This is a genomic window from Roseivivax halotolerans (assembly GCF_900115815.1).
Lineage (GTDB): Bacteria > Pseudomonadota > Alphaproteobacteria > Rhodobacterales > Rhodobacteraceae > Roseivivax > Roseivivax halotolerans.
In genome coordinates this window covers 1-55,761 of record NZ_FOXV01000004.1, presented here as the reverse complement: position 1 = coordinate 55,761, position 55,761 = coordinate 1, and the positions used below count along the sequence as shown (strand labels likewise).

At 65.4% G+C, this 55,761-nt stretch carries 57 protein-coding genes (1 of these 57 only partly in view); 35 read left to right on the top strand and 22 right to left on the bottom strand.

Translation table 11 applies throughout. From position 1 onward, the window contains the following. The 6 genes from BM171_RS07230 to BM171_RS07200 all read right to left on the bottom strand — a co-directional run. Window positions 1-224: the 5' portion of an OsmC family protein gene (locus BM171_RS07230; RefSeq protein WP_093010180.1), read on the bottom strand. It extends 214 nt beyond the left edge of the window; 224 of the gene's 438 nt are visible here — the first part of the coding sequence; it begins with the start codon at window positions 222-224; the stop codon falls past the left edge of the window. Between the two features lie 85 nt (window positions 225-309). After that, on the bottom strand, window positions 310-1,494 hold the full coding sequence (locus BM171_RS07225; RefSeq protein ID WP_093010179.1) for a vWA domain-containing protein: 1,185 nt from the start codon (window positions 1,492-1,494) through the stop codon (window positions 310-312). 10 nt (window positions 1,495-1,504) lie between these two features. After that, window positions 1,505-1,672 (bottom strand): apolipoprotein acyltransferase, encoded by a 168-nt coding sequence (locus tag BM171_RS07220; protein ID WP_093010178.1) that lies wholly within the window; start codon window positions 1,670-1,672, stop codon window positions 1,505-1,507. Next, entirely contained in the window at window positions 1,669-3,036 is a 1,368-nt protein-coding gene (locus BM171_RS07215; protein ID WP_093010177.1) for a DUF2927 domain-containing protein, read from the bottom strand. Before BM171_RS07215 ends, BM171_RS07220 begins: the two co-directional genes overlap by 4 nt. Next, window positions 3,036-3,491 carry a GNAT family N-acetyltransferase gene (locus tag BM171_RS07210; RefSeq protein ID WP_093010176.1) on the bottom strand — a complete coding sequence of 152 codons (456 nt, stop codon included), beginning with the start codon at window positions 3,489-3,491 and terminating at the stop codon, window positions 3,036-3,038. Before BM171_RS07210 ends, BM171_RS07215 begins: the two co-directional genes overlap by 1 nt. Before the next feature lie 341 nt (window positions 3,492-3,832). Then, window positions 3,833-4,675: an AAA family ATPase gene (locus BM171_RS07200; protein WP_093010174.1), complete on the bottom strand. Its 843-nt coding sequence runs from the start codon at window positions 4,673-4,675 to the stop codon at window positions 3,833-3,835. 175 nt (window positions 4,676-4,850) lie between these two features. Here BM171_RS07200 and dksA point away from each other — a divergent pair, with 175 nt between their 5' ends. The 4 genes from dksA to BM171_RS07180 all read left to right on the top strand — a co-directional run bounded on the left by dksA (window position 4,851) and on the right by BM171_RS07180 (window position 8,528). Next, on the top strand, window positions 4,851-5,273 hold the full coding sequence (gene dksA / locus BM171_RS07195; RefSeq protein ID WP_093010173.1) for an RNA polymerase-binding protein DksA: 423 nt from the start codon (window positions 4,851-4,853) through the stop codon (window positions 5,271-5,273). Window positions 5,274-5,346: 73 nt separating this feature from the next. Continuing rightward, a complete protein-coding gene (locus tag BM171_RS07190) occupies window positions 5,347-6,525 on the top strand; it encodes an FAD-dependent monooxygenase (protein ID WP_093010172.1) in 1,179 nt (392 codons plus the stop codon). Between the two features lie 48 nt (window positions 6,526-6,573). Continuing rightward, window positions 6,574-7,542, top strand: a complete 969-nt coding sequence (locus tag BM171_RS07185) for an XdhC family protein (protein ID WP_093010171.1) — start codon at window positions 6,574-6,576, stop codon at window positions 7,540-7,542. Then, window positions 7,539-8,528 (top strand): molybdopterin-binding protein, encoded by a 990-nt coding sequence (locus BM171_RS07180; protein WP_093010170.1) that lies wholly within the window; start codon window positions 7,539-7,541, stop codon window positions 8,526-8,528. The genes BM171_RS07185 and BM171_RS07180 overlap by 4 nt, the downstream gene beginning before the upstream one ends. Before the next feature lie 217 nt (window positions 8,529-8,745). Here the strand turns inward: BM171_RS07180 and infC are convergent, their stop codons facing one another. From infC to cysG, 7 genes are all read right to left on the bottom strand, one after another. Continuing rightward, the gene (gene infC / locus BM171_RS07175) at window positions 8,746-9,288 is read right to left on the bottom strand and encodes a translation initiation factor IF-3 (RefSeq protein WP_093010169.1); all 543 of its coding nucleotides are present in this window, start codon (window positions 9,286-9,288) and stop codon (window positions 8,746-8,748) included. A gap of 129 nt (window positions 9,289-9,417) precedes the next feature. After that, window positions 9,418-10,272 carry a ferredoxin--NADP reductase gene (locus tag BM171_RS07170; protein WP_093010168.1) on the bottom strand — a complete coding sequence of 285 codons (855 nt, stop codon included), beginning with the start codon at window positions 10,270-10,272 and terminating at the stop codon, window positions 9,418-9,420. Window positions 10,273-10,364: 92 nt separating this feature from the next. Further along, window positions 10,365-10,736 (bottom strand): DUF934 domain-containing protein, encoded by a 372-nt coding sequence (locus BM171_RS07165; protein WP_093010167.1) that lies wholly within the window; start codon window positions 10,734-10,736, stop codon window positions 10,365-10,367. Further along, entirely contained in the window at window positions 10,733-11,524 is a 792-nt protein-coding gene (locus BM171_RS07160) for a phosphoadenylyl-sulfate reductase (RefSeq protein ID WP_093010166.1), read from the bottom strand. Before BM171_RS07160 ends, BM171_RS07165 begins: the two co-directional genes overlap by 4 nt. Further along, entirely contained in the window at window positions 11,514-13,187 is a 1,674-nt protein-coding gene (locus tag BM171_RS07155; RefSeq protein ID WP_093010165.1) for a nitrite/sulfite reductase, read from the bottom strand. Before BM171_RS07155 ends, BM171_RS07160 begins: the two co-directional genes overlap by 11 nt. Window positions 13,188-13,221: 34 nt before the next feature. Further along, a complete protein-coding gene (locus BM171_RS07150; RefSeq protein ID WP_093010164.1) occupies window positions 13,222-13,536 on the bottom strand; it encodes a DUF2849 domain-containing protein in 315 nt (104 codons plus the stop codon). Beyond that, entirely contained in the window at window positions 13,536-14,930 is a 1,395-nt protein-coding gene (gene cysG, locus BM171_RS07145) for a siroheme synthase CysG (RefSeq protein ID WP_093010163.1), read from the bottom strand. Before cysG ends, BM171_RS07150 begins: the two co-directional genes overlap by 1 nt. A 128-nt stretch (window positions 14,931-15,058) precedes the next feature. On the opposite strand from cysG, the gene BM171_RS07140 reads away from it, so the two are divergent. Beyond that, window positions 15,059-15,538 carry an Lrp/AsnC family transcriptional regulator gene (locus BM171_RS07140; RefSeq protein ID WP_093010162.1) on the top strand — a complete coding sequence of 160 codons (480 nt, stop codon included), beginning with the start codon at window positions 15,059-15,061 and terminating at the stop codon, window positions 15,536-15,538. Window positions 15,539-15,573: 35 nt separating this feature from the next. Here the strand turns inward: BM171_RS07140 and thrS are convergent, their stop codons facing one another. Continuing rightward, on the bottom strand, window positions 15,574-17,526 hold the full coding sequence (thrS, locus tag BM171_RS07135) for a threonine--tRNA ligase (RefSeq protein ID WP_093010161.1): 1,953 nt from the start codon (window positions 17,524-17,526) through the stop codon (window positions 15,574-15,576). 137 nt (window positions 17,527-17,663) lie between these two features. Here thrS and BM171_RS07130 point away from each other — a divergent pair, with 137 nt between their 5' ends. From BM171_RS07130 to BM171_RS07040, 19 genes are all read left to right on the top strand, one after another. Continuing rightward, window positions 17,664-18,923 (top strand): MFS transporter, encoded by a 1,260-nt coding sequence (locus BM171_RS07130; RefSeq protein WP_093010160.1) that lies wholly within the window; start codon window positions 17,664-17,666, stop codon window positions 18,921-18,923. Between the two features lie 66 nt (window positions 18,924-18,989). Then, window positions 18,990-19,742, top strand: a complete 753-nt coding sequence (locus BM171_RS07125) for an alpha/beta fold hydrolase (protein ID WP_093010159.1) — start codon at window positions 18,990-18,992, stop codon at window positions 19,740-19,742. Further along, window positions 19,739-20,722 (top strand): alpha/beta hydrolase, encoded by a 984-nt coding sequence (locus BM171_RS07120; protein WP_093010158.1) that lies wholly within the window; start codon window positions 19,739-19,741, stop codon window positions 20,720-20,722. The genes BM171_RS07125 and BM171_RS07120 overlap by 4 nt, the downstream gene beginning before the upstream one ends. Before the next feature lie 45 nt (window positions 20,723-20,767). Continuing rightward, window positions 20,768-21,730: a nuclear transport factor 2 family protein gene (locus BM171_RS07115; protein WP_093010157.1), complete on the top strand. Its 963-nt coding sequence runs from the start codon at window positions 20,768-20,770 to the stop codon at window positions 21,728-21,730. Between the two features lie 86 nt (window positions 21,731-21,816). Continuing rightward, the gene (locus BM171_RS07110) at window positions 21,817-22,344 is read left to right on the top strand and encodes a redoxin domain-containing protein (RefSeq protein WP_093010156.1); all 528 of its coding nucleotides are present in this window, start codon (window positions 21,817-21,819) and stop codon (window positions 22,342-22,344) included. Window positions 22,345-22,476: 132 nt separating this feature from the next. Then, window positions 22,477-23,643: a putative lipid II flippase FtsW gene (gene ftsW / locus BM171_RS07105; protein ID WP_093010155.1), complete on the top strand. Its 1,167-nt coding sequence runs from the start codon at window positions 22,477-22,479 to the stop codon at window positions 23,641-23,643. A gap of 33 nt (window positions 23,644-23,676) precedes the next feature. Continuing rightward, a complete protein-coding gene (locus tag BM171_RS07100; protein WP_093010154.1) occupies window positions 23,677-24,780 on the top strand; it encodes a UDP-N-acetylglucosamine--N-acetylmuramyl-(pentapeptide) pyrophosphoryl-undecaprenol N-acetylglucosamine transferase in 1,104 nt (367 codons plus the stop codon). A gap of 4 nt (window positions 24,781-24,784) precedes the next feature. After that, entirely contained in the window at window positions 24,785-26,188 is a 1,404-nt protein-coding gene (gene murC, locus BM171_RS07095) for a UDP-N-acetylmuramate--L-alanine ligase (RefSeq protein WP_093010153.1), read from the top strand. Window positions 26,189-26,191: 3 nt separating this feature from the next. Next, window positions 26,192-26,446, top strand: a complete 255-nt coding sequence (locus BM171_RS07090; protein ID WP_093010152.1) for a DUF2484 family protein — start codon at window positions 26,192-26,194, stop codon at window positions 26,444-26,446. Then, a complete protein-coding gene (locus tag BM171_RS07085) occupies window positions 26,443-26,697 on the top strand; it encodes a DUF2484 family protein (RefSeq protein ID WP_093010151.1) in 255 nt (84 codons plus the stop codon). Before BM171_RS07090 ends, BM171_RS07085 begins: the two co-directional genes overlap by 4 nt. A gap of 53 nt (window positions 26,698-26,750) precedes the next feature. After that, window positions 26,751-27,671 (top strand): UDP-N-acetylmuramate dehydrogenase, encoded by a 921-nt coding sequence (gene murB, locus BM171_RS07080; RefSeq protein WP_093010150.1) that lies wholly within the window; start codon window positions 26,751-26,753, stop codon window positions 27,669-27,671. Between the two features lie 95 nt (window positions 27,672-27,766). Beyond that, window positions 27,767-28,678, top strand: coding sequence for a D-alanine--D-alanine ligase (locus BM171_RS07075; RefSeq protein ID WP_175497510.1), 912 nt, complete (start codon window positions 27,767-27,769; stop codon window positions 28,676-28,678). After that, window positions 28,666-29,532, top strand: coding sequence for a cell division protein FtsQ/DivIB (locus BM171_RS07070; RefSeq protein WP_093010148.1), 867 nt, complete (start codon window positions 28,666-28,668; stop codon window positions 29,530-29,532). The genes BM171_RS07075 and BM171_RS07070 overlap by 13 nt, the downstream gene beginning before the upstream one ends. 4 nt (window positions 29,533-29,536) lie before the next feature. Continuing rightward, window positions 29,537-30,871: a cell division protein FtsA gene (gene ftsA / locus BM171_RS07065; protein WP_093010147.1), complete on the top strand. Its 1,335-nt coding sequence runs from the start codon at window positions 29,537-29,539 to the stop codon at window positions 30,869-30,871. A gap of 173 nt (window positions 30,872-31,044) precedes the next feature. After that, window positions 31,045-32,694, top strand: a complete 1,650-nt coding sequence (ftsZ, locus tag BM171_RS07060) for a cell division protein FtsZ (RefSeq protein ID WP_093010146.1) — start codon at window positions 31,045-31,047, stop codon at window positions 32,692-32,694. A 231-nt stretch (window positions 32,695-32,925) separates the two neighbouring features. After that, window positions 32,926-33,846: a UDP-3-O-acyl-N-acetylglucosamine deacetylase gene (lpxC, locus tag BM171_RS07055; RefSeq protein ID WP_093010145.1), complete on the top strand. Its 921-nt coding sequence runs from the start codon at window positions 32,926-32,928 to the stop codon at window positions 33,844-33,846. Between the two features lie 120 nt (window positions 33,847-33,966). Further along, on the top strand, window positions 33,967-34,848 hold the full coding sequence (locus BM171_RS07050) for an outer membrane protein assembly factor BamD (RefSeq protein ID WP_245760202.1): 882 nt from the start codon (window positions 33,967-33,969) through the stop codon (window positions 34,846-34,848). 30 nt (window positions 34,849-34,878) lie between these two features. Beyond that, entirely contained in the window at window positions 34,879-36,525 is a 1,647-nt protein-coding gene (gene recN / locus BM171_RS07045; protein ID WP_093010144.1) for a DNA repair protein RecN, read from the top strand. Between the two features lie 141 nt (window positions 36,526-36,666). After that, a complete protein-coding gene (locus BM171_RS07040) occupies window positions 36,667-38,280 on the top strand; it encodes a chloride channel protein (protein ID WP_175497509.1) in 1,614 nt (537 codons plus the stop codon). Between the two features lie 13 nt (window positions 38,281-38,293). On the opposite strand, the gene BM171_RS07035 is transcribed toward BM171_RS07040, so the two are convergent. The 3 genes from BM171_RS07035 to cobT all read right to left on the bottom strand — a co-directional run bounded on the left by BM171_RS07035 (window position 38,294) and on the right by cobT (window position 42,412). Beyond that, entirely contained in the window at window positions 38,294-38,638 is a 345-nt protein-coding gene (locus tag BM171_RS07035; protein ID WP_093010142.1) for a DUF427 domain-containing protein, read from the bottom strand. Window positions 38,639-38,724: 86 nt separating this feature from the next. Beyond that, window positions 38,725-40,518, bottom strand: a complete 1,794-nt coding sequence (locus tag BM171_RS07030; RefSeq protein WP_093010141.1) for an aminopeptidase P family protein — start codon at window positions 40,516-40,518, stop codon at window positions 38,725-38,727. Window positions 40,519-40,534: 16 nt separating this feature from the next. After that, a complete protein-coding gene (gene cobT / locus BM171_RS07025; protein ID WP_093010140.1) occupies window positions 40,535-42,412 on the bottom strand; it encodes a cobaltochelatase subunit CobT in 1,878 nt (625 codons plus the stop codon). Window positions 42,413-42,547: 135 nt separating this feature from the next. On the opposite strand from cobT, the gene BM171_RS07020 reads away from it, so the two are divergent. Further along, window positions 42,548-43,360, top strand: coding sequence for a TIGR00282 family metallophosphoesterase (locus tag BM171_RS07020; RefSeq protein ID WP_093010139.1), 813 nt, complete (start codon window positions 42,548-42,550; stop codon window positions 43,358-43,360). A gap of 167 nt (window positions 43,361-43,527) precedes the next feature. Here the strand turns inward: BM171_RS07020 and BM171_RS07015 are convergent, their stop codons facing one another. Then, window positions 43,528-43,725 (bottom strand): hypothetical protein, encoded by a 198-nt coding sequence (locus BM171_RS07015; RefSeq protein ID WP_139218678.1) that lies wholly within the window; start codon window positions 43,723-43,725, stop codon window positions 43,528-43,530. An 88-nt stretch (window positions 43,726-43,813) separates the two neighbouring features. Here BM171_RS07015 and BM171_RS07010 point away from each other — a divergent pair, with 88 nt between their 5' ends. The 5 genes from BM171_RS07010 to BM171_RS06990 all read left to right on the top strand — a co-directional run bounded on the left by BM171_RS07010 (window position 43,814) and on the right by BM171_RS06990 (window position 46,547). Then, window positions 43,814-44,002, top strand: coding sequence for a DUF6494 family protein (locus tag BM171_RS07010; protein WP_093010137.1), 189 nt, complete (start codon window positions 43,814-43,816; stop codon window positions 44,000-44,002). Window positions 44,003-44,010: 8 nt separating this feature from the next. Then, window positions 44,011-45,075, top strand: a complete 1,065-nt coding sequence (locus BM171_RS07005; protein ID WP_093010136.1) for an Mrp/NBP35 family ATP-binding protein — start codon at window positions 44,011-44,013, stop codon at window positions 45,073-45,075. After that, on the top strand, window positions 45,072-45,779 hold the full coding sequence (locus tag BM171_RS07000; RefSeq protein ID WP_093010135.1) for a biotin/lipoate--protein ligase family protein: 708 nt from the start codon (window positions 45,072-45,074) through the stop codon (window positions 45,777-45,779). Before BM171_RS07005 ends, BM171_RS07000 begins: the two co-directional genes overlap by 4 nt. Next, window positions 45,776-46,255, top strand: a complete 480-nt coding sequence (locus tag BM171_RS06995) for a DUF6505 family protein (protein ID WP_093010134.1) — start codon at window positions 45,776-45,778, stop codon at window positions 46,253-46,255. The genes BM171_RS07000 and BM171_RS06995 overlap by 4 nt, the downstream gene beginning before the upstream one ends. Window positions 46,256-46,349: 94 nt before the next feature. Further along, on the top strand, window positions 46,350-46,547 hold the full coding sequence (locus BM171_RS06990; RefSeq protein WP_093010133.1) for a CsbD family protein: 198 nt from the start codon (window positions 46,350-46,352) through the stop codon (window positions 46,545-46,547). 7 nt (window positions 46,548-46,554) lie between these two features. On the opposite strand, the gene BM171_RS06985 is transcribed toward BM171_RS06990, so the two are convergent. The 3 genes from BM171_RS06985 to parE form a co-directional block, all read right to left on the bottom strand. Continuing rightward, the gene (locus BM171_RS06985) at window positions 46,555-47,235 is read right to left on the bottom strand and encodes a hypothetical protein (RefSeq protein ID WP_093010132.1); all 681 of its coding nucleotides are present in this window, start codon (window positions 47,233-47,235) and stop codon (window positions 46,555-46,557) included. Between the two features lie 40 nt (window positions 47,236-47,275). Then, entirely contained in the window at window positions 47,276-47,974 is a 699-nt protein-coding gene (locus tag BM171_RS06980) for a DUF1194 domain-containing protein (protein ID WP_093010131.1), read from the bottom strand. 307 nt (window positions 47,975-48,281) lie between these two features. Then, window positions 48,282-50,240 (bottom strand): DNA topoisomerase IV subunit B, encoded by a 1,959-nt coding sequence (gene parE, locus BM171_RS06975; RefSeq protein WP_093010130.1) that lies wholly within the window; start codon window positions 50,238-50,240, stop codon window positions 48,282-48,284. 118 nt (window positions 50,241-50,358) lie between these two features. On the opposite strand from parE, the gene BM171_RS06970 reads away from it, so the two are divergent. Beyond that, the gene (locus tag BM171_RS06970) at window positions 50,359-51,255 is read left to right on the top strand and encodes a DMT family transporter (protein WP_093010129.1); all 897 of its coding nucleotides are present in this window, start codon (window positions 50,359-50,361) and stop codon (window positions 51,253-51,255) included. Here BM171_RS06970 and BM171_RS06965 read toward each other — a convergent pair. Beyond that, window positions 51,252-52,058: a glycosyltransferase gene (locus BM171_RS06965; protein WP_093010128.1), complete on the bottom strand. Its 807-nt coding sequence runs from the start codon at window positions 52,056-52,058 to the stop codon at window positions 51,252-51,254. The genes BM171_RS06970 and BM171_RS06965 overlap by 4 nt on opposite strands. Window positions 52,059-52,520: 462 nt before the next feature. Between BM171_RS06965 and rpsL the strand changes: the two genes are divergently transcribed. The 4 genes from rpsL to BM171_RS06945 form a co-directional block, all read left to right on the top strand. After that, window positions 52,521-52,892, top strand: coding sequence for a 30S ribosomal protein S12 (rpsL, locus tag BM171_RS06960; RefSeq protein WP_074257494.1), 372 nt, complete (start codon window positions 52,521-52,523; stop codon window positions 52,890-52,892). Window positions 52,893-52,907: 15 nt separating this feature from the next. Beyond that, window positions 52,908-53,378: a 30S ribosomal protein S7 gene (gene rpsG, locus BM171_RS06955; protein ID WP_093010127.1), complete on the top strand. Its 471-nt coding sequence runs from the start codon at window positions 52,908-52,910 to the stop codon at window positions 53,376-53,378. Between the two features lie 25 nt (window positions 53,379-53,403). Then, window positions 53,404-55,545, top strand: coding sequence for an elongation factor G (gene fusA / locus BM171_RS06950; protein ID WP_093010126.1), 2,142 nt, complete (start codon window positions 53,404-53,406; stop codon window positions 55,543-55,545). An 82-nt stretch (window positions 55,546-55,627) separates the two neighbouring features. Continuing rightward, window positions 55,628-55,761: GTP-binding protein (locus BM171_RS06945; protein WP_245760162.1), on the top strand; the 134-nt coding region annotated here is incomplete at its 3' end.

Below are 55,761 nucleotides of genomic sequence, written 5' to 3'. Positions count from 1 at the left end.
GCGACAACGTCATGGTTGCCGAGGATCATCGACAGCGCCATCGAGTAGCAGGACGCATGCGCCGCACCCACGAGCTCTTCGGGGTTCGAGCCCGGCTCGCCTTCGAAGCGCTTGTTGAAGCCGTATTGCACCTTGTCGAGCGCGCCCGACTCGGTCGAGACCTCGCCCGTGCCCGATTGCAGGTCGCCCGACCAATGTGCGGTTCCGAATTTCTCGATTGCCATGAGATCCTCCTTTGATTGGTTCAAAGGAAAAACGGTCGCGCGCGATATAAGTTCCAGAGCGTGACGGTGTTATTGTGCGGGCAGCCTATCGGCTGAGCTCGCGCATCCCTGCCTCGATCCCCTCGAGCGTCATCGGCACCATCCGGTCCTCGAAGATCTCCCGGATCATCCCGATCGATTGGGTATATTGCCAGTATTTCTCGGGGACAGGATTGATCCACATGTGATCAGGCCACTGCGCCCGCGCCCGCATGAGCCAGGTCTGCCCGGCTTCCTGGTTCCAGTGCTCGTTCGCGCCGCCCGGCATTGCGATCTCGTAGGGGCTCATCGAGGCATCGCCGACGAAGATGCACTTGTAGTCGGACCCGTAGGTCCGCAGCACCTCGGCGGTTGGAGTCTGCTGATCCCAGCGGCGGCGATTGTCGCGCCAGACGCCTTCGTAGAGGCAGTTGTGGAAGTAGAAATGCTCAAGGTGCTTGAACTCGGAGCGGGCGGCGGAGAACAGCTCTTCGACGACGCGGATATGATCGTCCATCGAGCCGCCGACATCGAGAAAAAGAAGCACCTTCACTGCGTTCCGGCGCTCGGGCCGGGTCTTAACGTCGAGCCAGCCTTGCTCGGCGGTGGACCGGATCGTGCCGGGCAGGTCGAGCTCTTCGGCCGCGCCGTCGCGGGCCCATTTTCGCAGGCGCTTCAATGCGACCTTGATGTTGCGCGTGCCGATCTCGATGGAATCGTCGTATTCTCGAAACTCGCGCTTGTCCCAGACCTTGACGGCGCGGCGGTGACGGCTCTCGTTCTGCCCGATGCGGACGCCCTCGGGGTTGTAGCCGTAGGCGCCGAAAGGCGAGGTGCCGCCGGTGCCGACCCATTTGGAGCCGCCCTGGTGCCGGCCTTTCTGTTCCTCCAGGCGTTTCTTGAGCGTTTCCATGAGCTTGTCGAATCCGCCCATGGCCTCGATCTCCGCCTTCTCTTCTTCGGAGAGATGCTTTTCGGACATTTTCCGCAGCCAGTCCTCGGGCAGATCCATCGCCTCGATGAGCGCTTCGGTATCGATCGCCTCGAGCCCCGAGAACGCCGCCGAGAAGGCCCGGTCGAAGCGGTCGATATGCCGCTCGTCCTTCACCATCGCCGCACGGGCGAGGTAGTAGAACCCTTCGATATCGTAGGTCGCCAGGCCCGCGCGCATCGCCTCGAGGAACGTCAGGTATTCGCGCAGTGACACTGGCACGCCGGCGTCGCGCAGCTTTTCGAAGAACGGGACGAACATGGCTTCTGCCTTACAGCAGAATCTTCTCGAGCGCGATGGTGACGATGAGTCCCGCGAGTGCAAAAGCGATGGCGTAGATCGTGGCGTATTGCAGGATATCGAGCCGGTCACCCTTGCGGCGCTTGGCGGTCACACCCCCGAAAGTGGCACCAAGCAGCGCCGCGACGATCACGATCATAGAGAGCCGATCCTCCGTTTGAGCGGGTTCAGCGCACCGATCTCGTCGATCTTGCCGCGCACCGCCACGTCCGAGCCGAACCCGTATCGCGCCCATCCGAGACTGTCCAGACGCACTTCCCGCGCTTCGGTGACGCGGCCCGAGAGGTCCAGCGCCTCGGCGCGCAGCATCAGAAGCGTGGCGAGAAGGGCCGCATTCTCGTGCCGGGCCGCGACCTCGATTTGCGGCGCCAGAAGGGTCAGCGCGGCGTCGGGTTCGTTCCGGGCGATCGCATGGGCGGCGAGTTGGGAGGCGACATAGGCGCGGTGCAGGCGCGTGCGCGGCGAAGCAGCGAAGAAGCGGTCGGCTTCGCGGAACTGCGCGAGTGCGGCGTCGAGATCGCGGGCCTGGAGGATGCGGCCCATCGCGTAGTGGGCGAAGCCGCGGCGATGATCCGTCCAGCCCATAGCCATCGCGATCGAGAGCGCCTGGCGCGCCGCGTCTTCGCGATTGGGCGTGCCTGGCCCGAGGGCGGCCTGGATGGCATCGACCCAGCCGCGCGGCGTCGCATCGAGATTCGAGGCGCGCTGACCCTGTCCGGCCGGGTTGATCCGGGCGAGGATCGCCGGAAGCCGCGCGGCGACCTCTTCGCGAGTCATGCCCGATTGCAGCGCCGGATCGTAGAAGGCGCGCAGGATCGTCATGTCGAAACCGGTCAGCACCGTGTGGACATTGTCGTCGTTGAAAACCGAATCCGGCAGGCGGTAGAGATCGTTGAGCGGCCCTATGGCCTGCGCCAACTCCTCGTGGAGGCAGTCGCGCACCTCCTGCGGGCTGGCATCGGCGGGCACGAAGACCGCCACACGGTTGCGCTCGGTCATGTTGGACCAATTGACCTGGCCTGTGCGGCGCACGCGCAGGTATTCCTGCAAGGACGACACGTTCGGCACCACGAAACAGGCCGCTTGCGGCAGGATGCGGCGGATCTCGGCGCGCGGCACGGCCTCGACGGTGATCTGCGCGGCATCGCCGGTAGCGCGGGCAACGTCGATCTGCGCCTCGGTCCGCAATCGATGCAGCACCTGGTCGAGATCGGAGAAGAGGGAGGCGCGCGGCTGTCCGGTCACGCGCACCCGGATCGGATCCTCGAAGCGGGTGAAACGCTCCAGCGCGCGGCCCGATTCGAGAGCGAAGGACAATTCGATGAAATCGCGCGCGATATCCGCGTTCGAGGCCGTCGTAGGGAAGGGACGTGGCACCGAGAAGCTGCGCATCGGGGGCAGCGTGCTGTCCGCGATCACCGCGGCGCGGGTCGCGGTTTCGGTCGGCGCGACGGGCATACAGGCACCGAGAAGCAGATAAAGCGGAAGGATCAAACGACGCATCAGGGCCTCTGGTACTTGATGAACGGGGTCTCTACACCGATGCGGTCGTAGAGTTTCCGCGCGGTCTCGTTGAAGCTCTGGGTGAGCCAGTAGACCTGTTCGGCCCCATGCGCGTCTGCGGCGGCATAGACCGCCTCGATCAGCGCGCGGCCCACGCCCTGTCCGCGCATTTCCGGCACGGCGTAAAGGTCTTGCAGGTAGCAGACCTCCTCGATGCGCCAGGCATGGCGGTGAAACAGGTAATGCGTGAGGCCGACCAAAGACCCCGACGATTCCGCCACGAAGCAACTGTGGCTGCGCGGATCACCGTCCAGAAGCCGCGCGAAGGTCGTCTCGTAAACCTCGGCCGATACGCTGCTCTCGTAGAAGTCGAGATACGCAGACCAGAGCGCCTGCCATTCGGCACGGTCCCCGGCCACCAGCGCGCGCACCGTGAGGTCTGAAGATGCGGTCATGGATGTGGTCTGCCTGCTCATTCCAGATGCCACAGTGATCGGGGAGATTTTTGTCGCTTGTTGGGACACTATAGGGCGAAAGAAGGATTTATGGACACGAGATGTCGACGATGGCCAAAAAGCCGCCCGCGCGAGGCAGGTGATTGGAAAGATCTATATAAAACAGAGGCCTGCCCTGTGCAGTTAAGCCACAGCGCGAATGTACGATTGTAGATTTCGCCGACGAATAGGAAATCCGCCGGCCGGAATTCGGGAGGATTGCGGCAAGAGCCCCGCATCAGGTCTGAGCGCCCGCGCAGGCCGCCCTGGTCTACTCGAAGGCGGGACGTCGCTGCTGACGCTCAGCGCCCCTGCCGCCGGGCCATGAAGGCGAGCCGTTCGAAGAGATGCACGTCCTGCTCGTTCTTCAGAAGCGCGCCGTGCAGTTTCGGCAGCGCGTCCGCGCCGTCGCGTTTGAGATCTTCGGGCTGCAAATCCTCGGCCAGGAGCAGTTTCAGCCAGTCCAGGACCTCGGAGGTCGACGGCTTCTTTTTCAGCCCGGGCTGCTCGCGGATCTCGTAGAACTGCGTCAACGCCTCGGTCAGAAGCGCGGGCTTGATGCCGGGGTGATGGACCTCGACGATCTTGCGCAGAACGTCCGGCTCCGGGAAGCGGATGTAGTGAAAAAAGCAGCGGCGCAGGAACGCGTCGGGCAGCTCTTTCTCATTGTTCGAGGTGATTATGACGATGGGGCGATGCCGCGCGCGGATCGTCTCGCCGGTCTCGTAGACGTAGAAATCCATCCGGTCGAGTTCCTGCAGAAGGTCATTCGGAAACTCGATATCGGCCTTGTCGACCTCGTCGATCAGGAGGACCACGCGCTCGTCCGCCTCGAAAGCTTCCCAGAGCTTGCCCTTGCGGATGTAGTTCTTCACATCGTTCACCCGCTCGTCGCCGAGCTGGCTGTCCCGGAGGCGGCTGACCGCGTCGTATTCGTACAGACCCTGCTGCGCCTTCGTCGTCGACTTGATCGACCATTCGATCATCCGGGTGCCGAGCGCGGCGGCAACCTGGCGCGCAAGCTCGGTCTTGCCGGTGCCGGGCTCGCCCTTCACCAGAAGCGGCCGCTCCAGCGTGACGGCGGCATTCACGGCCATGGTCAGATCGTCGGTGGCGACGTAGGCGTCGGTTCCCTCGAATTTCATGCGCGGTGCTCCGTTCTTGCGTTCATGCTGTGTCCTAAAGCCGTATTTAGTCTGCGCAATGCAAGTTCTGTAGTGACACTGCGTCGGGCTTGAGCTATGCGCAGCCGCGGAACAGGGGTGCCAGATATCCCGGTAGATCACCATGCCGGGAACCTGGGTTTTTTACGGAGCAGCAATGAAGCCGGAGACCTTCCTTCCCGACGAGTACCGTCCCTCAGAGGACGAAGATTTCATGAACCCGCGGCAGCTCGAATATTTCCGCCGCAAGCTGATCACCTGGAAGCAGGATCTTCTCGCCGATAGCCGCGACACGATCGAAGGCTTGCAGGATTCGACCCGCAACATCCCCGATGTCACCGACCGCGCCAGTGAAGAGACGGACCGCGCTCTCGAATTGCGGACCCGCGATCGCCAGCGCAAGCTCGTCTCCAAGATCGAGGCCGCGCTGCGCCGGATCGAAGAAGGAGAGTTCGGCTTCTGTGAAGTCACCGGCGAGCCGATCTCGCTCAAGCGTCTCGACGCGCGCCCGATCGCCACGATGACGCTCGAGGCCCAGGAAAAGCACGAACGCCGCGAGAAGGTGCATCGCGACGATTAAGGTCCGGGCATAGCCATTCGGGAAGGGCGCCGGGCCGGTCAGGCCGGGCGCCCTTTCGTTTCGAGGAGGAGCCATGAAGATCGACGGCCTCAATATTGCGGTCATCGGCGGCGGGATCGGCGGGCTTGCCGCCGCCTTGGCTTTCCGGCGCGCAGGCGCATCCGTCACCGTCTACGAACAGGCCGAGGCGATCCGCGAGGTCGGTGCCGGGCTGCAGCTCTCGCCCAACGGGCTCAAGGTCATCGAGGCGCTCGGCCTTCCGCTGGCTCCGGGCGGCGCGCCTCGGGCAGCGGCTGTCTCTCTGCGCGACTACCGAGCGGGCCGGGAGGTTCTGCGGCTCGATCTCGGCAGGCTCGGACCCGGCATGGAATACCGGCTAGTCCACAGGGCCGATCTCATCGACATGCTCGCCTCGGCCGTGCGCGAGGAGGGCGGCAAGATCCGCCTTTTGCAGAAACTCGGATCGGTGAGCCCGGGCGCACGGCCCGAAGCGCACATGGCGAACGGAGACCGGATCAGTGCCGACCTCATCCTCGGGGCGGACGGTTTGCATTCCGTGGTCCGCGCGGCCCTCAACGGCGCCGCGCCGCCGCACTTCACCGGGCAGGTGGCCTGGCGCGCCGTGGTGCCCAACGTGGTGAACCACCCGCCCGAGGCGCGTGTGCATATGGGCCCGCATCGCCATGTCGTCAGCTATCCTTTGCGCGATGGTGCGGAGGTGAACCTCGTCGCGGTGCAGGAGCGCGCCGATTGGACGGAGGAAAGCTGGTCGCTCACCGGCGATCCCTCGGATCTGCGCGCGGCATTCTCCGATTTCGGCGGCGACACGGCGCGTCTTCTCGCAGAAGCCGATGTGCCGGGGCTCTGGGGGCTTTTTCGTCATCCGGTCGCGGAGACATGGCACGGCGAGGGGGTCGCGCTTCTGGGCGATGCCGCGCATCCGACGCTGCCGTTCCTGGCGCAGGGCGCGAATCTCGCGCTTGAAGACGCCTGGGAGCTGTTCGATGCCTGCCGCGCGGCCCCGTCGCTGGAGGCGGCTCTCACAGCCTACCAGAAACGGCGGCAGGAGAGGGCGCGGCGCGTCATCGCGGCGGCCAACGGCAATGCCTGGAAGTATCACCTCGCGATGCCGGGCCTGCGCGATGCGGCGCATCTCGTGCTCCGCGCGGGCGGGACGTTCGCGCCGGACCTGATGCTGCGGCAATTCGATTGGCTCTACCGTTACGATCCGACCGCGCCGACCTTTGGATGACGCGACAAGCGCGGCCCGCCGCGTTAGGAAGACCCCGGAGGATTGCCCATGGACCGTTTCGACCCGATTCCCGAAACCGCGCTCAAGTGGCACAACGCCGGCCGCGGCGCGTGTCTTGCCACAGTGATCGAGACCTGGGGCTCCGCGCCGCGCCGCGTCGGCTCGCAACTGGCGATTTCAGGCGATGGCGCGATCGCTGGCTCTGTCTCGGGCGGCTGCGTCGAAGGCGCGGTGATCGTCGAGGCGCTGGAAGCGCTCGAGGACGGCACGATGCGCGAGCTCGAATTCGGTGTCTCTGACGCGGATGCCTTCGCGGTCGGGCTCGCCTGCGGCGGAACCATCCGGGTGCTGGTGGAGCCGCTGGGCGCGGTCCTGCCGGTCGATCTGATGGAAGAACTCGTCGCCGCGCGCGCCGCTCGCGACCCCGTCGCCGTCGTCGCGGATCTCGATGCGGGCAGCCGCCGCCTTGCGCGATCGGGTTTCGAGACCCGGTTCCGCATGGACCGCGCCGGCTTCGAGGAGGACAGCCGCACCTTCGTGACCATCCACAATCCGCCGCTTCGACTTGTCGTCGTGGGAGCGGTGCATATCGCGCAGGCATTGGTGCCGATGGCGCGGATCGCAGGCTACGATCCCATCCTGATCGACCCGCGCGAGACCTTCGGCTCCGAGGCGCGCTTTCCGGGCGAGACGATCCTGAACGACTGGCCCGACGAGGCGGTCGAGACGGCCGGGCTCGACAGCCGCACGGCGCTGGTTCTCTTGACCCACGATCCCAAGCTCGACGATCCCGCGCTCATGCGCGCGCTGCGCTCGGGCTGCTTCTACATCGGTGCGCTGGGGTCTACCCGAACGCATGCCAAGCGCGTGAGCCGGCTCGAGGAGGCGGGCTTTACCGAGAACGAGATCGCGCGCATCCACGGGCCGATCGGTCTCGATATCGGAGCTGCGGGGCCGGCCGAGATCGCCGTGTCGATCATGGGCGAGATGACCCGGGTTCTGAGGCGCGGATCATGAAATTCGGCCCCGTTCCCCTTGCCGAGGCCGAGGGCGCGATCCTCGCGCATTCGGTGTCGCTCAATCGGGGTAAGCTGAAAAAGGGCGTGACGCTGGGGCCCGAGGATCTGCACCGCCTCGCCGAGACCGGGCATGACGATGTCGTGGTCGCCCGGCTCGAGGACGGCGACGTGACCGAGGACGACGCGGCGGGACGGCTGGCCCGAGCGATTGTGCCCGAACGCGAGACCGGCCTCCGGATCGGCAAGGCCGCGACGGGCCGCGCCAATATCTTCGCAAAGGGTCCGGGGCTCGCGGGCATCGATGCTGCGAAAATCCACGCGCTGAACGCGACGCATCCGATGATCACCGTGGCGACCGTCCCACCATGGCAGCGGATGGACGCGCGCGGCATGGTCGCGACGGTCAAGATCATCTCCTATGCGGTTCCGGGCACGGCTCTCGAGGAGGCGGCGCGTCACGGCGCGGGCGCCTTGAGCTTTCATGCGCCCGCGCTCAACCATGCCGAACTCATCCAGACGGATGTGGGCAGTGGCCTCAATCCGGCAAAGGGTCACAAGGCGATCGAGGACAGGCTAACCCGTCTCGGCGTCACGCTTGCCGATCCGCATGTCGTCCCGCACGAGATAGACGCTCTGGCGGATGCGCTGTCCGCATCCGAGGCCGGAGCGATCCTGATCCTGACGGGCTCGGCCACCTCCGACAGCCGCGACACCGCGCCAGAGGCGCTCCGCCGCGCGGGTGGTGAGGTCGCGCATTTCGGAATGCCGGTCGACCCCGGCAACCTGCTCTTTTTCGGCACGCTCGGCGGCAGGCCGGTGATCGGTCTGCCCGGCTGCGCGCGCTCTCCGGCGCTGAACGGCGCGGATTGGGTGATGGAGCGGCTGATCTGCGGCGTTCCCGTCAGCCCCGAAGATATCGCCGGCATGGGCGTGGGCGGCCTCTTGAAGGAAGTCGCGGCGCGCGGACGGGCGCGCGACGCGTGAGCGAGGTCCGTCTGACAGGATCTCCGGTCTGCGACATGCCGGAAAAGGCGGAAACTGTCGCCGCCCAGTTCTGACCCTACTAGCCTCGATCGGCCTTCGGGGTGGTTGGCGGCGACAGGTCACATCGCGCATGACCAAGAGGCCCCGGGCCTGGGCTGGCTCACGAAAAAGGGCACCGCCAAGGGTGCCCCGGTCTCGCTCGAAACGGCGATGAAGCTTATTTCACCGGACCGATCATCATGATCATCTGGCGGCCTTCCATCTTCGGCATGTTCTCGACCTTGCCGACTTCCTTCACGTCGTCCGCGACGCGCTCCAGGAGTTCGCGGCCGAGATTCTGGTGTGCCATCTCGCGTCCGCGGAAGCGGAGGGTGACTTTCACCTTGTCGCCCTTCTCGAGGAACTTGAAGACGTTCTTCATCTTCACTTCGTAGTCGTGAACGTCCGTATTCGGACGGAACTTCACTTCCTTGACCTCGATGGTCTTCTGCTTCTTGCGCGCTTCGGCTTCGCGCTTCTGCTGTTCGTACTTGTACTTGCCGAAATCCATGATCTTGCAGACCGGCGGATTTGCGTTCGGCGAGATCTCCACGAGGTCAAGACCGGCCTCTTCGGCCAGTTCGCGTCCCCGTTCGGGGGTGACGACGCCGATGTTCTCGCCTTCGGCTCCGATGAGCCGGATTTCTGCTACCCTGATGCGGTCATTGACTCGGGGACCGGTTTCACGTGTGGGCGGCGCGTTGTGGGGTCTGCGGGCTATGGTTTTCGTCCTTTCAAAACAGGTCAGTCAGGGGCGCAAGCTAACCATGCGCCCCTGCGCTTTCAAGCGGGAAACGGTACTGCGCCGGGCAGTTCCTGTGGTTTTCCGGCCTTTCGGCAGCTTGTGCCTTCAGTCGAGGAACGCCTTTTCGACCACGTAATGCTTGGGGTCGGAATTCGCGCCTTCCTCAAGCCCGTAGCTTTCCAGAAGTTCCTTGATCTCGAGGTTGAACGCGAGGTTGCCGCAGACCATCGCACGATCGTGCTCGGGGCTGATCGGTTCGACACCGAGATCGCGGTACACCTCGCCCGAGCGCATGAGATCGGTGATGCGGCCCATCTTCGGGCTCTCTTCACGAGTGGTCGTGGGATAATAGCGCAGCTTCGCGAGGTTCTCAGCACCGATGAGCTCGTTCAGAAGCTCATCCTGGCGAATGTCCTCGATCAGCTTGCGGCCATATTCCAACTCGCCGACTTCGCGGCAGGTATGGGTTATGATGACCTCGTCGTAATCCTCGAAGGTCTGCGGATCGCGCAGAAGCGAGGCGAAGGGCGCAAACCCGGTGCCTGTCGCGAAGAACCAGATCCGCTTGCCGGGAAGAAGGGCGTCATGGACCAGCGTTCCGACGGGTTTGGGCCGCAGGATGATCTCGTCGCCCGGCTGGATATGCTGGAGCCGCGATGTCAGCGGGCCGTCCGGCACCTTGATCGAGTAGAACTCAAGCTCTTCGTCCCAGGACGGCGAGGCGATGGAATAGGCGCGCAACAGCGGCTTCTGCTTTCCGGTCTTGGGGTCGGGATCGCCCATGAGCCCGATCATCACGAACTCGCCCGAGCGAAAGCGCAGGCTGGCAGGGCGCGTCACGCGGAAGGAGAAGAGCCGGTCTGTCCAGTGCGTGACCTCTGTCACCGTCTGGGCGTCGGGCATGGCCATCGTCTTCACGGGCTTGGCGTCGGTCTGGGTCACGGGGCTATGCTCTGTCATGTGGTCTCGCAGGCTTGTCCGCCCGCGCCTCTCGGATAATCGCTTGGGCCCCGCGCGAAAAGGGGGCGTTTTGTCCTGTGAAGTGGCGTTTGTCAGCCGCGCAGGCGCGCTTGGTAGTCGCCCGCGCGCCAATCTGCACGAAAGAGCCACTGGTCTTCGGGCTGGCGGGCGGCAAGCGCGTCGTCGATTTCCACCTCGTCGAAGCCCGCACGCCGCGCCATCGCGTATTGGTCCGCGATCACGTGGCCGCGCGCGCGGAGGCGCCCTGTATAGCCGCGCACCCGCAACAGCCGCGCGAGGGTGAAGCCGCGCCCGTCGGCGACGCTCGGAAAGTCGATGACGATCATGTCCTGACCCTTTGCTGCTTCACTCAGCGTCTCGGGCGCCGTGTCGGAGGCGAGTTCCAGCGCCTCGCCCCGCCAGTCGTCGCTGCCAAAGCCGGTATCGGTCACGATCACACTCATGTGGATGCTCCTTGTCTGACGGCCTTTCCATCCACGAAATGGATGCCGCATTCGTCCTTGTTCTGCCCGCGCCACCGCCCGGCGCGCGGATCCTCGCCCGGGGCCACGCGGCTGGTGCAGGGGGCACAGCCGATGGACGGGTAGCCTTCGCGCACCAGCGGATGCCGGGGCAGGCGGTTCTCGTCCATGTAGGCCTGCACGTCCTCGCGCGACCAATGCGCGAGCGGGTTGACCTTGATCCGTCCGGTCGCCTCTTCCAGTTCGAAGAAGTCGAGCGCGGCGCGGCCATCCGATTGGTAGCGCTTGCGCCCGGTGATCCAGCCGTCGAAGCCGGAAAGGGCCTCTTCCAAGGGAACGGTCTTTCGCAGCGCGCAGCACGCATCGGGATCGGAATGCTTGAGCGCCCCGTAAGGATCGCGCGCGTCCAGCGTCTCGCGGTCCGTTTTCAAGATGCGGACATCGCGCAACCCGAGGCGTTCGGCGACCTCCTGCTGGTAGACCAGCGTTTCGGCAAAGAGGAGCCGCGTGTCGATGAAGAGAACCGGGGTCGCGCGATCCACCATCGCCACAAGATGCAGAAGCGCCACGGATTCCGCGCCAAAGCTCGAGACCATCGCGATGCGCCCCGCCTCGGGATCCCCGAGCGCGCCGCGCAGGACGGCGGTCGCGCCGTGATGGCGATAGCGGGCGTTGAGCGCGGCGACGCGGGCGCGCAGACCGCTCAGATCCGCAGTGCCCACATCGTCCTGCCCGACCTCTTGGCGCTGTGCCTGAGTATCACGCGGCATCGGCACGGACCTCTTTCTCCGGCTCGTAAAGGGCGGTCTTGAACGGGTCCATGCCGACCCGCGCGAAGGTGTCGATGAAGCGCTCGTCGGCGCTGTCGCGCAGGATCAGGTATGCATCGACGATGCGTTCCACCGCGGGCACGATCTCCTCCGCCGAGAAGCCTGGGCCGGTGCGCTGCCCGACCCTCGCCGCCTCGGTGTGATCGCCGCCGAGCGTGATCTGGTAATTCTCCACGCCCGCGCGATCGAGGCCGAGAATGCCGATATGCCCGACATGGTGGTGCCCGCAGGCATTGATGCAGCCCGAGATCTTGATCTTGAGATCGCCGATCTCGTTCTCGATCTTCAGCTCGTCGAAGCGCGTTGCGATCTCCTGCGCGATGGGAATGGAGCGCGCGGTCGCCAGCGCGCAATAATCCATGCCGGGGCAGGCGATGATGTCGCTGATCCGGCCGATATTCGCAGTGGCAAGCCCGTGCCGCTGAAGCTCCGCATGGAGCGCGGGCAGGTCGGACTTGTGAACATGCGGCAGCACGATGTTCTGCTCGTGGCTGACGCGAAGCTCGTCATGGCCGTAGCGCTCGGCGAGGTCCGCCATGACGCGCATCTGCTCCGCCGTCGCATCGCCGGGCGTGGCCCCATGTGCCTTGAGGCTGATCTCGGCGATCGCGTAACCGGGCGCGCGGTGATCGGTCAGGTTGGTGTCGACCCAGGACCGGAAGGCCGGATCTTTGTCGTAAGCCGCGTCAAAGGCGTCTAGCGGCGCATCGCGGAAGACAGGCGCGGCAAATTCGGCGCGGATCGTCGCGAGCATCTCTTGATCGATGCCGGTGAAGGCCGGGCGCAATTCGGCAAAGCGGTCGTCGACCAGCGCGCGGATTTCCTCGATCCCGTGTTCGTGCACGGTGATCTTGATGCGCGACTTGTACTTGTTGTCTCGCCGGCCAAGCAGGTTCCAGACGGACACGATGGCTTCGAGATAGGGCAAGAGATCCTCCTCGCGGAGGAACTCGGCAATGACCTTGCCGATCATCGGCGTCCGGCCGAGACCGCCGCCGACGAGCACCTGATAGCCGATCTCGCTGCCGCGTTCGACGATGCGAAGGCCGATATCATGCGCCGCCGTCACGGCGCGGTCGTTCGGGGAGCCCGTGACCGCGATCTTGAACTTGCGCGGCAGAAACTGGAATTCGGGATGGTCGGTCGACCATTGCCGGATGAGCTCGGCCACGGGACGCGGATCGGCGATCTCGTCCGCAGCGGCACCGGCGAAATGGTCGGCGGTCACGTTCCGGATCGTATTGCCTGAGGTCTGGATGGCGTGCATCTCGACCTCGGCCAGCGCATCGAGGATGTCCGGCACGTCGCGCAGCTCGGGCCAGTTGAACTGGATGTTCTGACGCGTGGTGAAATGGCCGTAGCCCTTGTCCCAGCGCTCCGCGATCATGGCGAGCTGCCGCATCTGGCGCGCATTCAGCGTGCCATAAGGGACGGCAACGCGCAGCATGTAGGCGTGCAGCTGAAGGTAGAGCCCGTTCATCAGGCGCAGCGGCTTGAACTCGTCCTCGGTCAGGCTGCCGTCGATGCGGCGTTCGACCTGCGCGCGGAACTCGGCATTGCGCTTGGCGACATAGGCGGCGTCGAACTCGGAATACGTGTACATCTCTGGTCTCCTCTGCGTCGGCTCTGAAAGTCGTTTAAACTTCAGAGCCCTGGCGCTCGGCCTGCTTGCCGTGGAAATAATTGGACGGCCCCGTGCGGCGGAAGTCCTCGCGTAAATGCGTCGGCTCCGGGCCTGCTTCCGTGGGTGCGACATCGGCGAGATACACGCCGACGACCTCGCCCGGCCGGCGCTCCGCATCGAGAAGGCGCACCTGGGCATGCGCCTCGTCGGTCAGAACGTCGGCGTCCGCAAGCTCCCGGGTCCAGCCGTCATCTTCGCGCAGATAGACGACATCGCCTTCGAGAAGCGCGTTGGCGGTGACGACCTTGGGGGTGAAAGGGCGGGGCATTAGAGTGCCTCCTGAATGAGGTGATGTGCGGCGGCTTCGGCAGCGCGGGGCGCAAGACCGAAGAGCGTGAGTGCGGGACCGTCGAGAGCGGCCTCGTCGAGATCGGTCGCCAAGGTCGCAAGCGAGGTGGCGAGGATGCGCTGATCGGGGCGCGAGGCATTGGCGATGATCGTCACCGGCGTGTCCGGTGCCGCGCCGTGCATCAAGAGGCGTCCCTGGATGAACCGAGCCGCGCGCTTGCCCATGTAGATCGCGGCCACTTCGCTCGACCGCGCAAGCGCCTTCCAGTCGTGATCGGCAAAACCCTTCATGTCATGGCCGGTCAGGAAGCGGACGGAGGCGTTGCGACCGCGCCGCGTCAGGCTCTGGCCGATGGCTGCGACAGACGCGGAGGCGGCAGTGATGCCGGGAACGATGCTCCATGCGATACCGGCCGCATCGAGCGCCTCGATCTCTTCGTCGAGCCGCCCGAACACGGTCGGATCGCCCGATTTCAGACGCACGACCTGCGCGCCCTGGCGGCCATGCTCCACGATGAGCCGATCTATATCGGCCTGCGGGGTTGAGGGGCCGAAGGCTTCCTTGCCGACGTCGATCATCATCGCCTCGCGGCGGCAAAGCTCGAGGATCTCAGGCGTTACGAGGCGGTCGTAGATCACGACATCCGCTTCATCGAGCGCCCGGCGCGCCTTCAGCGTCAGCAGTTCGGGATCGCCCGGACCTGCGCCGACGAAATGCACGTGTCCGGGCCGGTCCTCGGCGTTCAGGTGACGTTCGAGAAGCCCCTCGAGCGCGGCTTGCGCGCCGTTCGCACCTTGGGCCTCGTAGGCGCGGGGGCCGTGGTCGAAATAGTAATCCGCCCAGAAATCGCGGCGCTTCCGGCCCATCGGCAGGGCATCGGCCATCTTGCGGAACGCCTTGCCGATCCGTGCCAGCGGGCCGAGCGTGACCGGCAGCCGTTCTTCGAGATCGCGCTTGATGGCGCGTGCCAGGACCGGCGCTGCGCCTTCGGTGCCAATGGCGACGGTGACGGGGTCGCGGTCGACGATGGCCGGCGTGATGAACTGGCTGCCTTCGAGATTGTCCACGATATTGACGAGCGCCCCGTCGGCGCGCGCGATGGCGGCGGTACGGGCATCCTCGGCATCGTCCTCGTCGGCGCCGTAGAAGAGCGCGGCGCAAAGTGCATCTCCCGGCTCCATCGCGCGGCGGCGAAGCGCGAGGCGGCCTTCATCGGCCCAAGCCTCGATCTCGGGTGCGGGGGTGGGCGAGAAGACCGTCAGATGTGCCTCGGTCTTCATCAGAAGCCGCAGTTTCGCCAGCGCGGCGTCACCACCACCGGAGACGACGACACGGCGACCGGCCAGCGCCACGAAGATCGGAAAATGCTGCATCTCTCGCTCCCTCGGGATCGGGTCTCTTGGCAGGAGATATAGAATTTTGTCCCGTATTCGGGCTAGGGCGTTGCGAAAACAAGGATGTTTGTTCTAAAGGGAAGCAGATCGGGAACGGGATATTCGGCATGACGGAGAAAGACGGAACAGAGGTCCGCATCGATGAGACCGACCGGAAAATCCTCTTCGAGCTGCAACGCGATGCCAGCCAGTCGCTCGATGATATCGCGAAGAACGTGGGCTCCTCGAAGACGCCGGTCTGGAACCGGATCCGCAAGATGCGCGAGGCGGGCATCATCGGGCGGCAGACGGTTGTGCTCGATGCCGAGGCGCTCGGCTTCGAGGCCTGTTTCTTCGTTCTGATCCGCACGTCCGAGCATGAGGCCGAATGGCAGCGGAGATTCCTGAAAGCCCTGAAGGAACGGCCCGAGGTGCAGGAGGCACACCGGCTGGCCGGGGATATCGACTATATCCTGAAAGTGCGTGTGAAGAATGCCCGGGCCTATGATGCCTTCTACCAGGCGCTGATCTCGGAGGTGAAGGTGCACAACGTCACCGCCCTCCTGTCGATGGAAGAGATCAAGTCCACCGGCGATCTGCCGCTTTGAATGTGACGGGCCGCTGATCGGCCCGCCACTTCACGTCAGCCCGCCCGAAGATCCGGCGGCGTGGCCTCGGTCTCCAGCTCGCCGCAAATCTCGTCGAGTGCCGCGACCGAGGTCTGTTTCTCGCCGAGCCGGCGCACGGTCACCGTGCGCTCCTCGACCTCGCGGTGTCCGATGGCAAGGATCACCGGAACCTTGCCGACGGAATGTTCGCGCACCTTGTAATTGATCTTCTCGTTGCGAAGATCGGTCTCTGCCCGCACACCGGCGGCCGTGAGCTTCTCCGCGACCTCGCGGCAATACTCATCCGCTTCCGAGGTGATGGAGGCCACGACCACCTGACGCGGCGCCAGCCAGAAGGGCAGCTTGCCGGCATGTTCTTCGATCAGGATGCCGATGAAGCGCTCGAACGAGCCCAGGACCGCGCGGTGCAGCATCACGGGGCGATGCTTTGCGCCGTCTGCCCCGATGAAGGTCGCCTGAAGCCGCTCGGGCAGGTTCGGGTCGACCTGCAGCGTGCCGCATTGCCAATCCCGCCCGATCGCATCCGTCAGCGTGAACTCGAGCTTCGGGCCGTAGAATGCACCTTCGCCCTCCAGCACTTCGAACTCGTAGCCCGCCGCGCGGCAGGCATCGCCGAGAGCCTTTTCCACCCGGTCCCAACTTTCGTCAGAGCCGATCCGCTTTTCGGGCCGCGTCGAGAGCTTGATGGTCCAGTCGTGGAACCCGAGATCCGCGTATATGCGCGACAGGAAAGCGATGAAGGTCGCGGTCTCGCTTTCGATCTGGTCTTCGGAGCAGAAGATGTGGCCGTCATCCTGGGTGAAGCCGCGCACGCGCATGATGCCATGCAAAGCGCCCGAGGGCTCGTAGCGCGCGCAAGAGCCGAACTCCGCCATGCGGAAGGGAAGGTCGCGGTAGGATTTCAGACCCTGGTTGAAGATCTGCACGTGGCAGGGGCAGTTCATCGGTTTCAGCGCGTTGATCGCTTTCTCGCGGGCATGGTCCTCGTCGACCTCCACGATGAACATGTTCTCCTGGTACTTGTCCCAATGCCCCGAAGCTTCCCAGAGCTTGCGGTCCACGACCTGCGGCGTGTTGACCTCCTGGTAGCCGCCCGCGCGCTGGCGGCGGCGGATGTAATCCTGCAGCGTGGTGTAGATCGTCCAGCCGCTCGGGTGCCAGAAGACCTGGCCCGGCGCCTCTTCCTGCATGTGGTAGAGGTTCATTTCGCGGCCGAGTTTGCGGTGATCGCGCTTGGCGGCCTCCTCGAGCATCGTCAGGTGCGCCTTCAGCGCGTCCTTGGATTTGAAGGCGACGCCATAAATACGCTGGAGCATCGCGCGCGAGCTGTCACCGCGCCAATAAGCGCCCGCGACGGACATCAGCTTGAAGGCATCGGCGGGCACCTGGCCGGTGTGCTGCAGGTGCGGACCGCGGCAGAGATCCTGCCATTCGCCATGCCAGTACATCCGCAAAGGCTCGTCGCCCGGGATCGCCTCGATCAGCTCGACCTTGTAGGGCTCGCCGGACGCCTCGTAATGCGCGATGGCGCGGTCCCGCTCCCAGACCTCGGTGCGGACGGGATCGCGCGCGGCGATGATCTCGCGCATGCGCTTCTCGATCAGCCCCAGATCCTCGGGCGTGAACGGTTCGGCGCGGTCGAAGTCGTAATACCAGCCGTTGTCGATCACCGGGCCGATCGTGACCTTCACGTCGGGCCAGATCTCCTGCACGGCCCGCGCCATGATATGCGCCAGGTCGTGCCGGACGAGCTCCAGCGCGGGCCCGTCCTCGTTCATGGTGTTGATGGCGATGGCGGCATCGCGGTCGATGGGCCATTGCAGGTCCCAATGGGCACCGTCCACCTGCGCGGAGATCGCCTTCTTCTCCAGAGATTTAGAGATCGACGCGGCCACTTCGGCAGGGGTCACCCCTGCGTCGAAAGCGCGCGCATTGCCATCGGGAAAGGTCAGGGAAATCTGGGCCATCGGCCTTGCTCTTCGTCGGTTTGGCGCCCACGGAACGCCCGGTTGCGGGTTCATATGTCGTGGCGGGGTTCTGAGACGGCGGGAACCCGCTGTCAAGCGCTCGCGTTCAGGCATGTCGCACAAGAGACGGGGAACGCATGGCAAATCTGACGGAACCGGATGTCACCGAGATCTACGGCACGCTGACGGACGACGATGGCGAGGCCACTGCACGCGAGGCGCGCAACGGGCTGCGCCACATGCTGTCGCTGTCGATGACAAAGGTGGCGGACGGGCTTCTGTCTCCGAAACTGGTGCTTGCCTATATCATGCAATCCATCGGCGCGCCGGCGATGCTGACAGGTGTGCTCGTGCCGATCCGCGAGGCCGGGGCGCTGCTGCCCCAGATCCTGCTGGCCGGACCCGTCGAGGCGACGCGCCACCGCAAATGGTTCTGGGTCGCGGGCTGCCTCGGGCAAGCGGTCGGCGCAGGGGGGATCGCGCTGTCGGCGCTGACGCTCGAAGGCTGGGCCGGAGGGATTGCAATCTGCGCGCTTCTCGCGCTCCTCGCCGTCTCCCGTGCCGCCTGCTCGGTGAGCTACAAGGACATTCTCGGCAAGACCGTCGGCAAGACCCGGCGCGGCGCGATCAAGGGCGTCGCGGGTTCGGCAGCTTCCGCGGCGGTGCTTCTCTTCGCGCTCCTTTTGCTGTCGGGCCTCATGCAGGAGGTCACGCCGCTTGCCATCGCGGTCGGTATCGCCGCGGCGCTCTGGCTGGTTGCGGCGGCGCTGTTCTCGCGGCTCGAGGAGAAACCCTCGGAGCCGCAGGAACGGGACGGGCTGAACCTTGCCCCCTTGAGGGAAGACAAGCAGTTCCGCCGGTTCATCGCCGCGCGCGGCGCGCTCACCACCACCGCGCTCGCGCCACCTTACCTCGTCCTTCTCGATGACAGCGACAGCGCGCTGCAGAAACTCGGCGCGCTGCTTCTGGCGTCGGCGGCGGCCGGCTTCGTGTCATCCTTCGTCTGGGGGCGCCTGTCGGACCGATCCTCGCGCAAGGTCTTGATCCTCGCCGGGCTCGCCGGGGCGCTGTCGATGGCAGCCGCCGTGATCGCCGCGCTCGCGGGCTGGACCGCGGCGATCTGGGTGACGCCGCTCATCCTCTTCGTGTTGCAGATCGCCTACCAGGGCGTGCGGGTCGGGCGCTCGACCTATCTCGTCGACATGGCGCCCGAGGATCAACGGTCGTCCTACGCCGCGCTCGCCAATACCGCGATCGGGATCCTTCTGTTGATCGTTGGTGCAATTGGCGGCGCGCTGGCCGCGCTCGGTCCTGTCGCGGCCCTTGCGGGCTTTGCGATCCTGTCGGCGCTGGGCGCGATGATCGCGATCGGTCTTGCAGAAGTGGAGCGGGGCTGAGCCAGATCGGCACTGGCCTCTTTTCAACGATCCGGGCATCTTCGGCACGAAACGGTCGGAGGCGACATGAGCGAAATCAAAACGATGGACGGGCCGGGCGGCACGCGACTTGCCTATGCGAAAACGGACGGCATCGGGCCGACGGTCGTGTTCCTGTCAGGCTACAAATCGGACATGGAAGGCACGAAGGCCGTTCATCTCGAGGCATGGGCCAAGGCCGAAGGCCGCGCCTTCCTGCGGCTCGATTATTCCGGCCACGGCCAGTCGGGCGGCGTGTTCGAAGAGGGCACGATCGGGCAATGGGCCGCGGATGCCGAGGCGGTGATCCGCCATGCCGCGCCGGGGCCCGTGTTGCTGGTCGGCTCGTCGATGGGCGGCTGGATCGCCTCGATCCTGACAAGGCGGCTCGGCAGCATCGTGGGCTTCGTCGGCATCGCCGCGGCGCCCGATTTCACCGAAGACGGGTTCTGGGCAGGCTTTTCCGAAGACGAGCGTCGGACCATCATGGAAGACGGGCAGATCGCCCTGCCGTCGGATTACGGCGATCCCTATATCGTCACGCGGGCCCTGATCGAGGATGGGCGGGAACATCTCGTCCTGCGTTCGGCGCTGCCGATGCTTTATCCGGTCCGGCTTTTGCAGGGCACCGAAGATGCGGCCGTCAAGCGCGAGACAGCGCTGGCGCTGCTTGACTATATCGACGGGCCGGATGTGCGGCTGAGCTTCGTGAAAGGGGCCGATCACCGCTTTTCCGAGCCGGACAACCTTGCCCTGATCGAAGCCGCGATTGTCGACTGCCTCGCGCGGTCCGCGGCATGAGATGGCTCGCGGGGCTTGCCCTTCTCTTGCTCGTCGGGGTGGGCATCACGTTGCGGCTTGCGCCGGAGGAGCCGACGAGCCTCGAGGCCTCCTTCGATCCCGCGCGTCTGGAGGGCGGTGTCGATGAATATCTCGCATCGCAGGAAGCACGCGTGCCCGGTATCGTGGAGGGAACGCAAAAGCGCGTAATCTGGGCAGGCGCATCGGGCGAGACAACCGACTGGGCAGTGGTCTATGTCCACGGCTTTTCCGCCTCTTCCGAAGAGACGCGGCCCATGCCCGACCTCGTGGCCGAAGCGCTAGGCGCCAACCTCTTCTTCACGCGTCTCGCCGGTCACGGACGTGATGGGTCGGCGATGGACGACGCGACGATGACGGACTGGATGGCCGACATGGCCGAGGCGATGGCGGTCGGCCGCGCGATCGGAGAGCGCGTCCTGGTCATCGGCACGTCGACGGGCGCGACACTCGCAACGCTTGCCGCAGCCGATCCCGCACTGGCCGAGGGCCTCGCCGGGATCGCGATGATCAGCCCCAACTTCCAGGTGAAAAACCCCGCCTCGGTGATCCTGACATGGCCCGGTGCGCGCAGTTGGGCGCCGGTCCTCGCCGGAGAGGAGCGGGCCTTTTTGCCTGCGAACGAAGCGCAGGCGCGCTACTGGACAACGCGCTATCCCACGACCGCGCTCCTGCCGATGGCCGAGACAGTGAAAGCGGCGCGCGGGCTCGATCACGGCGCGCTCGATGTCCCGGCTTTCTTCATTCTGTCCGATCTCGACCAGGTTGTGGACCAGAGCATCTCGCGTGAAGTCGAAGCGAATTGGGGCGGGCCCACGGAGATGTGGGTCGTGCCCGAAGGCGTGACCGAAGCGATGAACCACGTCCTTGCGGGGGACATCCTGTCGCCGGAGATGACAAGCCCGGTCGCTGAGCGGATTGCCGATTGGGCGCGATCCTTGCCGGGATTAAGCCCGGATTAACCACGCGCGCATAGCTTTGCGACAGGCAAGGCAAGAGGGCGCGCGGTGAAGGACTGGACGGCAGGACAAGGCGATCTCGCGGACACGCTTCGGCGCATCGTTCCGGGCATTTGGGGCGCCGCGGATTTCGGGGCACTCTACGAGACGCATCTGCATCGGGACGCCATCTTTCGCGGGGCTGATCACGTTCTGCAGGGCCGCGTGGCCATCGCGACCGCGGCATTGCAGCCCATCGCGTCCTTTCCCGGCCGACGCCTCATCGTGGAAGATAGCGCTGCCGCTGCCGCGCCGGGCGGCACCGAGGTCGGGGCGGTGCGCCTCATCGCCGACGGACACTATGCCGGGCAGGGCCTGTTCGGACCGACTGCCGCGCGCCCCGTACGCTACCGCGTCCTGATGGAGGCTGCCTCGAAAGGCGGGCGCATCGGGGAAATCTGGCGTTTGCGCGACAGCGAAGCGGTCTTTGCCGCGCTGGGTCTCGATCCCGAAACATGGGCGGCGGCGCGTCTGGGCTGGGATGACCGCGACACCGCGCCGTTCCGTCCGGCCATCGACGAGCCAGGTGCCTATACCGGGCGGGGGCCGGACGATGGCTGGGCCCAGGCTTGGGCGGATCTTCTCGACCGCGCGATGGAAGGGGATTTTGGTCTCTTCGCCATGCAAGTCGATCCCGGTGCCGAGATCGTGCTGCCGGGCGCGCGACAGACCTTTGGTCCCGAGGGCACGCGCGAATTCTGGCTCGGCCTGCGCGCGGCCTTTCCCTCGGCGCGTTTCGAGGTGCAGCACCGCTTCGGATCGGAAAGTCCGCTTCTGTCACCGCGCGCCTATCTGCGCTGGTCCCTCGCCGGTCGGCATGACGGGCCCGGCCTTTTCGGTGCGCCGAGCGGGGCCGAGGTCCATATCATGGGCATGAGCCAGGCTGAGTTCGACCCGGAAGGTCTTCGGCGGGAATGGAGCCTTATCGACACCGGCGCGATCTGGATGCAGATCAAGGCGCAGACCGGATAGGCCGGCGCACATGGCCTGTGCCGGAACCGAAAGGGGCCCCAGGGCGCTTCAGCGTGAAATGGACACTACTACGCAGGAGCCATCCCATGTCCCGCATCACCCCCGGAACCCCGCTTCCCGAGATCCGCGTCGCCATGCTCGCGGGCGAAGACCGCACGCTCGGCGTGCCCGCGAACGGTCATGATTGGCAGCTGATCGTCGTCTATCGTGGCCTGCACTGCCCGATTTGCAAATCCTACCTCAAGGAGCTCGACGAGCTCTCCCCGCGCTTCGAGGAACTTGGCCTGGACGTCATCGCGATCTCTGCCGACAGCGCCATGCAGGCGCGGGCCTTCGCGGACGAGACAGGCGTCTCGGTTCCGCTCGGGCACAGCTTGAACGTGGGCGATATGGAGGCGCTGGGCCTCTACGTCTCCGATCCGCGCAGCCCGGAGGAGACGGATCACCCCTTCGCCGAGCCTGCGCTCTTCGTGGTGAACGGCGATGGCCACCTGCAGATCGTCGATATCTCGAACGCGCCCTTCGCGCGTCCCGACCTTCAGAAACTCGCGAAGGGCATCGGCTTCATCCGCGAGAAGGATTACCCGACCCGCGGCACGCGCAAGGCCGCCTGACGGTCAACTTTACGGGCGGGCGCTTCGCCGTGACCCTTTAATAAAACTGGCGCAACCGCCCGAATTTGTCTAAGCTCTTCATCGAGACCCGGAAAACCGGGCGTTTGAGGCAGAAATTCGGGCGGTTTTTCCATGACCGAGATGGTATATGGCACGGTACCGGTGCGCGACAGCGAGCCGATCCTGCCGAAATGGTGGCGGACGATCGACAAGTGGTCGCTGTCCTGCATACTGATCCTGTTCGCGATCGGCATCCTTCTGGGCCTTGCCGCGTCTCCGCCTCTGGCAGAGCGTAACGGGTTCGCACCCTTCCACTACGTGCAGCGGCAGGCGGTCTTCGGCGGAGCGGCGCTGATCGCGATGTTCGCGACCTCGCTGATGGCACCCTCCACGATCCGGCGTCTCGCGGTGGTGGGCTTTGTCCTTTCCTTCATCGCGCTGGCGCTGCTGCCGTTCTTCGGAACGGATTTCGGCAAGGGCGCGATGCGCTGGTACAGCCTCGGTTTCGCGAGCCTCCAGCCGTCCGAGTTCCTCAAGCCGACATTCATGATCGCGGCGGCGTGGCTCATCGCGGCAAGCCAGGAGATCGGCGGGCCTCCGGGGAGGGCCTGGTCCTTCGCGCTGGCGCTGGCGATCGTGCTCATGCTCGCCATGCAGCCAGATTTCGGACAAGCTTGCCTTGTCCTTTTCGGCTGGGGCGTGATGTATTTCGTCGGCGGCGCGCCGATGGTGCTGCTGCTCACCCTGGCAGGGCTGGTGATCCTCGCGGGGACTGTCGCCTACAACAATTCGGAGCACTTCGCGCGCCGGATCGACGGTTTCCTGAGCCCGGAGATCGACCCCACGACGCAGATCGGCTACGCGACGAATGCCATCCAGGAGGGCGGCTTCTTCGGGGTCGGCGTCGGTGAGGGGCAGGTGAAATGGTCGCTGCCCGACGCGCATACCGACTTCATCATCGCCGTCGCCGCCGAGGAATATGGCCTCGTCCTTGTTCTCCTGATTATCTGCCTTTATGCGCTCGTCGTCGTCCGGTCGCTGGCGCGGTTGATGAAGGAGCGCGACCCCTTCATCCGGCTCGCCGGGACGGGGCTGGCCTGCATGTTCGGCGTGCAGGCCATGATCAACATGGGCGTGGCGGTGCGTCTTCTGCCGGCCAAGGGCATGACGCTGCCCTTCGTGAGCTACGGCGGCTCCTCGCTGATCGCGATGGGGATCGCCGTGGGGATGCTTCTCGCCTTCACCCGAACCCGGCCGCAGGGCGAGATCGGCGATATCCTGCGAGGCCGGTTGCGCTAGTCCGGAAACCCGGACCTTGGAAGGAGCGAGGAAATGAGCAAGGCGGATCGACCCCTTCTCGTGATCGCGGCAGGCGGCACAGGCGGGCACATGTTCCCCGCCCAGAGCCTCGCCGAAGTCATGCTCCGGCGCGGCTGGCGCGTGAAGCTGTCCACCGACGCGCGGGGCGCGCGCTATACCGGCGGCTTTCCCCATTCGGTCGAGATCGAGGAAGTCTCTTCGGCTACTTTCGCGCGGGGCGGGATCGCCTCCAAGGCGCTCGTGCCGTTCCGCGTCTCGGGCGGCGTCATGGCGCAGGCCGCAAGGATGATGCGTGACCGGCCGAGCGTGGTTGTCGGATTTGGCGGCTATCCCTCGATCCCGGCGCTCGGTGCCGCGACGCTTCTGCGGCTGCCGCGCATGATACACGAACAGAACGGCGTTCTCGGACGGGTGAACGAGCTTTTCGCCAAGCGCGTCAATGCTGTCGCCTGCGGGACCTGGCCGACCGAGCTGCCCGACGGCGTCGAGGGCATTCACACGGGCAATCCTGTGCGTATGGCCGTCTACGAGCGGCAGGGCGCGGGCTATATCCCGCCCGGCGATTACCCGATGTCGCTTCTTGTGATCGGCGGCAGTCAGGGCGCGCGCGTCCTGTCGGATGTGGTGCCGCCCGCCATCGCGGAGCTGCCGATGGAGATGCTGGCGCAGCTTCGGATCAGTCACCAGGCGCGTCACGAGGACGGTGCGCGCGTCGCGGAATTCTATGCTGAGAACGGCATAGATGCCGATGTGCAGCCCTTCTTCCACGACATTCCCGCCCGGATGAGCGAGGCGCAGCTGGTGATTTCGCGCTCGGGCGCATCGTCCGTCGCGGATCTGAGCGTGATCGGCCGGCCCGCGATCCTCGTGCCCTTCGCTGCGGCGACGGGCGATCATCAGACCGCGAATGCGCGCGGCCTCACCGAAGCTGGCGCGGCGATCCGCATTCCCGAAAGCAAGCTCACCGTCGAGGCCATGCGCGACGCGATACTGAGCGTGCTTCAGAATTCTCAAGGCGCCGCGCAGATGGCGCAGGCGGCGCTCAGCGTCAGCAAGCCCGACGCCGCCGAAGAACTCGCCCAGCTCGTCGAAGCGCTGGCAGACAAGGACAGGTAATTCCATGAACGCAGCCGCCGCCACCAAATTGCCGACCGACGTCGGGCCAATCCATTTCACCGGGATCGGCGGGATCGGCATGTCGGGGATCGCGGAAGTTCTTCTGAACCTTGGCTATTCCGTGCAGGGCTCGGACCTCAAGCGGTCGAAGATCACCGACCGGCTCGAGAGCCTGGGCGCGCGGATCTTCGAGGGGCAGAGCGCGGAGAACCTGAACGATGCCGAGGTCGTGGTGATCTCCTCGGCGATCAAGCCGGGCAATCCCGAGCTCGACGCCGCGCGCCTTGCGGGCCTGCCCGTCGTGCGCCGTGCCGAGATGCTGGCCGAGCTGATGCGCCTCAAATCGAATATCGCCGTGGCTGGAACGCACGGCAAGACGACGACGACGACGCTCGTCGCCGAGCTTCTGGTCGCGGGCGGCATCGACCCCACGGTCATCAATGGCGGTATCATCCATGCGTATGGCTCGAACGCCCGGATGGGGCAGGGCGAGTGGATGGTGGTCGAAGCCGACGAGAGCGACGGCACCTTCAATCGCCTGCCCGCGACCATCGCCATCGTCACCAATATCGACCCCGAGCATATGGAGCATTGGGGCGATTTCGACCGGCTGAAACAGGGGTTCACGGATTTCGTCTCGAACATCCCGTTCTACGGGCTCGCGGTCTGCTGCACCGATCATGAAGAAGTCCAGCGCCTTGTCGGCCGGATCACCGACCGGCGCGTCGTGACCTACGGGTTCAACACGCAGGCCGATGTGCGCGCGGTTAACCTGCGTTACGAGGCGGGCATCGCCCAGTTCGACATCGCGCTTCAGGCCGAGGGGCTGACGATCGAAGGCTGCTCCCTGCCAATGCCCGGCGATCATAACGTGTCGAACGCGCTCTCTGCGGTCGCGGTGGCGCGCCATCTCGGCATGAAGACCGAAGAGATCCGCGCCGCGCTCGCGTCCTTCGGCGGGGTCAACCGCCGTTTCACCCGCGTCGGTGAGGTTGGCGGCGTGACGATCATCGACGATTACGGCCATCACCCGGTCGAGATACAGGCGGTGCTGAAGGCCGCACGGCAAGCGACAACGGGACGCGTGATCGCTGTCCATCAGCCGCACCGCTATTCGCGACTCTCCAGCCTCTTCGACGATTTCTGCGGGTGCTTCAACGATGCCGATGTCGTCGCCATCGCTGACGTCTACGCCGCCGGAGAAGACCCGATCCCCGGTGCGTCGCGCGATGATCTCGTGGCGGGGCTGATCCGGCACGGGCACCGCAACGCGCAAGGCATCACGAGCGAGGACGATCTTGCCGATCTCGTTCGCGCCCATGCCGGGCCCGGCGACATGGTGGTCTGCCTGGGTGCGGGCACGATCAGCGCATGGGCCAACGGCTTGCCAAAACGGCTTGGAGGCTAGGGGATGGCCCCGGCGCTCCTCGCCCTTTGCGTTTGGGTGCTGGTCGCGGCCGTGACCGCCTTCCTGCCGATGCGGCGGCAATATATGCCGGGGATTGCGCTCCTGATCGCGGCGCCGATCCTGATGATCTGGATCGGCCTTTCGGTCGGCTGGGTCTGGGCCGCGCTCGGCACGGCGGCGTTCCTGTCGATGTTCCGAAATCCGCTGCGCTACTTCTGGGCTCGCGCCCGGGGAGAAAGACCGGAGATCCCGAAATGACGACCTCCCTGATCCTCGCGCTCATTTGGGCGTTGACGGCGAATATCCTCGCGATGATCCCCTCTCGCGACAACCACTGGACCCGCGCCTACCTGCTGATCGCGGTCGGCATCCCGCTTCTGGGCTATGTCACCTACGAAAACGGCCCCTGGATTGGCCTTTTCGCCCTTGCGGCGGGCGCAAGCGTGCTGCGCTGGCCGGTGCGATATCTTCTGCGCTGGGTCCGGGGGCGGTTCGGCGCTGGCGCTTGAGGGGGGCAGGGACCCCCTTGCTCTTTGCCCCACATATCCTGCATGAGCGCCCCATGACCGACCTTCCCACACCGAGGGGCAAGCTGACCCCGAACCGGCCGCTTTCAGACCTCACCTGGCTGCGCGTCGGCGGGCCTGCGGATTGGTTTTTCCAGCCGGCCGACCGCGAGGATCTTGCGGACTTCCTGCGCGATCTCGATCAGGGCGTGCCTGTCTTCCCGATGGGCGTCGGCTCGAACCTCATCGTTCGAGACGGAGGGCTGCGCGCGGTCGTGATCCGGCTCGGGCGCGGGTTCAACGGCACGGAGATCGAGGGAACCCGTGTGCGTGCGGGCGCAGGCGCGCTCGATGCGCAGGTCGCCAAGAAAGCCGCTGCGGCGGGCGTCGATCTGACCTTCCTGCGTACTATCCCCGGCGCGATCGGTGGAGCGGTGCGGATGAATGCGGGCTGCTACGGCTCTTACGTGGCCGATCACCTGATCGAGGTCACGGCGGTGACGCGGGATGGCAAGGTCGTGACGATCCCCAAGGACGATCTCGACCTGCAATACCGCCAGAGCGCGCTGCCAGAAGGCTGGGTGATCGTCGAGGCGCTGTTCGAAGGCGCGGCGGGCGATCCCGAGGCGCTCGAGGCCAAGATGGCCGACCAGCTTGCCAGGCGCGATGCGAGCCAGCCGACGAAAGAGCGCACCGCGGGCTCCACTTTCCGCAACCCGGCGGGATTTTCCTCGACCGGCAAGGCGGATGACATCCAGGATCTGAAGGCCTGGAAGGTCATCGACGATGCGGGCATGCGTGGCGCGCGGCTCGGCGGCGCGCAGATGAGCGAGAAGCATTCGAACTTCCTGTTGAACGCGGGCGATGCCACCGCGGCCGACCTCGAAAGACTCGGAGAAGATGTACGAAAAAAGGTTTTCCAAAACAGCGGAATAGAGCTAGTATGGGAAATCATGCGCGTGGGTGATCCCGCGTAGCCTGACAGAGGGCGCAAAGCCCCGCAAAAGACGCAACGCCAGGCAGGTTGCGACACAAAAATGGGGCGAAGCCCCGACAAAGAGGCAGTTTCGGGATGTCGAGCAGGACAACCCCGAAAGTGGCGGTGATCATGGGCGGGCCCTCGTCAGAGCGCGAGGTTTCACTCAGTTCCGGCAGGGAATGCGCCGCCGCTTTGCGGACAGAGGGATTCGAGGTGGTCGAAGTCGATGCGGGCTCCGACCTCGTTTCACGTCTGGCCGAGATTTCCCCCGATGTCGTCTTCAACGCCCTCCACGGCCGATGGGGCGAGGATGGCTGCGTGCAGGGTCTGCTGGAATGGCAGGGTTGGGCCTACACCCATTCGGGCGTCCTGGCCTCGGCTCTCGCGATGGACAAGGAGCGCACCAAGGACGTGTACCGTGCCGCCGGTTTGCCGGTCGCCGACAGCATTCTGGTGACGACCGACGCCGTCGCCAAGAGCCATGTCATGCCGCCTCCTTACGTGGTGAAGCCCTATAACGAAGGCTCGTCGGTCGGGATCTACCTCGTGCATGAGGGTGACGCGCCGCCGGTGGTGGCAAGCGACATGCCGACCCTCGTCATGGTCGAAGCCTTCATTCCCGGCCGCGAGCTGACCACGACCGTCATGGGCGACCGCGCTCTTGGCGTGACCGAGATCGTCACCGACGGCTGGTACGATTACGACGCGAAATACGCCCCCGGCGGCTCGCGCCACGTTTGCCCCGCCGAGCTTCCCGAAGAGATTACGGCCGCCTGCCTCCACTACGCGCTCCGCGCTCATGAGGCACTGGGCTGCCGGGGCGTCACCCGCACGGATTTCCGCTGGGACGACGCGCTGGGGCTCGACGGGCTCAAGCTTCTCGAGACGAACACCCAGCCCGGCATGACCCCGACCTCGCTGTCGCCCGAACACGCGGCTCTGATCGGCATGAGCTTCGGCCAGTTCTGCGCCTGGATGGTGGAGGACGCCTCATGTCTCAGATGACAAGGTTCGATCCGGCGCCGTCGCGACTGAAGTATCGCATCGACCGCATGATGCTGACACCGGTCTACCGGCTGCTTTTGCGGATCGGTCTGCCCTTCGCGCTGACCTTCGGCGCGGCGACGTGGTGGTTCTCGGTCGAAGGTAACCGCGAGGCGGTGCTGCTCGCTATCTCCGATGCCCGCGCGGCGGTGGAGCAGCGGCCCGAATTCATGGTCAAGCTCATGGCCATCGACGGCGCGTCAGACGGCGTGGCGGAAGACATTCGCGAGATCGTGCCGCTGGATTTCCCGGTGAGCTCCTTCGATCTCGAGCTTGACACGATGCGCGAGGCGATCACCGGGCTCGACGCGGTGAAGAACGCGACCCTCTTCGTGCGCCAGGGCGGCATCCTTCAGATCGACGTGATCGAGCGCGAGCCCGTGGTCCTCTGGCGCAATCCCAAAGGGCTGGAATTGCTCGACCGCGACGGCGTGATGACCGGCCCGGTGGAACGGCGCGCCGACCATCCGAATTTGCCGGTGATCGCGGGGACAGGCGCGGATGTGCATGTGCGCCAGGCGCTTCGGCTTCTCTCCGCGGCGGGACCTCTCGGCGACCGGATCCGCGGTCTGGAGCGGATCGGCGAGCGGCGCTGGGATGTCGTGCTTGACCGTGGTCAGCGCATCCTGCTGCCGGAAGATGGCCCTGTCCGTGCGTTGGAACGGGCGATCGCGATGGACCAGGCGGTGGACATGCTGGGGCGTGATGTCGTTGCAGTCGACCTGCGGCTCGCTGAGCGGCCGACGATACGGCTCAGCCAATACGCGCTGGAGGAACTCCGGCGGATCAGAGAAATTGAGGTAGGGGACAGATAAGACCATGATCGAGCTGTATGAATCCCAGCGAGCAATGCGGAACATGCGCCGGGCCGCGATGCAGCGAGGCGTCATCGCGATCCTCGATGTCGGCTCGTCCAAGATCGCCTGCCTGATCCTGCGCTTCGATGGCACCGAGCGGGATTTCGACAGCGACGGGATCGGATCTCTCGCCGGGCAGTCGGGCTTCCGGGTGATCGGCGCGGCGACAACGCGCTCGCGCGGGGTGCGCTTCGGCGAGATCGCCTCGATGGGCGAGACCGAGCGTGCGATCCGGACCGCAGTGCAGGCCGCACAGAAGATGGCGCAGATCCGGGTCGATCACGTGATCGCCTGCCTTTCGGGGGCCGATCCGCGCTCCTACGGCCTGGCGGGGCAGGTGGAGCTCGAGGGCACCCAAGTCAGCGAGCAGGATGTCGCGCGGGTTCTGTCCGCATGCGATGTGCCCGATTTCGGCGACGGACGCGAAGTTCTGCACGCCCAGCCCGTGAACTTCGCGCTCGATCATCGCTCGGGCCTCTCCGACCCGCGCGGGCAGATCGGCCAGGAACTTGCGACCGACATGCATATGCTGACCGTCGACGCGATGGCGATCCAGAACCTCGCTCATTGCGTGAAGCGCTGCGACCTGGAGCTCGCGGGCCTGGCGTCTTCGGCCTATACGAGCGGGATCTCGGCGCTTGTCGAGGACGAGCAAGAACTCGGCGCGGCCTGCATCGACATGGGCGGCGGCTCGACCGGGATCTCGGTCTTCATGAAGAAACACATGATTTACGCCGATGCGGTTCGCATGGGCGGCGATCACGTCACCTCCGACATTTCGATGGGCCTGCAGGTTCCGATGGCGACGGCGGAGCGGATCAAGACATTCTACGGTGGCGTGGTGGCGACCGGTATGGACGACCGCGAGATGATCGAAATCGGCGGAGAGACCGGCGATTGGGAACATGACAGGCGCACGGTCAGCCGCGCCGAACTCATCGGCATCATGCGACCGCGCGTCGAAGAGATCCTCGAGGAGGCGCGCGTGCGCCTCGACGTGGCGGGCTTTGATCATCTGCCTTCCCAGCAGATCGTGCTGACAGGCGCTGGCAGCCAGATCCCCGGTCTTGACGGGCTCGCGTCCAAGATCCTCGGCCAACAAGTGCGCCTCGGTCGCCCGATGCGGGTGCATGGCCTGCCGCAGGCCGCGACCGGCCCCGGCTTCTCGAGCGCGGTGGGTCTCTGCCTCTTCGCCGCGCATCCCCAGGATGAATGGTGGGACTTCGAAATCCCGGTGGAGCGACTGCCCGCGCGGTCTTTCCAGCGGGCCGTGAAATGGTTCCGGGATAACTGGTGAACGCAAGATGTCGCGAAATCGGCGAAATACCGCAGATGGAGGAGCATTTTCTTCCATATTTGGTGTGATTTTCGTGTTTTTCGCGTGACGAAAGCCGCTGCCATCGATAATACTTGGGGGAAATAGGCGAAAAAGGGCTGGAAATCGGCCCACAACAAGCAGGCGGATTAGCGATGACTCTGAACCTTACCGTGCCCGGGCACGACGAGCTCAAGCCGCGCATCACCGTGTTCGGTGTGGGCGGTGCAGGCGGGAACGCTGTAAACAACATGATCGACAAGTCGCTGGATGGCTGCGACTTCGTGGTGGCGAACACCGATGCCCAAGCCCTCAGCCAGAGCCGGGCGCAGGCCACGATCCAGCTCGGTGTGAAGGTGACCGAAGGTCTCGGTGCCGGGGCGCGTGCCACCGTGGGCGCGGCTGCCGCCGAAGAAAGCATAGAGCAGATCGTCGATCATCTCGCGGGCGCGCATATGTGCTTCATCACCGCCGGCATGGGCGGCGGCACGGGCACCGGCGCGGCTCCGATCATCGCTCAGGCAGCGCGTGAACTTGGCGTTCTAACCGTCGGTGTCGTCACGAAACCTTTCCAGTTCGAGGGCGGCAAGCGGATGCGCCAGGCCGAGGACGGCGTCGAGGCGCTGCAGAAGGTCGTCGACACGCTGATCATCATCCCGAACCAGAACCTCTTCCGCCTCGCCAATGAGCGCACGACCTTCACCGAGGCCTTCTCGATGGCCGACGACGTGCTCTACCAGGGCGTGAAAGGCGTGACCGACCTTATGGTCCGTCCGGGCCTCATCAACCTCGACTTCGCGGACGTGCGCGCCGTGATGGACGAGATGGGCAAGGCCATGATGGGAACCGGCGAGGCAGATGGCGAGGATCGCGCGATCCAGGCCGCGGAGAAGGCCATCGCGAACCCGCTTCTCGACGAGATCAGCCTGCGCGGTGCCAAGGGCGTGCTCATCAACATCACTGGCGGTCACGATCTGACGCTGTTCGAGCTCGACGAGGCCGCGAACCGCATCCGCGAAGAAGTCGACCCGGACGCGAACATCATCGTCGGCTCGACGCTCGACGATAACCTCGAGGGCGTGATGCGCGTCAGCGTTGTCGCCACCGGCATCGACGTGACCGAGGTCGCCGAGACCCCGGTGCCGCGCCGCAAGCTCTCCGAGCCGCTGAAGCAGGCTGTCGAGGTCGAGGAAAGTGCACCTGCCGCCGCACCGGCTCCGGCCGCGGCGCCTGCCGCAGCGCGCGTCTCACACGACACCTACGAGGACGAAGAGCCCTCGCTGTTCTCTGATTTCGACAGCCAGAGCGCTGCCGCAGAGGACGAGATGGAGCATGTCTTCGAAGAGCAGCCCGCCGCCCGTCAGGACGATGACGGTCTGCCGCCGCCGGCCTACCAGCCGCGTGTCGCAGAGTTCCAGCCGCAGGCGGACGCGGTCGAGCAGAACCCCGAAGCCTATGTCGCGCCCCGCTCCGGAGAGCCGGGACGCCCGTCGCCCGACACGCTGGCCCGCCTTCAGGCCGCCGCCAACCGCGCGCGCTCCGAAGCGCCGGCCGGCCGCCAGGCCACGCGTCAGCCGCAGGCGGCACCGCAGCAGCGCGGCGCCGAGGCTGACCGCCCGCGCTTCGGGATCAACTCGCTCATCAACCGCATGACCGGGCACCCCTCCGAAGGGCAGGCCGCACCCGCGCGTCGCACCCAGCCGCCGGTCCAGGCGCGCCAGCCCGATCCGGTCGTCGACCACGACGAAGAAGAGGATCAGGATCGCATCGAGATCCCGGCATTTCTCCGTCGCCAGGCGAATTAAGGCCAAAAATCACTCACGACGAGCTGAAATGCCCTCGGTATTCCGGGGGCATTTTTCTATTATAAACAGGTATTTGCCAGGTTTAGGCGGTGCTTCGCCCAAGTGTTACAGCCGATGTTTCAGTCGGTTGTAATACTTGATTTGAGCGCGCGGACCACGGTCGTTAACTGATCACTCAAAGGACGGAGTGTCTCTATTCCGCCCAGATCCATCGACCGAAGGTACGACCTCTTGCAGACCACGCTCAAAGCTCCGGTAACGTTCGAAGGCCACGGCTTGCATTCCGGCCGTCCGGCCCGCGTGACCGTGCGCCCGGCCGTGGCCGAGCATGGCATCTGGTTCAAGCGCGTCGATGTGATGGTTGGCGACAACCTGATACCCGCCCTCTGGGACGCGGCGGAGCGGACGCCGCTCTGCACGCGTATCGTGAACGCGGCGGGCGTGTCGGTCTCAACGATCGAACATCTGATGGCCGCGTTGGCCGGAACGGGTATCCACAACGCGATGATCGAGATCGATGGCCCTGAGGTTCCGATCCTCGACGGCAGCGCCGCGCCCTTCGTCAAGACATTCCTTGCGCGCGGTCTTCGCACGCTGAACGCGCCGGTGCGCGCGATTGAGGTTCTGAAGCCCGTCATGGTCGAAACCGGGGCAGGCTGGGCCATGCTGGAGCCGGGCCGGGTGCCCTCGATGGCGTTCTCCATCGATTTCGAAGATGCCGCCATCGGCACGCAGAGCAAGCGGATCACGCTCGCCAATGGCAGCTTCGTGCGTGAGCTGTGTGACAGCCGCACCTTCTGCCGCCAACGCGATGTCGAAGCGATGCAGGCGCAGGGCCTCGCCTTGGGCGGCACCTACGAGAACGCGGTCGTGGTGGATGGCGACAAGGTTCTGTCTCCGGGCGGTTTGCGCCACGCGGACGAGGCCGTGCGCCACAAGATGCTCGATGCGCTTGGCGATCTCGCGCTCGCAGGCGCGCCGATCCTCGGTCACTATACGGGCGTGCGCGCCGGTCACTCCATGACGAACCTGCTGCTCGAGGCGCTGTTCACGACCGAGGGTGCGTTTCGCATGGTCGTCTGCGACAGCCTCACTCGCGCGGAACTGCCGGGCGCGGGCGTCGTCCTCGATGAGGTTCCGGCGGTCGCGTGAGCGTGTCCGGCGGTGCGATCGGGAAATGCGCGTAAGGCGTTTTGCACCGGAATTTTCTGTGCTAGGACCATCTCTGAACCGGGCGGGACGGCCCAGATCGAGGTGCGAGGGACATCGGGCATGGCAACGGGCGCTTCCATGAAATCGGCAGTGGCAGCAGGCTGTCTTGCATTGACATTGGCCGGATGCGGAGCTCTTGGAAACCTGAACATCGGCGGCGGTGGTGCCGCGGATGGTCTCGGGCCCGGAGGGCAGCCGCTTGAGAACTTCACGGCCGAGCAGATTTTCGAACGTGGCGAGTTTGAGCTTGATCGCAACCGACCCGATGACGCGGCAACGTATTTCGCGGAAGTCGAGCGGCTCTATCCCTATTCGGATTTCGCCAAGCGCGCGCTGATCATGCAGGCCTTCGCCTTCCACCAGGATCGCGATTACGAGAACAGCCGCTCGGCGGCGCAGCGCTATATCGACTTCTATCCGCTCGATGATGACGCGGCTTACGCGCAGTACCTTCTGGCGCTCAGCTATTACGACCAGATCGAGGAAGTGGGCCGCGACCAGGGGCTGACATTCCAGGCGCTGCAATCCCTGCGGACCGTGATCGAGCGCTACCCCGAGAGCGAATATGCCCGCTCGTCGATCCTGAAATTCGATCTGGCCTTCGATCACCTCGCCGGCAAGGAAATGGAAATCGGGCGCTATTACCTCAAGCGGCAGCACTACGCCGCGGCGGTCAACCGTTTCCGCGTGGTGGTCGAAGACTTCCAGACCACGACCCACACGCCCGAGGCGCTGCACCGGCTCGTCGAGGCGTATCTGTCGCTCGGCCTGACCAACGAGGCGCAGACCGCGGGCGCGATCCTCGGCTACAACTACCGCTCGACCGAATGGTACGAGGACAGCTTCGCGCTCCTGACGGGGCAGGGCCTCGAGATGCGGGCGCGCGGCGACAGCTGGCTCGCGCAGATCTATCGCCAGACTGTCAAGGGCGAGTGGTTGTAAGAGCAGCAAGGCTAGCCGATAAGCGTATCCATGCTGCGCGCGCTCGAAATCAGGGACATGCTCATCATCGACCGGCTGGAGCTCGCCTTCCAGCCGGGTCTGAACGTGCTGACCGGGGAGACCGGAGCCGGGAAATCCATCCTTCTCGATGCGCTTGGCTTTGTTCTGGGGTGGCGTGGCCGGGCTGAATTGGTGCGCGCCGGTGCAGAGCAGGGCGAGGTCGTGGCGGAGTTCGAACTTGGCGCCGACCACGCCGCAAGGGCCGTCCTAGAGGAGGCGGGGCTTCCGTCCGAGGACATGCTCATCCTTCGGCGCGTCAACACCAAGGATGGACGCAAGACCGCGTGGGTCAATGATCGCCGCTGTTCGGGCGAGGTGCTGCGACAACTCTCGGATACTTTGCTCGAACTTCACGGCCAGCACGATGACCGGGGTCTCTTGAACCCGCGCGGGCACCGGCAGCTTCTCGATCAATATGCCGGGGCTGGCGACGCGCTCGAAGCTGTCCGCAAAGCCTGGCGGGCAAGAGGGCAGGCAGCCAAGGCGCTTGAGCAAGCCGAAGCGGAACTCGCCGAAGTGCGCGCTGAGGAAGACTTCCTGCGCCACGCCGTCGACGAGCTGTCCAAGCTCGCGCCAGAGGCTGGCGAGGAAGAGGCGCTCGATACCGCGCGGCGCCGGATGCAATCGGCCGAGAAGATCCGCGAGGACATCTCGCGCGCGCACCAAGCGCTGAGCGAGGGAGCGGAAGGCGCGATGAGCGACGCCTTGCGTTGGCTCGAAGGCGCGTCGGATCGCGCGGAAGGCGGCGTGGACGCTCCGATCTCGGCGCTCGAACGCGCGATGGTCGAGCTGGGCGAAGCGGTGTCCGGCGTGGAGGCGTGTCTCGACGGATTGAATTTTGACGCCCACGAGCTCGAAGCCACGGAGGAGCGACTATTCGCGATCCGCGCGCTCGCCCGCAAACATCAGGTCGGACCGGACCAGCTTCCCGAGCTTGCCGAGACCTTGGGGGACAGGCTCGCGCGGCTCGACCGGGGCGCAGACGATGTCGAAGCCTTGCGCGCCGCGTTGAGACACGCCGAGGCGGGTTACGATACCGCCGCTTTCGCGCTGTCTGACTTGCGCAAAGGGGCCGCTAGCGGTCTCGATGCCGCGGTCACCGGAGAATTGCAGCCGCTCAAGATGGAGCGCGCGGTCTTCCACACGGAGATCACCGAGGCCGAGCCCGGTCCCGAGGGGCGCGACGCGGTGGCGTTCACCGTCGCAACGAACCCCGGCGCACCGGCGGGCCCGCTCAACAAGATCGCCTCGGGCGGCGAGCTGTCGCGCTTCCTTCTCGCTCTCAAGGTTTGCCTGACCGGCGAGGATGCCAGTCGCACAATGATCTTCGACGAGATCGATCGTGGCGTCGGCGGCGCGACGGCCGATGCGGTGGGCCGCCGTCTCAAGGCGCTGGCAGCGGGCGGGCAGGTGCTCGTCGTGACGCACTCGCCTCAGGTCGCCGCGCTTGGCGCACATCACTGGCAGGTCGCGAAACGCGTGGACGGCGAGGTGACAACCTCCACCGTGACGCCGCTGGATTCAGAGGCCCGAGAGGACGAGATCGCCCGCATGCTCGCGGGAGACACCGTGACGTCCGAGGCGCGGGCCGCGGCACGGGCATTGCTGCACGGCTGAGCGCGACCTGCTTTACCCCAGCGTGCCAAGTGCCTATGAACGCGGCAGAGTTTCCCATGGGACAAGCGGGAGATGCCCGGCGACAGCTCAATCCGGCGCGGTTTTGACTCCTTCTCCGCAAGATGCGGCAAGGGCTGGGACATGCTGCGCCACCGTGGGCCGGGACAGATCCAGTTCTGGTTCATCGCGCTTGCGATCGGCATAGCCTCCGGCTTCGCCGCGCTCGTGTTCCGCCTCGCCATTGAATGGCTGCAGACAACGCTCTACGGCACCGAAGATCCAAATACGCTGGCGAGCTTTGCCGAGACGCTGCCTTGGTACTGGATCCTGACGATCCCGATGCTCGGCGGTGCGGCGGTCGGTCTCATCGTGCATTTCTTCACGCCCGATGGCCGCGTTCGCAGCGTCGCGGACGTGATCGAGGGTGCGGCGCTCAATGACGGGCGGCTCGAGAAGAAAGCCGGGATCGCCTCGGCGCTGTCCTCCTGGATCACGCTGTCGACGGGCGGCTCGTCGGGCCGGGAAGGGCCGGTCGTGCATATCGCGGCAATGATCGCGAGCTGGGTGTCGAACCTCTTGCGGGTCGACGGCATCACCGGGCGCGATCTTCTGGGATGCGCCGTGGCGGCCGCCGTCTCCGCGAGCTTCAACGCGCCGATCGCCGGGGCACTCTTCGCGCTCGAGGTGGTTCTGCGGCATTTCGCGCTTCATGCTTTCGCGCCCATCGTGGTGGCCAGCGCCGCCGGCACTGTCATCAACCGCCTCGCGTTCGGCGATGTGACGGAGTTCCGCCTGCCGGGCACGACGACGGTGGAATTCTACCTTGAACTGCCCGCCTTCCTGATCCTCGGTCTGGTCTGCGGGCTTGTGGCGGTCGTCACCATGCGGGCGATCTTCGCGGCGGACGATCTCGGCACCGGGCTTCAGCGCCGTCTCGGCTTGCCGCATTTCCTGCGTCCTGCGGTGGCCGGGATCATGCTGGGCGCGTTGGCGATCTTCTATCCGCATATCATCGGCGTCGGGTACGAGACCACGTCCCTGGCGCTGACCGGCAATCTTCTCATGCATGAAGCCATCGTGTTCGCGATCATCAAGGTCGTGGCGCTGTCGATTACGATGGCGGGGCGCATGGGCGGGGGCGTGTTCTCCCCCTCGCTGATGATCGGCGCGCTGACGGGGCTGGCCTTCGGGCTAATCGCGACCGGGATCTTTCCGAACCAGTCGGGGGCCTCGACGCTTTATGCGCTGGCGGGCATGGGGGCGGTGACCGCAGCTGTTCTCGGCGCGCCGATCTCCACGACACTCATCGTCTTTGAACTGACCGGCGACTGGCAGACGGGCCTTGCGGTGATGGTGTCCGTGTCGCTGTCCACCGCGCTGGCGGCGCGGCTGGTGGACCGTTCGTTCTTCCTGACCCAGCTCGAGCGGCGGAACGTGCATCTCGCGGCCGGGCCGCAGGCGTATCTTCTCGCGATGTTCAGCGTCACCGGCGTGATGCGAAAGCCGACCGACTTGCACGCGGCGGACGAGGAAAGCTGTCACACGATGATCGCACAGGAGCTCTTCGTCAGCGCAGCTTCGACGCTGGAGACCGCGATGCCGCTTTTCGAGAAATCCGGCGTGGCCTTCCTGCCGGTCATCAAACGCGATGCGGAAACCGATGCGCCCATCCTGCAAGGCGCGCTGTTCCACGTCGACGCGCTCAAGGCCTATAACCGTGCCCTCGCCGCGACCGCGGCCGAAGAGCACAGTTAAAAGTTCTTCGGGCTCAGAGCTGTTCGACCGCGATGCCGTCCTGCACGTGGAAGGCAAGATAGCCCTTGATCTCGGCGACCTCGTCCTTGGGATTCTCGTAGGTCCAGACCGCATCGATATACGTCTGCGATTTCGACATGATCGAGTAGTAATTTGCGACGCCTTTCTTGGGGCAGGTCGTCGTGGTGTCGCTGCGATCGAGGAACGCCATGCCGATATCCTCGCGAGGGAAGTAGATGACGAAGGGATATCCCTCTTCGGTCAGCTCCAGCGCCTTCGAGCTTTCGCCCAGAACCGCACCGCCCGCACGGATCACCCAGGTGCCCTCCGCGGGCCGGATCGTGATATCGTTGGTCATCTCACTTCTCCCTCTGGCAACGCCTTGTGGCGCACCAAGATCACAGTTTTGTATCAGTTAGTCCGCGTAACAAGCGGCTGCGTCGTTCAGATCGGCGCGGTCGCCGCTTCGAGCCAGGCCGCTGTCTCCGGGTCAAGTTCCGGGGCAAGACGAGCGCGGCATGTGGCGTGATAGGCGTCGAGCCAGGCGCGTTCCTCGTGCGTCAGCATCTCCGCCACGACGAGGGCGCGGTCGATCGGCACGTAGGTCAGCGTCTCGAACGAGAGCATCGTCTCTACACTCTGCCCCGGCAGGCGGTCGGCCTCTTGCACAACCACGAGGTTTTCCAGACGGATACCATAGGCGCCCTCGCGATAGAAGCCCGGCTCGTTCGAGAGCATCATGCCCGGCTCGAGCGGCACCGTGCCCGTCTTCGCGAGCCTCTGCGGGCCTTCGTGGACGCTGAGATAGGCGCCGATCCCGTGGCCCGTGCCGTGCCCGTAATCAAGCCCCGCTTGCCAGAGGGCATGACGCGCGAACGGATCAAGATCGCGGCCGGCAAGACCCGAGGGCCAGCGCAAGAGCGACACCGCGATGAGGCCCTTGAGGACGCGGGTGAAGTTCTGCCGCTCTTCCTCGCCGGGCGAACCGATCGCAATCGTGCGGGTGATGTCGGTCGTGCCGTCGAAATATTGCCCACCGGAATCTACGAGAAACAGCTCGCCATCCTTGAGCGGCGCATTCGTCGTCTCGGTCACCCGGTAATGCACGATGGCTCCGTGTGCGCCCGCGCCGGAGATGGTCTCGAAGGAGATGTCGCGCAGCGCGTTGCTCTCTCGGCGGAAGCCTTCGAGCTTGCGCGCGACATCAATCTCGGTCAGCCCGCCCGGCGCGGTATCGTCGAGCCAGGCGAGAAAGCGGCACATGGCAAGGCCGTCGCGCTGTTGCGCGGCGCGCGCACCGGCGATTTCGGTCTCGTTCTTGCGCGCCTTGGGCAGCAGGCAAGGATCGGCGTTTTCCTTTACTGCGACTTCGGCAGCTTCCAGAGCGTCGGCCACGGCCAGAGGACAGGTCGCCGGGTCAAGCATGACCGGGCCATCGAGCGCCGCAAGGGCAGGGAGGAACTCCTCGGGCGTCGCGATGTCGGCAGCAAGCTTCGTATCGAGATCCTTGAGCTTTAACGGATCGACGAAGAGCGTCACCCGCGCGTCGTCGTGAAGGATCGCGAAGGCGTGCGGCACGGGATTGCGGGGAATGTCGCTGCCGCGGATATTGAGAAGCCAGGCGATGCTGTCGGGCTGCGTGAGGATCGCGGCCCGCGCCGGGGCGAGGGTCTTGGCAAGCCGGGTGATCTTGTCGGCTGCGGCCTCGCCGGCAAGCTCCACGGGCTGCGCGATGATCGGCCCGAGCGGCGGATCGGGCTGGTTGTCCCAGATCCGGTCGATGAGGTTGTCGGTGCGGACAAGCTCGGACTCGGGCAGCTTTTCGGATAGGCCGCGTGCCTGGTCGATCGTCACGAGCCAGGGGTCTATCCCGATCTTCGCGCCTTTTGGTGCGTTGGCGGCAATCCAGTCCGCAAGCGAGGTTTCGGGCCAGTCCACCGGCGTGAAGACATCGGCAATCTGAGCGCGGACCTGAACGCGGTAGCGGCCATCGACGAAGACACCCGCCTTGTCTTCCAGCACGACCGCGTGACCCGCCGAGCCGGTGAACCCGGTCAGCCAGGCGAGCCGCGCGTCGCGCTCGGAGACGTATTCGCCCTGGTAGGCATCAGCGCGTGGCACGAGGAAGGCGTCGAGCCCGTCACGCCGCATCTCGGCCCGCAGCGCATCAAGCCGCGGCGGCCCTTGCTCGGGGCGCGTACTGTCGTCGAAGCTCTGAAAGCCGGTCTGGATCGTCATGGCTTTCCTTTCGGGGTCAGGAGGCGCGGCGCATGCCCATGACGCGGGCCCGCGCCCTGGGATCGCTGTCGAAAAGCGAGGCGAGCTGTTCGGTCATCGCGCCGGCGAGCTGCTCCACATCGGTGATCGTGATGGCGCGGTCATAGTAACGGGTGACGTCATGGCCGATGCCGATGGCCAGAAGCTCCACCTGCCGCTTGCGCTCGACCATCGCGATCACGTCGCGCAGGTGCTTCTCGAGATAGTTCGCGGGGTTCACCGACAGGGTCGAGTCGTCGACCGGCGCGCCATCCGAGATGACCATCAGGATGCGCCGCGCCTCGGGCCGGCCCGCGAGCCGCCGATGCGCCCATTCGAGCGCCTCGCCGTCGATATTCTCTTTCAGAAGACCCTCTTTCATCATGAGGCCAAGGTTGGCGCGCGCCCGCCGCCAGGGCGCGTCTGCACCCTTGTAGATGATGTGACGCAGATCATTGAGGCGACCGGGCTGCTGCTCGCGGCCCGAATTCAGCCAGTCCTCGCGGCTCTGCCCGCCCTTCCAGGCGCGCGTCGTGAAGCCCAGTATCTCGACCTTCACGTCGCAGCGTTCGAGCGTGCGGGCCAGGACATCGGCGCAGATCGCCGCAATGGAGATCGGCCGCCCGCGCATCGAGCCGGAATTGTCCAGAAGAAGCGTCACGACCGTGTCGCGGAACTCCATGTCTTTCTCGACCTTGAACGAGAGCGGCGTCGTGGGGTTGGCGACGACGCGCGCGAGACGCCCCGCATCGAGGATGCCCTCCTCGCGGTCGAACTCCCAGGATCGGTTCTGCTGCGCCTGCAGGCGGCGCTGCAGCTTGTTGGCCAGCCGCGAGACCGCGCCCTTCAGCGGGTCGAGCTGCTGGTCGAGATAGGCGCGCAGCCGCTCGAGCTCGGCAGGTTCGGCCAGATCCTCGGCACGGATCTCCTCGTCATGGGCAGAGGTGTAGACGCGGTAATTAGGATCGGCGTCCGAGACAGGTTGCGGCGGGGGCGGCTCCATCGGGGCCTCGCCCTCCGGCATCTCGACCTCGTCGGCCTGATCCTGGTCGGCGCTGTCTTCCATCGAGACCTGCGCCTGGCTTGCGTCCTGCGTTTGCTCCTGGCTCTGCTCGGGCGCGGCCTCGGCGTCTTCCTCGCCGTCGTCCTGATCGCCTTCCTGCTGCTCTTCGTCGAGATCCTCGCCGCCCTCGTCGGCCTCGTTCTCGGACTCGTCGTCGAGATCGTCGGGATCGTCGCCAAGCTGGTCGCCATAGCCCAGATCGGTGATCATCCGGCGGGTGAAGCGAGAGAAATCGGACTGATCGGACAGGCGTTCGGCCAGGCCTTCGAGCGTCTCGCCCGCCTTGTCCTCGATATGGTTGCGCCAGAGCTCCATCACATTCTGTGCGGCGGGCGGAAGGTCGCGGCCCGTGGCCAGATGCCGGACAAGGTAATTGAGCGCCTGCGGCAGCGGCACGTCGGAGGCATCCTTCACCTCCGCATAGCCCTTGCGCCCGGCCTCATGACCGAGCTTGGCGTCAATATTGACCGCCGTGCCCGGCATGTCACGCGCGCCCATCGCCTCGCAGCGCGCGCTCTCCATTGCCTCGTAGATCTCGCGGGCCATGTCGCCCTGCGGCGCGTAGCGCGCATGCGTGCCCGCGTCGTGATAGCGGCGATGCAGCGCGAGCGCGTCCGCGGTGCCGCGTGCCAGCATCACCTCGTCCCGACTCATCCGGCGCGAGACCTGCGGCAAGCGCATCTGGTCGCCCGAGACGCCCGAAGGATCGACGCTGTAGCTCACCGACAATTCGGGATCGTGCGCCATTACCTTGGTCGCCTCGGCGAGCGCCTTCTTGAACGGATCTGCCGGGTTGTCGGAGCTTCTGGACATGGGCGGTTTGTCCTTCGTGGGCGCGGGAAAGGCAAGAGGGCGCGGATTGCGCTCCACAAGGTAACTGCCACGGGGCGCGCCGCAAGGGCCGCTTTGCCTCTGGGCAATCGCGCCCCGGAGGCTTAGTCAGGGGCCATGAGATGCCTGTTCCTCGGAGATGTCATGGGCCGCGCCGGCCGCGCCGCCGTGACCGAACGTCTGCCCGGCCTGCGCGAGGCCTGGAAGCTCGATTTCGTCGTCGTCAACGGCGAGAACGCCTCGAACGGGGCGGGGCTGACCGCCGATCACGCCAAGCTGCTGTTCGAGGCCGGGGCCGATTGCGTCACGCTCGGCGATCATGCCTTCGATCAGAAGGAAATGCTGCAATTCGCCGAGGCTGAAAGCCGGATCGTCCGGCCGGTGAATTTCGCCAAGGTCGCGCCGGGGCGGGGCTTCCGGCTCTTCGAGGATCGGCGCGGGCGCAAGGTGCTGGTGGCGCAGGTTCTGGGGCAGGTCTTCATGAAGCGGCCCTTCGACGACCCGTTCAGCCACATGGAGCGCGTCCTGAAGGCGCATCCGATGGGCGGGCAGGCACAGGCGGTCATCGTGGACGTGCATTGCGAGGCGACGTCGGAAAAGATGGCGATGGGCCATTTCTGTGACGGCAAGGCGAGCCTCGTTGTCGGCACGCACACCCATGTGCCGACGGCCGACGCGCAGATCCTGCCCGGCGGGACGGCCTATCTGACCGATGCGGGCATGTGCGGCGACTACGATTCGGTCATCGGGATGGAGAAGGCAGAACCGCTCCGCCGCTTCGTGACCGGCATGTCGAAGGGCCGTTTCCAGCCCGCGCTCGGCGAGGCGACGCTTTCGGGCGTCTACGTGGAGACCGATGACAGGACGGGCCGGGCAGAGCGCGTGGTCATGGTGCGCCAAGGCGGACGGCTCGAGCAGACGGGCCCCTGAGCGCCGGGCCGCACGGGCATCGAGCCCGCGCGGACCGGACGAGAGGCGCTGCCTCTCGTGCTCTCCGCGGTATTTTCGCCAACCCAAAGGAAGGAGCGCGCTCAGCGCAGCTCGCTCGGGGCGCGGCCGCACGGCCCCAAGAACAGCTTGGGCTCATCTTGCGTGTCCTACGCTGCGGGACTGGCGGCGACGCGCGTGATGCGTGTGGGGACGCTGCGAAAGCATCGTGGCAGCAGACGCTCCATGAGACCGGTCGGTATGCGCGCCTCGGGCACCGTCGGTTTAAAGCGCATGTCGGTCTTGGCCGAGGCTTGCGACGCCGCCGCGACAGCCCATATCGCCAGAAGCAGGTTGACCCGGTTCATCGGCATACCCTCCTCGCGCGCTTGGCTTGCAAGGCCAGAGGGCCTGTCCTACAGAGGTCAACGCTCTGAAACGGAGGAGGCCCCGGCCATGAACGAAGACCTGAACATGTCGATGCGGAAGTTTCTCAAGCAGGTGGGCGTCACCTCGCAGAAGGCGATCGAGGATGCCGTCGCCGAGAAAGGCGGGATCGAGGGCCAGAGTTTCGAGGCCAAGGTCGTTCTCACCGTCGAGGGGCTCGACCTCGAACATGTCGTGACCGGCACCATCAAGGGATAGGCTCGCAAGTGGCTTTGACACGTGACGCGGTTCTGGCCGCGCTGAAAGATATCGAAGACCCGGCAGGCGGTGATCTCGTCTCGCAAGGGCGGATCAAGGCATTGAATGTCGAAGGCACGTCCGTGCGTTTCGTCATCGAGGTGCCGGGAGACAAGGGCGAGGCGTTCAAGCCCGCGCGCGACGCCGCCGAAGCTGCGGTCAAGGCGCTGGACGGAGCGGAGACCGTCTCGGTGGTGATGACCGCCCATTCCGCCCCGAAACCGCCGCCCGATCTCAAGGGGGCGTCCAAGCCCGAACCGAAAGGCCCGCAGAAAGTACCCGGGATCGACCGGATCGTCGCGATCGCGAGCGGCAAGGGCGGGGTCGGCAAGTCAACCGTCTCGGCGAATCTCGCCTGCGCGCTGGCCGCGGAAGGCCGCCGGGTGGGGCTGCTCGATGCCGACGTTTACGGGCCCTCGCAGCCACGCATGCTCGGCGTGTCGGGCCGGCCGGCGAGCCCGGACGGCAAGACCATCCTGCCGCTGAGGAATTACGGCGTCACGATGATGTCCATCGGGCTGATGATGAACGAGGGTCAGGCCGTGGTCTGGCGCGGGCCGATGCTTATGGGCGCGCTGCAACAGATGATGAACCAGGTGCAATGGGGCGCGCTCGACGTGCTGATCGTCGACCTGCCGCCCGGCACGGGTGACGTGCAGATGACGCTCAGCCAGAAATTCCAGGTGGACGGCGCGATCATCGTCTCGACCCCCCAGGACGTCGCGCTTCTCGATGCGCGCAAGGGGATCGACATGTTCACGCAGCTGAAGGTGCCGCTTTACGGAATGATCGAGAACATGTCGACGCATGTCTGCTCGAATTGCGGTCACGAGGAGCACATCTTCGGTCATGGCGGTGTCGCCAAGGAAGCCGAGAAGCTGGGTGCGCCGCTCCTGGCGGAAATCCCGCTGCACCTCGACATTCGCACGGCCTCGGACGGGGGCGCTCCGGTTGTCGTCTCCAAGCCCGACAGCGCCGAGGCGGAGGCCTTCCGGGCGATGGCACGGCGGCTCGTGGAGAACAACCTGGCATGAGCGCCGGACCCGACCTGCCGCCGCTTCTCGAAGCCTCGGCGGTGGCCGGGGAGACGCCTTACGCGGCGGCGATCCGCGCGGCGATGGACGGGGCAGAGGCCGGGCTGGTCCTGTACGATCCGGTCTCGCCTGACCTCGATGTGGCCATCGTCTTCGCCCCGGACGTGCCGCGCGGAGAGGCCGCGGTGATGCTTCCGCTCGGCGGTGTCGCGCTGCAGAACGCGCTCGGCTCGGTCGCGCCGCCGGAAGTCGCGCTGCATCTGGCATGGGACGGTCCGGTCCTGGTAAACGGAGCACGGGCGGGCCAGCTCAAGCTTGCCGCCGCGCCGGGCCCCGTCGAGACAGTGCCGGACTGGTTGGTTCTCGGCCTGTCGCTGCGTTTCAAGCCGCGGGCGGACGAGGGCGGCGAGCGGCCGGGAGAGACCGCGCTTCACGCCGAAGGCTGCGGCGATCTTGCGCCGCTGCCGCTTCTGGAAAGCTGGACCCGGCATCTTCTGCACTGGCTGCACGACTGGGAAACGGACGGCTTGGCCGCGCTTCACCGTGACTACGCAGCGCTTCTGTGGCAGCTCGGCGAAGAGACCGAGATCGCCGGGCAGACGGGACACCTGATCGGTCTCGATGAACGCCTCGGCGCGCTCTTGAAGGTTGAAGGCCGGACGGAGGGCCTGCCGCTGGTGATGCTGATGGAGGAAAGAGAATGAACCTCGCACGCGCGATCCATTTCGACGAAAGCGATACACGGGTGTTCCACAGCCCGGCCCGCACCGGGGAATGGTGCATCTCGGGCGGGTTCGAGTTCTCCAACTGGGGCGAGGGCGATCTCGAGGGCAAGGCGCGGCAGGCCTTCTCGAACGGCTGGCTCGGGCTCGAGACCTTCGGGCGCGTGACCTTCGTTGCCGTTACCCGGATCGAGGCGGCGGAGCGGGTGCGCCTTGTCGAGACGCTGGCGACGCATTTCGTGGAGGTCTATGGCGCACCCTCGCAGGATGCGGCGCGCGAAGTGGCAGAAGCCGAGATCGCGGAGATGCAGGCGATGTGCGACGATTTCGACCCGAATACGATCCTGAGCGTCTCTCGCGAGTTGACCGACGCGGGCGTGCGCGAGGCGTATCGCGCCATCGAAGCACCGGATGCCAAAATCGAAGCCTTCGCCGTGCATGGCAGCCTCGACGATTGATCGGCGAAGATGCGCGCGCGGCGCATGAATTTCGGAACATGGCCTGCGGGGCGATGCGTTGGATATTCGTAGTACAATTGCGAAAGGACACGCCATGAATTTCGACCAACTCAAAGGCCATTGGACTGAACTCGTCGGCCAGGTGCGCCAGCATTGGGGCGAGCTGAACGAGGACGAGGTTCAGCAGACCAAGGGCGATCGTGAACAGATGATCGGCCAGATCCAGAAGAAATACGGCAAGACCCGCGAAGAAGCCGAGCGCGAGTTCGACAAGTTCGTCGCGGGCCTCTGATCGCGCGTCAGCGGCAGATGTTTTCCGTCTCCGCTCCCGCCCAGGGGATGCGGACGTTCCGGGCCTCGAGCACACGTTCGAGGCCCGAAATGTCCATGGCGCCCGAAATCGTCTGTCGCAGCCGGTCCGTGCGCGGTGCCTCGGGATCGAGCACCAGGCAGCAGACATATTCTTCGACCAAGGAGCCCTGCTGCTCGTAGCCATAGGCAAAGAAGTCGCCGGTCGCATCGGGATCGAAGAGGTATGGATCGTCGCTCCGCTGATGTTCGGCGGCGGCGCGAAACGGATGGTAGCCCGTGCGCTCGCGCTGTTGCCATTGCCAGACATGCGTCATCTCGTGAGCAAAGAGCATGGCCGAATAGAGGTCGATCACCTCGGGCATCTCGGCGAAGAAATCGTCACGGAAAATGTCCTCGCGCCACATCACCCGGTTGAAAAGCGCGATCGCGCCGGCCGAGACCTCAACCCGTTCGCCTTTCGAGGGTGGAAACAGGCGGTCCTGGCAGGTGAGGCGCGGGCGGATTGGCCTTGTGTAGCTGTAGGCCGCGAAGGGATGCCCGTCGTTGAAGCGCACCGGGCGCGGATCGACAGTGCCGCCCGTCAGTGCATCGGCAACGAACGCCTCGCGCTCCGTCAGCGGGCGGCCGCAGGCGGCCAGGAGAAGAAGAGCGACGATCAGAAGGCGCATGGCACGCAAGGAAGCTCAAAGCGCGCCCCGCGACAAGCCCTCAGCGTCTGGCCTCGCGGGGAAGTGCATGCGTGCCCGAGATCTCCAGGATGAGCTTGCGCTTGACCGCCTCGGCGAAGCTTTCGCGGCTTTCGGCGGTAACGACGAACGATCCCATCCCGCCGATGATCTGCGTCTCGTAAGCAGCCTCAAGCCCGCCATGCGCGCGGCCCGGATCGTTCTGGCGCAGGATCGGCAGGGCGTTGATGGTAACGCCTTCGGCCAGAACGCGGGCGCGGGCCTCGGCGATGGAGGGGCCGGAGTAGTTGTTCACGCTGTCGCCCGAGAAGTCGATCACGCGCCGCCAGCCATCGATATCGTTGGTCTCCATCAGCTCGAGCCCGTCGAGGAGCGCCGAGCCGATCGCGTTGCGTCCATAGGCTTGCCGGGGTTTCGACAGAAGCTCTGCGGCGAAGACTTCGGCTTGCTCAAGCCCCGCGATCCGCGTCCAGGGCGCGACGACCGCCGTGTTCGCGGCCCATTCGACGTAAGTCACCGCGATGGAGCCATAGGCGGTGTTCCGGATTGCCGCGAGCACCTCGGGGTCGGTGATCGCCGCCGCATAGCCTTCGCGCTGGAAGGCGATCTCGGAGGCGTCGATGGAGCCCGAGGCATCGGCGAGGAGCACCAGTTCGAGGTCGGTGTCCTGCGCGAATGCCGGTGAGGCAAGGAATGTGAGGGCAAGAAGAAAGCGTCGCATGGGGCGAGCTTAGCAACGGCGCGGCAGAGGGCGGCTCACGTTTCGGTGGGTAACTGCTTGGGCATTCAATAGAACCAGATGACCCGGAGCGCGGAATCAAGGTTGCTCCGCAGCCGCCGCGCTCCAGCGCCTGCCCGCCGCGGTGGGTTGGCGCTTTGTCGGGTCTGGCGCTTGCGATCAACATGCGCGCGAATGTGGCAGCTATAAAGCGCCCACGTTCCAGCTATGGAGCGCCATCCCTCGGGCAGGCGCGCCCGGCATTTCGCTGGATTGTGGATGAGCGGATCGACCCGGCAGATAACCGACCTCACACATCCAGCTCCTCCACGAACCGCGCATTCTCCTGGATATACTGGAACCGCAGCTCCGGCTTCTTGCCCATGAGGCGTTCCACGAGGTCGCCGGTCTCGCCGGGCTCGTCCTCGTCGATGGTCACGCGGATGAGCTTGCGCGTCGCGGGGTCCATCGTCGTCTCTTTCAGGTCCTTGGCGTCCATTTCGCCGAGACCCTTGAAACGTTGCACGTCGATCTTGCCTTTCCCGCCGAGCCCTTTCTCCATCCAGAGCTCTTTTTCGGCTTCGTCGGCGACATAGAGCCGCTTCGGCCCTTGCGTGAGCCGGTAGAGCGGTGGGCATGCCAGGTAGAGATGGCCGTTATCGATGAGCGGCCGCATCTGGCTGAAGAAGAACGTCATCAGGAGCGAGGCGATGTGCGCGCCGTCGACGTCCGCATCGCACATGATGATGATCTTGTCGTAGCGCAGATCGTCGAGATTGAACCGCGTGCCGAGCCCGACGCCGAGCGCTTCGCAGAGATCGTTGATCTCGGCATTCTGGCCGAGCTTCGAGGACGCCGCGCCGAGCACGTTCAGAACCTTGCCGCGCAAGGGGAGCAGCGCCTGGAACTCGCGGAACCGCGCGCCCTTGGCCGAGCCGCCTGCGGAATCGCCCTCGACGATGAAAAGCTCCGTGCCCTCGCGCGTCTTCGAGGTGCAATCGGTCAGCTTGCCGGGCAGGCGCAGGCGCTTGGTTGCCGATTTGCGCTGCGTCTCTTTCTCCTTGCGGCGGCGCATCCGCTCTTCGGCGCGCAGGACGAGGAAATCAAGGATTGCGCCCGCGGACTTTGTGTCCGAGGCCAGCCAGTTGTCGAACCGGTCGCGCACCGCGCCTTCGACCAGCTTGGCGGCTTCGGTCGTGGCCAGCCGGTCCTTCGTCTGGCCGACGAATTCCGGCTCGCGGATGAAGCAGGAGACCAGCGCGCAGCCGCCGGTGACGAGATCGTCGCGGGTGATATTCTGCGCCTTCTTGTTGCCCGCGAGATCGCCATAGGCCCGGATGCCCTTGAGGATGGCGGCCCAGAACCCGGCCTCGTGCGTGCCGCCTTCGGGGGTCGGCACCGTGTTGCAGTAGCTCTGCAGGAAGCCGTCGCGAGAGGGCGTCCAGTTGATCGCCCATTCCACCTTGCCGGGCCGGTCGAAGCGTTCGCGGAACTCGACCGTGCCCGAGAAGGGCTGGCTGGCATAGGTGGCCGCGCCGCCCAGGGTCTCAGTCAGGTAATCCGATAGACCTCCGGGGAAGTGGAAGGTGGCCTCGGTCGGGGTCTCGCCATCGTCGATGGCCGATTTCCAGCGGATCTCCACGCCCGAGAAGAGATAGGCCTTCGAGCGCACCATCTTGAAGAGCCGCGATGGCTTGAGCTTGTGCGTGCCGAAGATCTCGGGGTCCGCATGGAAGGTCACGGTCGTGCCGCGCCGGTTCGGCGCCTGGCCCGCCTTTTCCACCGGGCCAAGCGGCTTGCCGCGCGAGAAGCGCTGCACGTAGAGCTCGCGGTTGCGGGCGACTTCGACGACCATCGAATCCGACAGGGCGTTGACCACCGAGGCCCCGACGCCGTGCAGGCCGCCCGAGGTCTCGTAGGCTTTGCCCGAGAACTTGCCGCCCGCGTGCAGAGTGCAGAGGATCACCTCGAGCGCGGACTTCTCCGGGAACTTGGGGTGCGGATCGATCGGAATGCCGCGCCCGTTGTCGCGCACGAGGCAGGAGCCGTCTTGCAGGATCTCCACCTCGATGCGGTTGGCATGGCCCGCGACCGCCTCGTCCATCGAGTTGTCGAGGACCTCGGCCACCATGTGGTGCAGCGCGCGCTCGTCGGTGCCGCCGATATACATGCCGGGGCGTTTTCGGACGGGTTCGAGCCCTTCGAGCACCTCGATCGAGGAGGCGTCGTAATCTGAGGGCACTTGGCCCGCGAGAAGGTCTTCGGCCATAAGCTGCTCGTCCCGGATTCTGTGGTTGGGTTGAGTGTGGATTAGACCATCTAGGGCTCGGCAGGGCAAGCCGGACCATATCTGGCGGAGCGCGCGCGGTGGTGCTACCGCTTGCCGCATGACACCGAGTGCGGACAACGCGAAGGGCGCGGGGCTGATGATGGCCTCGATGGCCGCCTTCACCATCAACGACGCCTTCGTGAAGGCGGCGGGGGCGGCGCTGCCGCTCGGGCAGATCCTGCTCCTGCGCGGCGCGATCTCGATTTGCGCGCTTGTCGTGCTGGCGCGGATGCTGGGTGCGCTGAGGGCCGTGCCGCGGCGGGACGCGGTGCTGATCGCGCTGCGGTCGCTCGCGGAGGTTGGCGCGGCCTATTTCTTCCTGACCGCGCTTCTGGCGCTGCCCATCGCCAATGTCACCGCGATCCTGCAGACGCTGCCGCTGACCGTGACGCTGGGCGCGGCGCTCTTTTTCGGTGAGGAGGTCGGCTGGCGGCGATGGGCCGCGATCGGGGTTGGCTTCTGCGGGATGCTGCTGATCGTGCGCCCCGGAACCGAGGATTTCACCGCCGCCTCGGTCTATGTGCTGATCGCCGTCCTTTTCGTGACGGTGCGCGATCTGACGACGCGGCGGATGTCGGCGGGCGTGCCGTCGCTGCTGGTCACGCTCTCCGCCGCGGTCGCCGTGACGCTCTTCGCGTCGGGGCTGACTCTGGTCCAGGGCTGGCAGCCGCTGTCGGTGGGCACGGGCGGGCTGGTTCTCGGTTCTGCGATCTTTGTCAGCGCGGGATACTTCCTGTCCGTCGCGGTGATGCGGGTCGGCGATATCTCCGCCGTCGCGCCGTTCCGTTTCACCGGCCTTCTCTGGGCGCTGGCGCTCGGGCTTCTGGTCTTTGGCGAGTGGCCGGAGCCTCTGACCTTCGCGGGGGCGGCGCTTGTCGTCGGGGCGGGGGTGTTCACGCTCCGCCGCGAGCGGCGGCTCGGGGCAAAGCGGCCGCGGCGCGGGGTGCCGCGCTAAGAGGCAAACACGGCCCTGACGTGGTTCGCGTCGACGGCGAATCGCGCTTGGATCTCCGCTTCGCCGGCGGCATCCAGCCGGGGCAGGGGATGCGGCTTCACATGCCGCTTCTGACGCGAATCGTTAAAGCCGTTATGTCCCCGGAGGAACATGGGTGGATCGTTGAAGGTGACGGTCGGCATGTGCTGGTTGATCTTCTGGTGACCGAAATTCATGACGCTTTGCCGGACGCCGCCTTTCACCGCCATCGCCTGCGCCACGCCCCAATAGGGATGCGACACTGGCTCGCCCGAAAGCCCGTTTGCATCGGCGCGGATCAGCCATCCCGACCCCCAGTCGAAGCCCACGAGCCGATGCTTCCCGAGAAGCGGCGCGCAATCGGCCGCCGCCGCGCGCAGACAGGCCACGAAGTCCACCGCCACCGCGTCGTCGTCGTCATGCCGGAATTGCAGGCAAGGCTCGTCCGGGTCGAGCCGCGCCTCGTTCAGAACCTTCTGGCAGACCTTGCGGTGTGGCGCAGGCGGCTCTGCGACGATGCGCGCTTGCGGCATATCGGCGGTCAGTTCCAGAAGCCGCGAGAGCGTCTGTGCAGGAAGACTGTCGCCGACAAGGATGACGAAGGTGAAATCGGGATCGGTCTGCGCCTTGAGGCCCGGCAGGCAGATCGCCTCGAACAGCGCCAGCCGCTCCTCGAGCCGTTCGGCTGCGTAAAGAAAGGCGGTGCGTTCTTCGATACTGTCGTGTTCGATTTGGAAACCGCCCTCGGCGGGGTAGGAGAACCGGCAGAGGCCAATCACTTGCATCGGGGGCGATCCTGTCAGAGAGCTGCGCGTGAAGTGGTGCCCGCAGGGGCCTTTCGGAACAAGCGCAAATGCGCCGGAGAAACCCTGCCGAACACGGGTGTGCAGGGCTGTTGACAAGCCCAGAGACTCCCCATATACGCCGCGCATCTTGACCGAGCCGGAAGCGTTTTCCGTTCGGTCCGACATACGAACTGAAGCGGTCATGATCCGGGCCACGCGCCCCGATCCTCTGGTATCTCCCGCGTCGTTCCCTGAACCGGGGAACGCATGCGGCTTTTTGCGTCGGCATGGTCCGATGCGAGAGACCAGACCGGAGACGGCAGCGCCCAAGATGGCGCGCCGGGGCGCCCGCGGACGAAACCGATGGTGTTTGCGCGAGGGCGCGGGACACCGAATTTGACGAACCCATAGCGTCGGGCCGCGGCCTGCCGCACCTGATGTGAGCTAAACGGGGAAACCGGAATGCCAACGATCCAACAGCTGATCCGCAAGCCGCGGCAGCCCAAAGTCAAGCGCTCGAAGTCGCAGCACCTCGAGGGATGCCCGCAGAAACGCGGCGTATGCACGCGCGTCTACACCACCACGCCGAAGAAGCCGAACTCGGCTATGCGGAAGGTGGCGAAGGTGCGTCTGACCAACGGTTACGAGGTGATCAGCTACATTCCGGGTGAGAGCCATAACCTGCAGGAGCACTCGGTCGTGCTCATCCGCGGCGGCCGTGTGAAAGACCTTCCCGGCGTACGTTACCACATTCTGCGCGGCGTTCTCGACACCCAGGGCGTCAAGGACCGCAAGCAGCGTCGTTCGAAATACGGCGCGAAGCGTCCCAAGTAAGAGGATTAGGAAAACATGTCCCGTCGTCACTCTGCCGAGAAGCGCGAGATCCTGCCCGACGCCAAGTATGGCGATCGTGTTCTGACCAAGTTCATGAACAACCTCATGGTGGACGGCAAGAAATCCACCGCCGAGCGTATCGTCTACAACGCGCTCGACCGCGTCGAGACCAAGATCAAGCGCGCGCCCGTCGAGGTCTTCCACGAGGCGCTCGACAACATCAAGCCGTCGGTCGAGGTCCGCTCGCGCCGCGTCGGCGGTGCGACCTACCAGGTCCCCGTCGAGGTTCGCCCCGAGCGCCGTGAAGCGCTGGCGATCCGCTGGCTCATCACCGCATCGCGCGCCCGCAACGAGAACACCATGGAAGAGCGCCTCGCAGGCGAGCTCATGGACGCCGTTCAGTCGCGTGGCTCCGCGGTGAAGAAGCGCGAAGACACCCACAAGATGGCCGACGCCAACAAGGCGTTCAGCCATTACCGCTGGTAATACTTCTCTAGCCTGAGGCACTCCAATGGCACGTGAATACTCCCTCGACCGCTACCGGAATTTCGGGATCATGGCGCATATCGATGCAGGCAAGACCACCTGCACCGAGCGCGTTCTGTTCTACACCGGCAAGTCGCACAAGATCGGCGAAGTCCATGACGGCGCCGCGACCATGGACTGGATGGAGCAGGAGCAGGAGCGTGGCATCACGATAACCTCCGCTGCGACCACCACGTTCTGGTTCCGCACCGAGGATGGCGAGAACCCGACCGGCATCTACGGCGACACGCCGCAGGAAGCCAAGTTCCGCTTCAACATCATCGACACTCCCGGACACGTGGACTTCACCATCGAGGTCGAGCGTTCGCTCGCCGTTCTCGACGGTGCGATCTGCGTTCTCGACGCGAACGCCGGTGTCGAGCCCCAGACCGAGACCGTCTGGCGCCAGGCCGACCGCTACAAGGTTCCGCGCATCGTCTTCGTCAACAAGATGGACAAGATCGGCGCGGATTTCTGGAACTGCGTCAAGATGATCAAGGACCGTACCGGCGCGCAGCCGGTTCCGATCCAGATGCCCATCGGCGCGGAAGACAAGCTCGAAGGCATCGTCGACCTCGTGACCATGAAGGAATGGGTCTGGAAGGGCGAAGATCTCGGCGCGAGCTGGGTCGTTCAGGACGTCCGTGACGAGCTCAAGGAGCGCGCTGAAGAGATGCGCGCGGAAATGATCGAGCACGCTGTCGAAATGGACGACGCGGCGATGGAAGCGTATCTCGAAGGCGAAGAGCCCGATCTGCCGACCCTGCGCTCGCTGATCCGCAAGGGCACGCTGTCGCTCTCCTTCGTTCCGGTCCTCGCGGGCTCCGCGTTCAAGAACAAGGGCGTCCAGCCCCTTCTGAACGCCGTGATCGACTATCTGCCGGGTCCGCTCGACGTGCCGCCGTACATGGGCTTCTCGCCGGACGACGAGACCGAGACGCGCAACATCGAGCGCAAGCCCGGTGACGACCAGCCGTTCGCTGGCCTCGCGTTCAAGATCATGAACGACCCCTTCGTCGGCTCGCTTACCTTCTGCCGCATCTATTCCGGCCTCCTGGAAAAGGGTGGCACGGTGATGAACTCGACCAAGGGCAAGAAAGAGCGTATCGGCCGGATGATGATGATGCATTCGAACTCCCGCGAGGAGATCGAATGGGCCGGTTCCGGCGACATCATCGCGCTGGCGGGTCTGAAGGACACCACCACGGGTGACACGCTCTGCGACTCGAACAAGCAGGTCGTGCTTGAAACCATGACCTTCCCGGATCCGGTCATCGAGATCGCGGTCGAGCCCAAGACGAAGGCCGACCAGGAGAAGATGTCTGCCGGCCTTCAGCGTCTGGCTGCCGAGGATCCGTCCTTCAAGGTCGAAACCGATCTCGAATCGGGCCAGACCATCATGAAGGGTATGGGCGAACTTCACCTCGACATCCTGGTCGACCGCCTCAAGCGGGAGTTCAAGGTCGAGGCGAATATCGGCGCGCCGCAGGTGGCCTATCGTGAGACCATCCGCCAGCAGATCGAGCATACCTACACCCACAAGAAGCAGTCGGGTGGTTCGGGTCAGTTCGCGGAAGTCAAGCTCGAGATCAGCCCGACCGAACCCGGCGAAGGCTACTCGTTCGAGTCTCGCATCGTCGGCGGCTCGGTGCCCAAGGAATACATTCCTGGCGTCGAGAAGGGCATCAAGTCGGTCATGGATTCCGGTCCGCTCGCCGGCTTCCCGGTCATCGACTTCAAGGTAGCGCTCGTGGACGGTAAGTATCACGACGTGGACTCCTCGGTCCTCGCCTTCGAAATCGCGAGCCGGATGGCGATGCGTGAAGGTCTTCGCAAGGCCGGCGCTCAGCTGCTCGAGCCGATGATGAAGGTCGAGGTGATCTCGCCGGAAGAATACACCGGCAACGTGATCGGCGATCTGACCTCCCGTCGCGGGCAGGTCACGGGCCAGGAGCCGCGCGGCAACGCGATCGCGATTAACGCGATGGTGCCGCTGGCCAACATGTTCGGCTACATCAACACGCTGCGCTCGATGTCCTCGGGCCGCGCGCAGTTCACGATGCAGTTCGACCATTACGACCCGGTTCCGCAGAACATCTCGGACGAGATCCAGGCGAAATACGCATAAGAGCGGTGCGTGGGAGACCACGCACCCTACCCCCCGTAGGGTGCGCATTTGAGGCGCACCGCCAAAGACAAAGGAGGCCATCATGGCAAAGGAAAAGTTCGACCGCTCGAAGCCGCACTGTAACATCGGCACGATCGGTCACGTTGACCACGGCAAGACCACGCTGACGGCTGCGATCACGAAGTATTTCGGCGACTTCCGCGCCTATGACCAGAT

Coding starts and splice junctions, on each gene's coding strand:
- BM171_RS07225 (WP_093010179.1), bottom strand. CDS start 1,494: ATGTTCGTCCCGTTCTTCGAAAAGCTGCGCGACGCCGGCGTGCCAGTG.
- BM171_RS07220 (WP_093010178.1), bottom strand. CDS start 1,672: ATGATCGTGATCGTCGCGGCGCTGCTTGGTGCCACTTTCGGGGGTGTG.
- BM171_RS07215 (WP_093010177.1), bottom strand. CDS start 3,036: ATGCGTCGTTTGATCCTTCCGCTTTATCTGCTTCTCGGTGCCTGTATG.
- BM171_RS07210 (WP_093010176.1), bottom strand. CDS start 3,491: ATGACCGCATCTTCAGACCTCACGGTGCGCGCGCTGGTGGCCGGGGAC.
- BM171_RS07200 (WP_093010174.1), bottom strand. CDS start 4,675: ATGAAATTCGAGGGAACCGACGCCTACGTCGCCACCGACGATCTGACC.
- dksA (WP_093010173.1), top strand. CDS start 4,851: ATGAAGCCGGAGACCTTCCTTCCCGACGAGTACCGTCCCTCAGAGGAC.
- BM171_RS07190 (WP_093010172.1), top strand. CDS start 5,347: ATGAAGATCGACGGCCTCAATATTGCGGTCATCGGCGGCGGGATCGGC.
- BM171_RS07185 (WP_093010171.1), top strand. CDS start 6,574: ATGGACCGTTTCGACCCGATTCCCGAAACCGCGCTCAAGTGGCACAAC.
- BM171_RS07180 (WP_093010170.1), top strand. CDS start 7,539: ATGAAATTCGGCCCCGTTCCCCTTGCCGAGGCCGAGGGCGCGATCCTC.
- BM171_RS07170 (WP_093010168.1), bottom strand. CDS start 10,272: ATGACAGAGCATAGCCCCGTGACCCAGACCGACGCCAAGCCCGTGAAG.
- BM171_RS07165 (WP_093010167.1), bottom strand. CDS start 10,736: ATGAGTGTGATCGTGACCGATACCGGCTTTGGCAGCGACGACTGGCGG.
- BM171_RS07160 (WP_093010166.1), bottom strand. CDS start 11,524: ATGCCGCGTGATACTCAGGCACAGCGCCAAGAGGTCGGGCAGGACGAT.
- BM171_RS07155 (WP_093010165.1), bottom strand. CDS start 13,187: ATGTACACGTATTCCGAGTTCGACGCCGCCTATGTCGCCAAGCGCAAT.
- BM171_RS07150 (WP_093010164.1), bottom strand. CDS start 13,536: ATGCCCCGCCCTTTCACCCCCAAGGTCGTCACCGCCAACGCGCTTCTC.
- cysG (WP_093010163.1), bottom strand. CDS start 14,930: ATGCAGCATTTTCCGATCTTCGTGGCGCTGGCCGGTCGCCGTGTCGTC.
- BM171_RS07140 (WP_093010162.1), top strand. CDS start 15,059: ATGACGGAGAAAGACGGAACAGAGGTCCGCATCGATGAGACCGACCGG.
- thrS (WP_093010161.1), bottom strand. CDS start 17,526: ATGGCCCAGATTTCCCTGACCTTTCCCGATGGCAATGCGCGCGCTTTC.
- BM171_RS07130 (WP_093010160.1), top strand. CDS start 17,664: ATGGCAAATCTGACGGAACCGGATGTCACCGAGATCTACGGCACGCTG.
- BM171_RS07125 (WP_093010159.1), top strand. CDS start 18,990: ATGAGCGAAATCAAAACGATGGACGGGCCGGGCGGCACGCGACTTGCC.
- BM171_RS07120 (WP_093010158.1), top strand. CDS start 19,739: ATGAGATGGCTCGCGGGGCTTGCCCTTCTCTTGCTCGTCGGGGTGGGC.
- BM171_RS07110 (WP_093010156.1), top strand. CDS start 21,817: ATGTCCCGCATCACCCCCGGAACCCCGCTTCCCGAGATCCGCGTCGCC.
- ftsW (WP_093010155.1), top strand. CDS start 22,477: ATGACCGAGATGGTATATGGCACGGTACCGGTGCGCGACAGCGAGCCG.
- BM171_RS07100 (WP_093010154.1), top strand. CDS start 23,677: ATGAGCAAGGCGGATCGACCCCTTCTCGTGATCGCGGCAGGCGGCACA.
- murC (WP_093010153.1), top strand. CDS start 24,785: ATGAACGCAGCCGCCGCCACCAAATTGCCGACCGACGTCGGGCCAATC.
- BM171_RS07090 (WP_093010152.1), top strand. CDS start 26,192: ATGGCCCCGGCGCTCCTCGCCCTTTGCGTTTGGGTGCTGGTCGCGGCC.
- BM171_RS07085 (WP_093010151.1), top strand. CDS start 26,443: ATGACGACCTCCCTGATCCTCGCGCTCATTTGGGCGTTGACGGCGAAT.
- murB (WP_093010150.1), top strand. CDS start 26,751: ATGACCGACCTTCCCACACCGAGGGGCAAGCTGACCCCGAACCGGCCG.
- BM171_RS07075 (WP_175497510.1), top strand. CDS start 27,767: ATGTCGAGCAGGACAACCCCGAAAGTGGCGGTGATCATGGGCGGGCCC.
- BM171_RS07070 (WP_093010148.1), top strand. CDS start 28,666: ATGTCTCAGATGACAAGGTTCGATCCGGCGCCGTCGCGACTGAAGTAT.
- ftsA (WP_093010147.1), top strand. CDS start 29,537: ATGATCGAGCTGTATGAATCCCAGCGAGCAATGCGGAACATGCGCCGG.
- ftsZ (WP_093010146.1), top strand. CDS start 31,045: ATGACTCTGAACCTTACCGTGCCCGGGCACGACGAGCTCAAGCCGCGC.
- BM171_RS07050 (WP_245760202.1), top strand. CDS start 33,967: ATGGCAACGGGCGCTTCCATGAAATCGGCAGTGGCAGCAGGCTGTCTT.
- recN (WP_093010144.1), top strand. CDS start 34,879: ATGCTGCGCGCGCTCGAAATCAGGGACATGCTCATCATCGACCGGCTG.
- BM171_RS07040 (WP_175497509.1), top strand. CDS start 36,667: ATGCTGCGCCACCGTGGGCCGGGACAGATCCAGTTCTGGTTCATCGCG.
- BM171_RS07035 (WP_093010142.1), bottom strand. CDS start 38,638: ATGACCAACGATATCACGATCCGGCCCGCGGAGGGCACCTGGGTGATC.
- BM171_RS07030 (WP_093010141.1), bottom strand. CDS start 40,518: ATGACGATCCAGACCGGCTTTCAGAGCTTCGACGACAGTACGCGCCCC.
- cobT (WP_093010140.1), bottom strand. CDS start 42,412: ATGTCCAGAAGCTCCGACAACCCGGCAGATCCGTTCAAGAAGGCGCTC.
- BM171_RS07020 (WP_093010139.1), top strand. CDS start 42,548: ATGAGATGCCTGTTCCTCGGAGATGTCATGGGCCGCGCCGGCCGCGCC.
- BM171_RS07015 (WP_139218678.1), bottom strand. CDS start 43,725: ATGAACCGGGTCAACCTGCTTCTGGCGATATGGGCTGTCGCGGCGGCG.
- BM171_RS07010 (WP_093010137.1), top strand. CDS start 43,814: ATGAACGAAGACCTGAACATGTCGATGCGGAAGTTTCTCAAGCAGGTG.
- BM171_RS07000 (WP_093010135.1), top strand. CDS start 45,072: ATGAGCGCCGGACCCGACCTGCCGCCGCTTCTCGAAGCCTCGGCGGTG.
- BM171_RS06995 (WP_093010134.1), top strand. CDS start 45,776: ATGAACCTCGCACGCGCGATCCATTTCGACGAAAGCGATACACGGGTG.
- BM171_RS06990 (WP_093010133.1), top strand. CDS start 46,350: ATGAATTTCGACCAACTCAAAGGCCATTGGACTGAACTCGTCGGCCAG.
- BM171_RS06985 (WP_093010132.1), bottom strand. CDS start 47,235: ATGCGCCTTCTGATCGTCGCTCTTCTTCTCCTGGCCGCCTGCGGCCGC.
- BM171_RS06980 (WP_093010131.1), bottom strand. CDS start 47,974: ATGCGACGCTTTCTTCTTGCCCTCACATTCCTTGCCTCACCGGCATTC.
- parE (WP_093010130.1), bottom strand. CDS start 50,240: ATGGCCGAAGACCTTCTCGCGGGCCAAGTGCCCTCAGATTACGACGCC.
- BM171_RS06970 (WP_093010129.1), top strand. CDS start 50,359: ATGACACCGAGTGCGGACAACGCGAAGGGCGCGGGGCTGATGATGGCC.
- BM171_RS06965 (WP_093010128.1), bottom strand. CDS start 52,058: ATGCAAGTGATTGGCCTCTGCCGGTTCTCCTACCCCGCCGAGGGCGGT.
- rpsL (WP_074257494.1), top strand. CDS start 52,521: ATGCCAACGATCCAACAGCTGATCCGCAAGCCGCGGCAGCCCAAAGTC.
- rpsG (WP_093010127.1), top strand. CDS start 52,908: ATGTCCCGTCGTCACTCTGCCGAGAAGCGCGAGATCCTGCCCGACGCC.
- fusA (WP_093010126.1), top strand. CDS start 53,404: ATGGCACGTGAATACTCCCTCGACCGCTACCGGAATTTCGGGATCATG.